The 57,671-nt window shown below is 35.8% G+C and carries 49 protein-coding genes (1 of these 49 running past the window's edge); 15 read left to right on the top strand and 34 right to left on the bottom strand.

The features are described from left to right. A protein-coding gene (locus JOD96_RS20995; RefSeq protein ID WP_209566197.1) for an Ig-like domain-containing protein crosses the window boundary here: on the bottom strand, positions 1-844 show its 5' portion. It extends 8,570 nt beyond the left edge of the window; 844 of the gene's 9,414 nt are visible here — the first part of the coding sequence; its start codon is at positions 842-844; the stop codon falls past the left edge of the window. 7 nt (positions 845-851) lie between these two features. Continuing rightward, a complete protein-coding gene (locus tag JOD96_RS20990) occupies positions 852-1,556 on the bottom strand; it encodes a hypothetical protein (RefSeq protein WP_209566196.1) in 705 nt (234 codons plus the stop codon). Positions 1,557-2,220: 664 nt separating this feature from the next. Between JOD96_RS20990 and JOD96_RS20985 the strand changes: the two genes are divergently transcribed. After that, positions 2,221-3,786, top strand: coding sequence for a helix-turn-helix domain-containing protein (locus JOD96_RS20985; protein WP_209566195.1), 1,566 nt, complete (start codon positions 2,221-2,223; stop codon positions 3,784-3,786). 79 nt (positions 3,787-3,865) lie between these two features. On the opposite strand, the gene JOD96_RS20980 is transcribed toward JOD96_RS20985, so the two are convergent. After that, positions 3,866-4,567, bottom strand: coding sequence for a DUF421 domain-containing protein (locus JOD96_RS20980; RefSeq protein ID WP_209566194.1), 702 nt, complete (start codon positions 4,565-4,567; stop codon positions 3,866-3,868). After that, entirely contained in the window at positions 4,560-5,255 is a 696-nt protein-coding gene (locus tag JOD96_RS20975) for a DUF421 domain-containing protein (RefSeq protein ID WP_209566193.1), read from the bottom strand. The genes JOD96_RS20980 and JOD96_RS20975 overlap by 8 nt, the downstream gene beginning before the upstream one ends. Before the next feature lie 260 nt (positions 5,256-5,515). On the opposite strand from JOD96_RS20975, the gene JOD96_RS20970 reads away from it, so the two are divergent. The 8 genes from JOD96_RS20970 to JOD96_RS20935 all read left to right on the top strand — a co-directional run bounded on the left by JOD96_RS20970 (position 5,516) and on the right by JOD96_RS20935 (position 12,284). Further along, a complete protein-coding gene (locus tag JOD96_RS20970) occupies positions 5,516-6,271 on the top strand; it encodes an SDR family oxidoreductase (protein WP_209566192.1) in 756 nt (251 codons plus the stop codon). A 5-nt stretch (positions 6,272-6,276) separates the two neighbouring features. Continuing rightward, positions 6,277-6,996 carry a YqjF family protein gene (locus JOD96_RS20965; RefSeq protein WP_209566191.1) on the top strand — a complete coding sequence of 240 codons (720 nt, stop codon included), beginning with the start codon at positions 6,277-6,279 and terminating at the stop codon, positions 6,994-6,996. A gap of 283 nt (positions 6,997-7,279) precedes the next feature. Then, the gene (locus JOD96_RS20960; RefSeq protein ID WP_209566190.1) at positions 7,280-8,419 is read left to right on the top strand and encodes a glycosyltransferase; all 1,140 of its coding nucleotides are present in this window, start codon (positions 7,280-7,282) and stop codon (positions 8,417-8,419) included. After that, complete coding sequence (glf, locus tag JOD96_RS20955; RefSeq protein ID WP_209566189.1) at positions 8,416-9,549, top strand: UDP-galactopyranose mutase; 1,134 nt, start codon at positions 8,416-8,418, stop codon at positions 9,547-9,549. The genes JOD96_RS20960 and glf overlap by 4 nt, the downstream gene beginning before the upstream one ends. Further along, complete coding sequence (locus JOD96_RS20950) at positions 9,550-10,689, top strand: hypothetical protein (RefSeq protein ID WP_209566188.1); 1,140 nt, start codon at positions 9,550-9,552, stop codon at positions 10,687-10,689. It begins immediately after the preceding gene. A 24-nt stretch (positions 10,690-10,713) separates the two neighbouring features. Beyond that, a complete protein-coding gene (locus JOD96_RS20945) occupies positions 10,714-11,154 on the top strand; it encodes an adenylyltransferase/cytidyltransferase family protein (protein ID WP_209566187.1) in 441 nt (146 codons plus the stop codon). A gap of 1 nt (position 11,155) precedes the next feature. Then, complete coding sequence (locus JOD96_RS20940; RefSeq protein ID WP_209566186.1) at positions 11,156-11,764, top strand: SET domain-containing protein; 609 nt, start codon at positions 11,156-11,158, stop codon at positions 11,762-11,764. A 34-nt stretch (positions 11,765-11,798) separates the two neighbouring features. Further along, positions 11,799-12,284, top strand: coding sequence for a CinA family protein (locus JOD96_RS20935; protein WP_209566185.1), 486 nt, complete (start codon positions 11,799-11,801; stop codon positions 12,282-12,284). A 67-nt stretch (positions 12,285-12,351) separates the two neighbouring features. On the opposite strand, the gene JOD96_RS20930 is transcribed toward JOD96_RS20935, so the two are convergent. The 5 genes from JOD96_RS20930 to JOD96_RS20910 form a co-directional block, all read right to left on the bottom strand. Continuing rightward, positions 12,352-12,954, bottom strand: coding sequence for a ferritin-like domain-containing protein (locus JOD96_RS20930; protein WP_209566184.1), 603 nt, complete (start codon positions 12,952-12,954; stop codon positions 12,352-12,354). Positions 12,955-13,174: 220 nt separating this feature from the next. Then, positions 13,175-13,384: a hypothetical protein gene (locus JOD96_RS20925; RefSeq protein ID WP_209566183.1), complete on the bottom strand. Its 210-nt coding sequence runs from the start codon at positions 13,382-13,384 to the stop codon at positions 13,175-13,177. Between the two features lie 3 nt (positions 13,385-13,387). After that, a complete protein-coding gene (locus JOD96_RS20920; protein ID WP_209566182.1) occupies positions 13,388-13,645 on the bottom strand; it encodes a hypothetical protein in 258 nt (85 codons plus the stop codon). Between the two features lie 197 nt (positions 13,646-13,842). Next, positions 13,843-14,985: a Gfo/Idh/MocA family protein gene (locus JOD96_RS20915; RefSeq protein WP_209566181.1), complete on the bottom strand. Its 1,143-nt coding sequence runs from the start codon at positions 14,983-14,985 to the stop codon at positions 13,843-13,845. 52 nt (positions 14,986-15,037) lie between these two features. After that, positions 15,038-15,613, bottom strand: coding sequence for a ferritin-like domain-containing protein (locus tag JOD96_RS20910; RefSeq protein ID WP_209566180.1), 576 nt, complete (start codon positions 15,611-15,613; stop codon positions 15,038-15,040). Between the two features lie 513 nt (positions 15,614-16,126). Between JOD96_RS20910 and JOD96_RS20905 the strand changes: the two genes are divergently transcribed. The 4 genes from JOD96_RS20905 to JOD96_RS20890 all read left to right on the top strand — a co-directional run bounded on the left by JOD96_RS20905 (position 16,127) and on the right by JOD96_RS20890 (position 19,456). Then, on the top strand, positions 16,127-16,972 hold the full coding sequence (locus JOD96_RS20905; RefSeq protein WP_209566179.1) for a chromate resistance protein ChrB domain-containing protein: 846 nt from the start codon (positions 16,127-16,129) through the stop codon (positions 16,970-16,972). 86 nt (positions 16,973-17,058) lie between these two features. Beyond that, positions 17,059-17,550: a hypothetical protein gene (locus JOD96_RS20900; protein WP_209566178.1), complete on the top strand. Its 492-nt coding sequence runs from the start codon at positions 17,059-17,061 to the stop codon at positions 17,548-17,550. Positions 17,551-17,561: 11 nt separating this feature from the next. Next, entirely contained in the window at positions 17,562-18,731 is a 1,170-nt protein-coding gene (locus JOD96_RS20895) for a chromate transporter (protein ID WP_209566177.1), read from the top strand. Continuing rightward, a complete protein-coding gene (locus JOD96_RS20890; RefSeq protein WP_209566176.1) occupies positions 18,728-19,456 on the top strand; it encodes a superoxide dismutase in 729 nt (242 codons plus the stop codon). The genes JOD96_RS20895 and JOD96_RS20890 overlap by 4 nt, the downstream gene beginning before the upstream one ends. Before the next feature lie 179 nt (positions 19,457-19,635). Here JOD96_RS20890 and JOD96_RS20885 read toward each other — a convergent pair whose 3' ends face one another. The 3 genes from JOD96_RS20885 to JOD96_RS20875 all read right to left on the bottom strand — a co-directional run bounded on the left by JOD96_RS20885 (position 19,636) and on the right by JOD96_RS20875 (position 21,885). Further along, positions 19,636-20,010: a DUF4406 domain-containing protein gene (locus tag JOD96_RS20885; protein ID WP_209566175.1), complete on the bottom strand. Its 375-nt coding sequence runs from the start codon at positions 20,008-20,010 to the stop codon at positions 19,636-19,638. Positions 20,011-20,080: 70 nt separating this feature from the next. After that, positions 20,081-21,037: a nitrilase family protein gene (locus tag JOD96_RS20880; protein WP_209566174.1), complete on the bottom strand. Its 957-nt coding sequence runs from the start codon at positions 21,035-21,037 to the stop codon at positions 20,081-20,083. Between the two features lie 17 nt (positions 21,038-21,054). Then, on the bottom strand, positions 21,055-21,885 hold the full coding sequence (locus JOD96_RS20875; protein WP_209566173.1) for a helix-turn-helix domain-containing protein: 831 nt from the start codon (positions 21,883-21,885) through the stop codon (positions 21,055-21,057). 303 nt (positions 21,886-22,188) lie between these two features. On the opposite strand from JOD96_RS20875, the gene JOD96_RS20870 reads away from it, so the two are divergent. Next, positions 22,189-23,097 carry a helix-turn-helix domain-containing protein gene (locus JOD96_RS20870; RefSeq protein WP_209566172.1) on the top strand — a complete coding sequence of 303 codons (909 nt, stop codon included), beginning with the start codon at positions 22,189-22,191 and terminating at the stop codon, positions 23,095-23,097. 52 nt (positions 23,098-23,149) lie between these two features. On the opposite strand, the gene JOD96_RS20865 is transcribed toward JOD96_RS20870, so the two are convergent. From JOD96_RS20865 to JOD96_RS20800, 14 genes are all read right to left on the bottom strand, one after another. Next, positions 23,150-24,088 (bottom strand): proline dehydrogenase family protein, encoded by a 939-nt coding sequence (locus JOD96_RS20865; RefSeq protein WP_209566171.1) that lies wholly within the window; start codon positions 24,086-24,088, stop codon positions 23,150-23,152. Positions 24,089-24,403: 315 nt separating this feature from the next. Next, a complete protein-coding gene (locus tag JOD96_RS20860; RefSeq protein WP_209566170.1) occupies positions 24,404-25,309 on the bottom strand; it encodes a carbohydrate kinase family protein in 906 nt (301 codons plus the stop codon). A 24-nt stretch (positions 25,310-25,333) separates the two neighbouring features. Then, positions 25,334-26,890: a glycoside hydrolase family 32 protein gene (locus tag JOD96_RS20855; RefSeq protein WP_209566169.1), complete on the bottom strand. Its 1,557-nt coding sequence runs from the start codon at positions 26,888-26,890 to the stop codon at positions 25,334-25,336. Positions 26,891-26,911: 21 nt separating this feature from the next. Next, positions 26,912-28,309, bottom strand: a complete 1,398-nt coding sequence (locus JOD96_RS20850; RefSeq protein ID WP_209566168.1) for a DUF4960 domain-containing protein — start codon at positions 28,307-28,309, stop codon at positions 26,912-26,914. 18 nt (positions 28,310-28,327) lie between these two features. Next, positions 28,328-30,019: a RagB/SusD family nutrient uptake outer membrane protein gene (locus JOD96_RS20845; RefSeq protein ID WP_209566167.1), complete on the bottom strand. Its 1,692-nt coding sequence runs from the start codon at positions 30,017-30,019 to the stop codon at positions 28,328-28,330. 20 nt (positions 30,020-30,039) lie between these two features. Next, positions 30,040-33,144 (bottom strand): SusC/RagA family TonB-linked outer membrane protein, encoded by a 3,105-nt coding sequence (locus tag JOD96_RS20840; RefSeq protein ID WP_209566166.1) that lies wholly within the window; start codon positions 33,142-33,144, stop codon positions 30,040-30,042. 18 nt (positions 33,145-33,162) lie between these two features. After that, the gene (locus JOD96_RS20835) at positions 33,163-34,752 is read right to left on the bottom strand and encodes a glycoside hydrolase family 32 protein (protein WP_245188469.1); all 1,590 of its coding nucleotides are present in this window, start codon (positions 34,750-34,752) and stop codon (positions 33,163-33,165) included. Next, on the bottom strand, positions 34,724-36,082 hold the full coding sequence (locus JOD96_RS20830; protein WP_209566164.1) for a sugar porter family MFS transporter: 1,359 nt from the start codon (positions 36,080-36,082) through the stop codon (positions 34,724-34,726). The genes JOD96_RS20835 and JOD96_RS20830 overlap by 29 nt, the downstream gene beginning before the upstream one ends. Positions 36,083-36,312: 230 nt before the next feature. Beyond that, entirely contained in the window at positions 36,313-39,024 is a 2,712-nt protein-coding gene (locus JOD96_RS20825; RefSeq protein WP_245188468.1) for a substrate-binding domain-containing protein, read from the bottom strand. 336 nt (positions 39,025-39,360) lie between these two features. Then, positions 39,361-40,536: a cation:proton antiporter gene (locus tag JOD96_RS20820; RefSeq protein ID WP_209566162.1), complete on the bottom strand. Its 1,176-nt coding sequence runs from the start codon at positions 40,534-40,536 to the stop codon at positions 39,361-39,363. Positions 40,537-40,607: 71 nt separating this feature from the next. Then, positions 40,608-41,060 carry an Hsp20/alpha crystallin family protein gene (locus tag JOD96_RS20815; protein ID WP_209566161.1) on the bottom strand — a complete coding sequence of 151 codons (453 nt, stop codon included), beginning with the start codon at positions 41,058-41,060 and terminating at the stop codon, positions 40,608-40,610. A gap of 252 nt (positions 41,061-41,312) precedes the next feature. Further along, positions 41,313-42,161, bottom strand: a complete 849-nt coding sequence (locus JOD96_RS20810; RefSeq protein WP_209566160.1) for a helix-turn-helix domain-containing protein — start codon at positions 42,159-42,161, stop codon at positions 41,313-41,315. Between the two features lie 319 nt (positions 42,162-42,480). Then, entirely contained in the window at positions 42,481-42,801 is a 321-nt protein-coding gene (locus tag JOD96_RS20805; RefSeq protein WP_209566159.1) for a nuclear transport factor 2 family protein, read from the bottom strand. A 55-nt stretch (positions 42,802-42,856) separates the two neighbouring features. Continuing rightward, on the bottom strand, positions 42,857-43,651 hold the full coding sequence (locus JOD96_RS20800) for an SDR family oxidoreductase (protein WP_209566158.1): 795 nt from the start codon (positions 43,649-43,651) through the stop codon (positions 42,857-42,859). A gap of 123 nt (positions 43,652-43,774) precedes the next feature. On the opposite strand from JOD96_RS20800, the gene JOD96_RS20795 reads away from it, so the two are divergent. After that, entirely contained in the window at positions 43,775-44,158 is a 384-nt protein-coding gene (locus tag JOD96_RS20795; protein WP_209566157.1) for a winged helix-turn-helix transcriptional regulator, read from the top strand. A 102-nt stretch (positions 44,159-44,260) separates the two neighbouring features. Here the strand turns inward: JOD96_RS20795 and JOD96_RS20790 are convergent, their stop codons facing one another. The 8 genes from JOD96_RS20790 to JOD96_RS20755 all read right to left on the bottom strand — a co-directional run. Beyond that, positions 44,261-45,637, bottom strand: coding sequence for a Gfo/Idh/MocA family protein (locus tag JOD96_RS20790; RefSeq protein WP_209566156.1), 1,377 nt, complete (start codon positions 45,635-45,637; stop codon positions 44,261-44,263). A 52-nt stretch (positions 45,638-45,689) separates the two neighbouring features. Then, complete coding sequence (locus JOD96_RS20785) at positions 45,690-46,787, bottom strand: acyltransferase family protein (protein WP_209566155.1); 1,098 nt, start codon at positions 46,785-46,787, stop codon at positions 45,690-45,692. 166 nt (positions 46,788-46,953) lie between these two features. Then, positions 46,954-47,817 carry a PKD domain-containing protein gene (locus JOD96_RS20780; protein WP_209566154.1) on the bottom strand — a complete coding sequence of 288 codons (864 nt, stop codon included), beginning with the start codon at positions 47,815-47,817 and terminating at the stop codon, positions 46,954-46,956. A 33-nt stretch (positions 47,818-47,850) separates the two neighbouring features. Continuing rightward, on the bottom strand, positions 47,851-49,212 hold the full coding sequence (locus JOD96_RS20775) for a DUF4832 domain-containing protein (protein WP_209566153.1): 1,362 nt from the start codon (positions 49,210-49,212) through the stop codon (positions 47,851-47,853). A 57-nt stretch (positions 49,213-49,269) separates the two neighbouring features. Beyond that, a complete protein-coding gene (locus JOD96_RS20770) occupies positions 49,270-50,742 on the bottom strand; it encodes a RagB/SusD family nutrient uptake outer membrane protein (protein WP_209566152.1) in 1,473 nt (490 codons plus the stop codon). A gap of 10 nt (positions 50,743-50,752) precedes the next feature. Then, a complete protein-coding gene (locus JOD96_RS20765) occupies positions 50,753-54,034 on the bottom strand; it encodes a SusC/RagA family TonB-linked outer membrane protein (RefSeq protein ID WP_209566151.1) in 3,282 nt (1,093 codons plus the stop codon). A 638-nt stretch (positions 54,035-54,672) separates the two neighbouring features. Further along, entirely contained in the window at positions 54,673-56,055 is a 1,383-nt protein-coding gene (glmM, locus tag JOD96_RS20760) for a phosphoglucosamine mutase (RefSeq protein ID WP_209566150.1), read from the bottom strand. A gap of 362 nt (positions 56,056-56,417) precedes the next feature. After that, a partial coding sequence (locus JOD96_RS20755) for a PIG-L family deacetylase (RefSeq protein ID WP_209566149.1) occupies positions 56,418-57,671 on the bottom strand: 1,254 nt, incomplete at its 5' end.

Here is a 57,671-nt window from a genome sequence, read left to right as displayed (position 1 = left end):
ATGTCATTTTTATTGCTGTAGTCTGGCTTGCTATTTTTGCCGAATTATCTCCCAATAACACATTATTTCCCCACACATATATTGTTCCGTCAGACTTTAATGCCATCAGGCCATCAACGCTTCCTCTACAAGCTACAACATCAGTCAAAAATGGGTTTCCTGCATCAGAAGTTGTAACTCTATACCATGTAGCAGCAGACGTACCTGCTGCTCCGTTACCTCGCACACTTGCTGTTTGCGAAATCACCCACACATCTCCTCCACATGTTGTAATTGCTACGGTTTTAGCCGTTACAAACAACATTTTTACATCTGCCGGAGCAACTCCTGTTGGCAGACCTGTACTGTTTCCTCCAATTGTTAGTTTCTGGAAAGCTGAACCTGAAGTAAGAGAATTATCAAGAACAATCCCTTCTGTAGCCCAGGCATATAAACCGTCTGTAGCCAGCACAATTCCCTGAACGTTGAATTGAGATGTACTACCCAGACCAACTTTTAAAGGAGTTCCTGTTAAAGCCGGAAAATTTACTGCATTTAAAGTTACAGGTGAAAATAAATTTGTATTTCCACTGTTGGCAAGATATTCTCCCCAAACCTGAAAAGAACCGTCTGAGGTTCTAACAACTGTCGAGTGCCAGCTTGACACAAAGTTATCATACTCTATTGTTGCTGCATTGTTATTTGATGCTGATCCGAAATTGGATAAATCCGTATTGGAACAACCTGCTACCGGTGTAGCGCACTGAGCATTGGATGTCTCAATGGATACAAAAAAAACAACCAGTATATAGATTGTATTTTTTAAGTTCGGTATTTTTTTTAAAGTAAAGTAGTTTTTTATCATAAGTGTACTATTTTATTTTCTGAGGGAGATTATAGGTCTTTGCTTCATTATTGAAATCATAAAAGTCAAACATTAAATACGCTTCATTATTAATAATTCCTGACACTTTATATTTCAATAGTTGAGTTTTCTTGTTTAAGGAAATCTCTTTTTCGACCGGCTCTGAAACCAGTAAAACCCCAATTCCGGCAACTGACATTTGCGGAGCGGGTAACTTTATAATCGAATTATCTTTTGAAGTAATTTCTACCGGAACACTAATTATCAAATCTGTGTAGTTTTTTCCTTTTGCAAGCTTCTCTGAGAATTTAATTTTTGAAAAATCAAAGGATAATTTGACAGCTTCTACCTTAATACGGAACCTTTCTGCAAACATTGCATGATCACATTCTCCCTTGTGTTTTTTATTTTCCTGAAAGTTTATATCATAAATCCCTGGCTCCAAAAACTCATAATTATTAATATCATTACCACTCAAAAAAGTACTGATATTGCTTTTAGAATTTGTAATTCTCCAGGTCACTGCTGAATCAATGTTTCCAAAATCAATTTTTTCGCCAAAAGAAATCGTCTTGTAAAATTGCTCAGACTGAAGGTTGAAATTGTTTTGGGCTGTCGATTTGAAACTAAAAAACAAGCTGTACAATAAAAAATAAATTAGAAGTTTTTCGTTTTTAAAACTGAAGGATTTCCAGTAATTAGTCGTTGTCATAAAATGAAAATTTAGTTGTTCTAGCTATTTGCTAATCGGGTGCGAAAGTAGCATTTACATAACCCGTAAATAAGCCTGATCCTTTACCAATTACGCAATAAGAAAAATATTTTATGACAAAAAAATACACAATCAACTCATTTACAATTGATTACAAAAAACACATTTATCTTGTGTTTTAATAAAGAATATTGGTTGGTTAATAATCCTTGAAGCTCTGGATGATATTTTAACCTTTGGTTGCTAACTAATTAATGCCTTTATGCACTGAAATTTAAAAGGAAAAAGAGAAAAATAAAACCGAAGGAATCGAGTTTCCTAAAATGGAAAAAGGCAGTTAGAGAACAAATTATATTTATTAATTGTTGCTGATTAGATCTTATAATAATTAGTATTTATGAGAAAAAAGCTATTATTTTAATTTAAACTAATATTGTTTTTAACTTAAAGATTTAATCTTGTTAATAAAGTATAGAATTGATAAACTTGTCATAATTTTGTCTAACTTAGAAATATCATTTTGTCGCTAAGTCTTAATCAAAATCGCAGGTGTAATTTTAAGAGTGAGTTTCAAATAAAAGATCAGAAAACCTGATAAAAATTAATTAGAGTAAATACTCTGCTTGTATTAGCCTTCACCTGTTAATTCCATTACTTTATCTATATGCACTTAAAATCTTTTCTATTATTCATTATTGTTGTTATTTCAAATCAGCTCAATTACTCGCAAAACTCAAAATACGACAAGATCTTTGCTGAAACCGCTCAGGTATTATTAAGTTCAAATCCACAAAAAGCTTTAAGTAATACCGATTATCTCTACAGTATTTCAAAAAATAATCTGGAAAGAATCAAGGCATGCATGCTGAAAGCCACTCTTCTGCGTCAGTACGGTCTGCGCAATGATGCAATTGCAACTTTAAAACGTGCAGACAGTATAGGGACGATTGACGGGAACCCTACTATGCAGGCCAGAATAAATGGTTTCTTATCTACCCTGTATCGGGAAAATGAAATTTACAGTATCGGGAAAACTCATTTGCAAAAAGCAGTTGCTGTAAGCAGAAAAATAGAGGATAAAAATGAAAGGTATAAGTTCCTTGGAAATTTATCTCAGGAAATAGCTTATTACGAGATGCATGCTTTAAACTATTCAAAAGCAATTTCAAACCTTAAAGCAGGAAATCAATCCTTCAAAAAAGCCGGCTCCAACATTGATGTTAATTTTCAGACAGCTGTCAACGATGAGCTCATTGCAAAAAGTTATCTTTTAATGAAAAAGGTTGATTCAGCATTGCTCTATTATGACAAGGCATCAAAAGAACTTGAAGTGTCTCAATTGCCAAACAGTCCTTTGAAAGGTTTTATCTATAATGGCTACGGAAACGTCTATGCTTCAACAGGCAACTATAATAAGGCACTGCTGCATTACCAAAAAGCAGAGAAGATAGCAGACGCGTCCAATTTTTTTGCACTAAAGCAGGAGGTATATGCTTCTTTACTGGAGCTTTATAAAAAAACGGATAACAAAAAGTACATTGCTTATAATGAAATGAATGTAAAGCTGAATAAGGATGATGAATACAACCGTAAAATTATTGCAGATGATTTAATTAAGAGTCTTCGCAAAAAACAGGCAGACAGCCAGTCTAGTTACCGTAAGAATACGGCTTTTATTATTGGCATTTGTGTTTTTATTGTTTTACTTACAATAGGAATTTACATCTTTAGAAGAAAACAGGATTATAAAAAATTTAAAAATTTTATCGATAAAAGTGCATTAACCCTTTCAAATGAAGAAGAAAATCAGGAAGAATATAAAGAAATAACGCTTAAAAAAGAGGCTAAGGAATATATGCCGGAAGCGACAGAAATTAGTATTCTAAATGGCCTTCAGGAACTTAAGAAATCACATTATTACCTCAACAAGGATATATCCTTAAATTCTGTTGCTGCCGAACTTAATATAAACCAGCGATATTTATCTTATGTCATTAATAAACATAAATCAAAAGATTTTGCCGGCTATATAAATGAATTGCGAATAAATTATATTATCGATCGGTTAAAAAATGACGACAGATATTTAAAATATAAAATAAGTTATCTTGCAGATCAATGCGGTTTCTCGTCACATAGCAGATTTACAATAACTTTTAAAAAGGTAACCGGTGTTTCTCCATTAAACTTTATTACCTATCTTCAAAAAGAACGTGAAGAACATAAATAGATTGGTGTTGTAATTACCTGCCGGCTTCCTGGCCTTCATACTTAGCAGTAGCATTATTATAAATGAACCTTAAATAATTTTATGAATTGTTTTTAACAGCAGTTTCCCATTCGTTTACATCACAGACACTACACCTATGCGGTAAATTATTTTTTGCAACTGTATTGCCACAGTTTCGGCATGCAATGAAATTCTCATCGTAATTAACTTCATTTCTAAAATCCTGATCAGCCTCAGGCAACAGGCATAACCCAGGTCTTTCCTTTTCGTCGCTATAGGTAACTATTGAGAAAACCCCTTTAGATTCAAAATAAACACGCTGAATTGAACCTAGATTTATTATACCTTTTAATCGTAAAGCGGCAAAAAGACGTTCGTGGGTAATCCTGCTCTTTTTCATTTCATTAATTATCAAACGCCCATTTTCTACTAAAGTTGAAATCTCGTCTAATAAAATTCGCTCTGCATTCGAGTTTCTTGAAGTAATATAGGCTTGTAATGCCTGTAGCGAAATAATGATAAGTATAACCGTTACAGATGGCAGAAGTCCCCGTTCAGGAGTATGGATTGCAACACCAACCGATGCACCAAGCGTTACCAATGTTACCATTTCGCCCCTGCTGATCATAGCTTCCATGCGTCTTCCTAAAAGCCGAAGCGATATAACAAGTATGATATAAATAAAACATATCCTTACAATGACTTCCAGAATAAATTCCGGCGGCACTTCTCCTAAAAAAATACGCTCCCAATCGCTTAATTTGATATCGTCCTTATCCATCTTTTAAAAATTCTTTTGAAGGTTCAACCCAGTGATTATGTCCGCAATTAAAGCATTGCGACACATAACTCTTATCCACAACAGTTCCGCACCAGGAACAGGCGTTGTGTTTTTCATCTTTTACAATAATTGCGTCAATATCTTTTACCGGAAGTATAGATAACCCGGGCTTTGGCTCTTTATATTTGTAAAGACTCATTGTTCCCGAGGCTTCAATATAAGCTCTTTTAACCTGCCCCAAATGTCTTATTTCCTTTTCGCGCAAAAGCTCAAATAACTGCTGTCTCGAAATAAAATGCTTTTCTAACTGTTCAATATCAATAACTGAATCTTTAATAAGAATAGCTACCTGACCCTGCATCAGTTTTTCCCAGCTTCTACTGATAAAAAAACTTCGGGTAAGACTGCGCTGCAACACCAAAATTGTCAGTAAAACGATCACGCCAATAACAATTCCATGAGCTGGCCCATGCATGGGCATTGCGACAATAGCTCCGAGTGTGATAAATACAGCCCTTTCAGTAATGGTTAATATGGAGTTCGTGCGTTTTCCCAATAATCGTACTACAAATACCAATGCCATATATAAAATGATACTGCGAATGGTTACTTCCACAATAATTTCAGGTGGTGCTTCTCCAAATAAAATTCGATACCAGTCAGTAATCTTTACATCATCCTTATCCATAACAGCCGATTTAATTGTAATTAGGATTATAAAAGTGCCTTCTTTTTTAAAATTCTGTTTATATCATTGTAAAGAGTGTTTATATAATTCACATATAATTCAACCTATAGAGTAAAATTGAAATAAAACACTCTAAGGCACATCTTAGATTTTTGTAAGTTTTATACGGTATTATATAAAATAGATTTTTTTTAAAAATAGAAATTTGACTTTAATAAAGAATTAATCAAAAACGGCAATTATAAAAACCCTAAAGTTATATGGAAAACTTATCAAACTATTTTGGACAAAATATAGACCGTAAACGTATTGTTATTACGGGCGGTACAACAGGAATCGGAAAAGCAACTGCAGAACTCCTGGCTTCACTTGGAGGCCATATCTTTATTTTTGGACGGGACAAAGACGACTTCGATCAGGCAATTGATTCAATTAACGCTCAGGCACAAGGCAAAGTGTATGGCATTACAGCTGATATTACACGAAAAGAAGATATTGAACTTATCTGGCAGGAAATTGACAATACTCTTGGAGGAATTGATATTCTGATTAATAATGCAGCCTTACCTGCGGACGGAATCGTGGAGGAAGAGTATGAAAATATTAAATATATTCTTGAAACCAACATCCTTGGATATATATCCTTTACTAAAGAAGCTGTGTCAAGAATGGAAACCCAGCATGAAGGCCATATCGTAAACATTGGTTCTATGAGCGCAGAAACACACGAAGAAACAGGAACTGTTTATGTGGCAACAAAATCTGCCATAAGAGGATTCAGTGCTGCACTGCGAAAAGAAGTAAACGAACTTGGAATAAAAGTCTCTCTTATCGAACCCGGCGCTGTGACGAGTGATATGCAGCCTGCACCAAAAGAAGAACAGCGCGAGCAAGTTAAAAAAATGGAAATGCTTGAAGCTGAGGATATCGCCATGAGCGTTTTATTTTGTCTTTCACAGCCGAAACGTGCCGATGTTGTGAGCCTTCAGGTTAGACCTCACTTACAAGTTATTTAAACGGTATGAGTAATACAAACGAAATATTAGCAAGTACAGGCAACAGAGAGTACCCGCTTCCTGAGAAAAAATGGAAATATTTTCAGCAATGGCACCATACTATTTTCTGTCATTGGGAAGTTCCTGCCTATTTTTTACAAGAACATATACCAAAAGGAATTGAATTGGATACTTTCAATAATATGGCTTGGGTTTCTCTTGTTGCTTTTGAAGTGAGAAATATGAGATTAAAAAATACACCCCCTCTTTGGTATATTTCCAACTTTCACGAGATAAATCTACGAACATATGTAATCAAAGACGGAAAGCCTGGAATTTATATGTTTTCAATCGAAACAGATAAATTAATTGAAGTTTTACTCACACGGGTTTTTCTTGGGCTACCGTATAAAAAATCTAAAATAACACGGACTCCAAAAAAAATGGTTTCCCAAAACAAAGCTCTAAACCAGCGGCTTGATATTACAATTGGAAAAATACGGCCATTAAAAGAAAAAACGCCTTTAGATTTCTGGCTGACCGAAAGACATTGTTTATATGAGACATGTGGTAATGAAATCTGCAGATTTGATATTCACCACAAAGAATGGCAACTTCAAGATTTAAGTGCCACCATAAATGATATCTCATACAATGCAGGACAATACAGTATAAGTACTTTTCCTGATAAAATTCAATATGCTGAAAAGCTGGATGTAATTTTATGGGGAAAGGAAAAAGCGTGATATCCATATTTAGCTATGTTCCTAATACTTCAATTGGAGCATCTAATCATTGACATTGTAAAAGCCTCCGAAAACATTTAGTCTATTGCATATCAATTTTAACTTAAAAATTATTATCAAAAACTTTATTCGCATCAACTTCATGTAAAATACCTGTAAATTATGTAAGCAAAGTGATTTTTTTTGTAAGAAAATAACCAATACTCAAAATACATTTACACATAAAAAGAGGAGTAATCTTTATATAATTCTTTACAAATAAATACTTAATCACTTATAAATCATGATAAACAATTTAAAGAATACTAAAAAAAACACTACTGCAAAAACAGATTTGATTAATAACTGCGGACAACAGTATTATGATATGATTGTGTTTTGTCATCTAAGATGGCAGTTTGTGTACCAACGCCCACAGCATATTATTAGCAGATTGGCATCTAAAATGAAAGTTTTATTTATTGAAGAGCCAATTCCTGCCAATCAGGATGAAAACCTGCCTGGAAATCTACTAGTTATTAGTGAGCAACTACATGTTTTACAACCGTTTGTAAAAGATATAGAATCAATAATAGATATTTTGCCTGCTTACATAAAAAACAAAACGATTCCTATTGGATGGTTTTACTCCGCTTCATTTGCTCCTTTGTTGGAACAAATCAATTTTGAAACTGTAGTATATGATTGTATGGATGAACTTTCTTTATTTAAAGGTGCTCCTGTCCATCTTATTAATCAGGAAAAATATCTTATGGCCCATGCTGAAATTGTCTTTACTGGCGGAAAATCATTGTATGAAGCTAAAAAACAACTTCACTCAAATGTATATTGTTTTCCAAGTTCTGTTGATCAGGAACATTTTGCGCAAGCCTTAAAAGAAATTACTATAGCAGAGGACATTACCAATATACCAAAACCAATTGTGGGCTATTACGGTGTAATTGATGAACGTATTGATTTAGATCTACTTCGCAACTGTGCCAAAAAACTGCCAAATGTTTCTTTTGTAATGATTGGCCCTTTGGCTAAAATTGAAAATGCTGACCTTCCAAAAGAAACTAATATTAATTATTTAGGAATGAAATCCTATGATGAACTTCCTACTTATTTAAAAGCTTTTGACATTGCCATGATGCCGTTTGCCTTAAATGATGCTACAAAATACATAAGTCCGACCAAGACTTTAGAATATATGGCAGCGGGAAAACCCATCATTTCTACCAAAATTACAGATGTAGTACGCGACTATAGTGAGAGTGTTACCTTAATAGAAAACGAGGGTGAATTTTGTGATGCTATAGAAACCCTGCTTACAAAAGATCATACTCAAATTCAAATGGAATACAAAAATATCCTGGAGAAAACCTCCTGGGATTCAACCGCTGATAAAATGGAATCAATCATTAAAAAATTTGCAAAATGAAACAAATAGACATTTTAATTATCGGTGCCGGAATCTCTGGTGCTGTACTTGCAGAACGGTACGCCTCTATTGGAAAAAAAGTTTTAATTATTGAGAAACGCAATCATATTGCAGGAAACTGTTATGATTATATTGATGAAAACGGCATTTTAGTCTCTAAATATGGGGCGCATATATTTCATACCAACGAAGAAGAGGTCTGGAAATATGTCAACCAATTTTCTGACTGGTATCCGTGGGAGCATAAAGTTATTGCCCGAGTTGATGATAAAACAGTGCCGATTCCTGTAAATATTACAACTGTAAATAAGTTATTTGGCACTCAGATTTCCAACGAAGAAGAAATGAAAACCTGGCTTGAAGAACACCGTTCACCAATTGCCACACCTTCAAATGGTGAAGAAGCTGTTTTGAGTCGTGTGGGCCCTTTTTTGTACGAAAAAATGTTTAAACATTATACAAAAAAACAATGGGATAAATATCCTGCCGAACTTGATGCCTCGGTTTTAGAACGAATTCCGGTTAGAACTAATGATGATGATCGTTACTTTTCTGATACGTATCAGGCATTGCCAAAAGGTGGTTATACACAATTATTTGAAAAAATTCTGGATCATCCAAATATCGAAGTTTTACTGGAAACGGATTATTTTGATGTAAAAGATAAGTATACTAACTACGAAAAATTGTTTTATACCGGACCTGTAGACCGCTTTTTTGAGTTTAAACACAGTCTTCTTGAAAAACTCGAATATCGTTCGATCAACTTTGTAAGTGAAACAATCGATGCCGAATTTTTTCAGGAAAACTCTGTAGTAAATTATCCGGGAACGGAAGTTGATTTTACCAGAATTATAGAATACAAACATTTTGGAAATCAAAAATCAGATAAAACTACTGTAGTAAAAGAATTTACCGTAGACGAAGGAGAGCCATATTATCCGGTTCCAAACCCACGCAATCAGGAAATTTATGCACGCTATAAAGAAGAGGCCGACAAACTCGTGGATGTTCATTTTGTAGGAAGACTGGCCAACTATAAGTATTTTAATATGGATCAGGCTTTTAAAAATGCACTGGATCTTTTTAATAAATTAGAAAATAAAATTATTTATAAAACAGCTGTTTAGATGGATCTTTTTACTACTTTTTTTATGGGAGGTTACGAATGTGCGGATCATATTAACCGCTCTGGCGAAAGAATTAACCTTTTGAAAGAAACACAGCATGATATTCGTTTTTCTGAGGATTATGAAGCTTTGTCTGCGATTGGTATCAAAACCGTTCGTGAAGGTATTTGCTGGAGTGCTGTAGAAAAATCTCCCGGAGTTTTTGACTTTTCTGGTGTTCTCAACCGAATGCAGGCTGCAGAAAAGTTTGGAATTCAGCAAATTTGGGATTTGATTCATTTTGGCTATCCAGACGGAATTTACCCTACGCATCCACATTTTTGCAATCGCTTTGAAAAATTATGCGAAGCTTTTACCTTGTTTTATAAAGAACATTCAAAACAGGATTTGTTTGTTGTTCCCATCAACGAAATTAGTTTTTTATCCTGGCATTCCGGCGATGTAAGGGGCACGGTTCCTTTTGCAGTAAACAGTGGCTGGGATATTAAGTATCATTTGTGCAAGGCTGCGATCTTAGGTATAAAAAAAATAAAAAAAATCGATCCTGAAAGCCATGTTATTATAGTCGAACCTTTGGTGAGAGTTCATCCTTCGGGTCCGGAAACTGTAAATGAAGCCATTGCCTTAAACGAAAATCAATATCAGGCAATGGATATTATTGCCGGAAGAATGTGTCCCGAACTTGGTGGTTCTGAAGAGCTTCTGGAAATTCTGGGATTTAATTATTATTGGAACTGCCAATGGGAAATAAGCGGAAAACCGCTCGACTGGCCAGATAAGCAGCAATCCAGGATTCCATTCTCAGAACTATTGCAGGAAGTCTATAAACGCTATCAAAAACCTGTATTTATTTCAGAAACAGGACATTTTGGATCCGGACGTATTGAGTGGCTGAATGAAGTTACTTCTGAATGTTTATTAGCCCAAAAAAACGGGGTTGATTTAAGAGGAATCTGTATTTATCCTGTAACAGACAGGCCAGATTGGGATGATCTGACAAAATACTGTGAATGTGGGATCTGGGATCTTGATGAAAACAGCAACCGGATTCCGCATCAGCCTTATATTGATGCTTTGGTGCATGCGCAGCCCAATTTCAGGAAAAACTTTTTTAATCAATTTGTTGATTTTTTTAAATAACGTTTAATCAAAAAAATATGTAAAATGGAATTAACGAAAACAATAACCGGTATTACATTTAGTGCATTTGATTTATTGCATGCTGGTCATGTAAAGATGCTTGAAGAGGCAAAATTATATTGTGATTATTTAATTGTGGGGCTGCAGACTGACCCAACAATTGACAGACCTGAAAAAAATAAACCAACACAATCTGTCGTTGAAAGATATATACAGCTCAAAGCCTGCAGGTTTGTAGATGAAATTATTCCGTATGCTACAGAGCAGGATCTTCAGGACATTCTTCAGTCATTTGCAATCGATGTTCGAATTATTGGAGAAGAATACAAAGACACCAATTTTACCGGACGTGACTATTGCGAAAAAATGGGCATAAAACTCATTTATAACAAACGCAACCACCGTTTCTCCAGCAGCGGACTACGAAAAGAAGTTTATGAACGTGAATGCTTAAAATTAGTTTAATATGATACATCCAGATACAGAAGTACGCTTTATAAGCAAAGAAAAAGGTTACGGCGTTGTAGCTACAAAATTAATTCCAAGAGGAACAATAACCTGGGTTCAGGACGATCTCGATCAGGTTTTCAGTAGAGAGAGAGCCGAGAATCTGAATCCATCTATAAAAAAATATTTGGACACTTATTCTTTTACCAATAAAAATGGCGAAATGGTTTTGTGCTGGGATAACGGCAAATTTGTAAATCATAGCTTTAAACCAAGTTGTTTCAGTACGCCTTATGATTTTGAAATTGCCATAAGAGATATTCATCCCGGCGAAGAACTTACGGACGATTACGGTTATCTGAATGTTGAAAAACCATTTCATGTTATTGATGAGAATACCATTAGGAAAACTGTTTATCCGGATGACATTCTTACTTTTTATGAAGAATGGGATGCGCTGATAAGAGAAAATGCTCCCGAAGTTCTAAAAGTCCCACAATCCTTAAGAGCACTTATTTCTGAAAAAACATGGGATGAGTTTGTAAATGCTGTCTATCATCCTACTTTAATGAGATCAATACTTGAATGTCATTATCAACACAATAATTCTGTAAAAAGCGCCTCTTAGTTTTAGATCAATAGTTTAACTAAAAGTTTATTTTATGCCCTCAGAAATTGTTACAAAATGTAGTAAAACAATAGCTGCTAAACAATGGAATATTGCTTTTGCAGAAAGCGCAACCGCAGGTAGAATGGCTGCTGAATTTTCTATGACCGAAAAATCAGGAGATATATTGCGTGGCGGAATTGTTTGTTATGAAATATTTGTAAAGGAGCAGATTTTAAATGTTCCGCACAGTATCATTGAAAAATGTACCCCCGAATCTGCCGATGTGACCAAAATATTGGCACAGCAAACATTAAAGATATTCAATTCCAAAATTGCTGTCGGCATTACGGGGCTTACAACTCCGGGCGGCAGCGAAACCGAAGAAAAACCTGTTGGCACAATGTTTATTCATATCATAACTCCAAATGATAAAATAAGTCACAGGGAAGTCTTTAAAGGTTCGCCCGAAGAAATTGTTTTACAAACAATTGATAAAACAGCGCAACTCATAATAGAAAGTATTGCCAAACTGAAATAAAAAACCTGTAATCTTAATATGAGATTACAGGTTTTAAAAACATGACAATAATTCTAAAAAGAAAATGTTATTCTTCATCTTCCTCTTCTTCTGAAGCCTCAAAATTGATGTTGTTGTAGGCAACTTCAGTTAAAAGTGAATCTGCTTCTTTTTCTTCGTTTAAAGTTTGCTGTAGTAATTGCAGCGCTTCATTCTCACCGAGTGTTTCAGCAAATGCGGCAAGTGTGCCATAAGTAGCAATTTCATAATGTTCAATTTTTTGCGATGCACCAATAATTCCTGCATCACGTACAGGACCTTGCTGCGTTTCTTCCATTATACTTTCGCCTTCTTTAATCAAGCCTTCCATTGCTTCACACTTTTTTGCCGTTGCTTTTTCTTCAATCAACTCAAAAACCTGTTCTAATCTGCTTACTTGTTCTTCTGTAACCTTAAGGTGATCGTTAATTGTATTTATAAGATCTTCAGAAGTAGCATTTTCAGCCATTTTTGGCAGTGCTTTTGTCAACGCTTTCTCTGCCCAGTAGATATCTTTTAAAGATTCTACAAATAGTTCTCTAAGTCCTTCTGCCGCAGATGATTTTGCTTTTACACTTCCTCTCGGTTTTGATTGGGTTCTGGTACTTTTAGTTTTCGTATCAGATGTACTAGTGTTTTTTGTAGTTTTCATATATTAAATTTTAATTAATTTCATATTCTAAAAATATACTTTACACAGTATCAGTTTTTTACAAAATTATAATTCGCTTTTATAAAATTGGCATCCACATTTTAAGTCATTCAGCATTGAATAAAATAAAAAGGCATTAAATTGGCATCATTGCTTTGAGCCTGATCTCCAGCTGATATAAAAGAAGCTGCCATTTGGCAGCTTCTTTTGAAAGGACTTATTAATTATTTGATTTTAACGTACCGGACTCGTCCTGTTGCAAATCTGTAGGAGATTCAGGTTCATCATTACTATTCAGTGATGACTCTATAGATTCTTCCTCAGTGTCAGGGCTGAAATCTCCAGATCCGCTGTACTGATTCCTGGCATTGAATCCCTGATCGGTATCCTTAAATTCCTCATTATCAAAATTTTTGTTTTGCTTTTCCATAACTTATCCATTTACGTTTCTATCCTCAGCATCGTGACCTTCCAATTTTACAAGCTTGTTATAAATTCCCAACAGTAAAAATGGAGCAGCCCATTGCCCAACAAATAAGGCGTTATGACTTTTACCCAGACATTTTAGAGTAAGTGATGTTCCCATTGCAGCCAGTGAGGCATACAAGAATAAATCTGATGGCAGTTTTGAAGTCTGTTCTTCAATAGCCTTTGCCGTTGCACCTTCCGTGCTTTGATTATCTAATATCATAATAAGTTTATTTAAAATTAATATTTGGAAATTTAAGCAGCTTCGGAATGTTTTTTTTACACAATTTATTCCAAGATTTACAATATTATATTTTATAAACAAAACAAAATCAAAGAATTAACATGTTTTTTATTCTATCATGAACGTCCCGTTTCTTTTAATATTCTAATTAATTTCAGTCTTTTATAACGTAGTATTTATTCCTTATCTGATGATAAAACAGCAATCATTACCGCTTCAACAGCATCCTCAAAAGTTATCGCTAATTTGTGATCCCTGTTTTCTATTTTCTTTATCACATCAATCAGAATCGATTGTACACATTTGCCGTATACCTCGCCTTTTGTTTCAGGAAGTTGAAAAGTTCCTGATATCATTTCATTAACATCATACGCAATTCCTCCGCAGTAGGTCAACTCTTTTGGAGCAATAATTGACGGGTCGGAACCCCAGCCTTCCGGTCTTGAATTATCCCCAATTCTGTCAAGTTCCTGGGTCTGATTTATGGTCCAGCCAGGAATATCTGTTAGTTGTTCTTTTATATCTTCATTTACCATTGCTGTTATGGTCCCCTTCAGAGGCATCCAGCCTTCAATTTCTACTCTGGCCAGATCATATGCCAGGCTTATGGTAGTCTGCTCAAAAAAACCCGGACCCGAAAAAGCATGATAATAACTGGCAATCATACCTTCATTGTACAATACTATTGCTGAGACCCTATCCCGCTGTATTGCATTACGATGATCAGAAACTCCATACACTTTACTATATTTCTGGCCGCTTAATGCATTGACAATATCAAAAAAATGGACTCCGTGCTCGATAAAAATTCCACCAGACACGTCCTCTTTCCAAAACCAGTGATCAGAAGGCAAAGCTGCATCCTGGGCATAGTTATTTACCACCACATGTCTAAGCCTGCCAAGGGTACCGCTTTGCCCCAATTGAATGAAACTTTGAATTATGGGATTATACCTAATCATATGATCAACTGTAATAATCATCCCGGTTTCCTTTTGTGTTTCTAAAATTTGCAGGGTATCTTCTTTGGTTATAGCTGCCGGCTTTTCAAGCAATACATGTTTTCCGGATTTCATGGCTGCACAAGCCATTTCTGCATGCAGGCTTGGCGGAGTTACGATACTTACAATATCTATTTCTGCATCGCTTATCAGATCTTTCCAATCGTGATACAATTTAATATTCTCAATATCAGTATGAGAATGTTTGCCCGAATCGGCAATAGCCACTACTTCTACATTTTCAAGCTGACCCCACCAATGGTGCAGAAATTTCCCAAAACCTCCATAGCCAATTATTCCTATTTTGTATGTTTTCATATTGCGTTAATTATATTTTAATTTTAAAGTCTAATGTAATAGATAGAATACATTAAAATTTTGGCGTTTCTCCTCGATAATAATGAGATGCCAGAAATTTTTTCTCATCAAACGCTGCATCAAAATTTATTGTTCTATAAGCTGCTTCAGACAAGAAAGCATCCGCTTCTTTTTCCTCAATAAGTGTTTTGTTAAGTGCATCAGCCAAAGCATTTTCACCCAATGCCTTACCAAAAAAAGTAAGCGTTCCATAGGCTGCCATCGCATAATGTTCAATTTTCTGAACCACGGCAATGATTGCCGCATCTCTTAGGGGACCATGCTGTGTATATTTCAATGTATCTTTACATTCCTTTATAAGAGCTTCAAGCACGACACATTTTTTTCCGCGGGTGCTTACACCAATAAGTTCAAAACCCCTTTCCAGTCTTTCAATCTGTTGGCTGGTAATCAGCGCATGATCCTTCATAATAGCAATTAAATTTGGCGAAGCTATATTGTCCACTATTTTAGGGATAGTTTTAGTAAGTGCTCGCTCAGCCCATATCATTTCTCTTAATTGGTTAATAAATAACCTGCGTAAACCATAATTATGTGCTGATTGATTAGTTGTTGACACTCCATTCATGATTTCCAATTTAAGTTATGTCAAACATAACACGAATAACTTATTGATTTTTATATATTTATCATTTATTATTACATTTTATTAATTTATAATGAGTGTAAATTTCTTTATAGGCTGTTTGTATTATTTTCATAGCGGGAGCTGCCTGCTAATTGCCACGAAAAGTTAAGGCACTTCTTTAAAATATTAAAACGTTTAAAAAGGACTTACAGTTGAAAAACGCTGGAAAAGAAAATTACAGCAGGATGAGATCAAAAGACAGATTGAAAAGAATACTATGAAGTGATAGCTATTTTGCTAAAATATAAGTTATAGATTGTAAAAAAGAATGTTTTTTTTATTTACGTTTCCTAAAATATTTAGGGGCATAGAATAATAGAAAAATTACCAGAATAATAAATACAATTTCCATTTTTGAGTTTAATTAGATTTCAGATATAAAATTAAATTATTAATTCTGTTTTAAGCTATCCATTGAATATATTTGATGGATAGTTTTTAAATTATGACACCATGAAGTGGATTACTAGAGAAAGACCTAAAATTGACCGTATTGCCTGCCCCTGGCTGATAAAGAAATTTGTAGACAAGGAAGCTGAATTTATTTACGTTCCTTACAACGAGGTATTAATAAAAGCTAAGGAACTTGATGCAATTCCTTTTGATATTCCTGACGTGGAATTTACACACTATAATGAACAATGTACTTTTGATTATATCGTTAAAAAATATAAAATTGATGACCCTGCTATACTGATTATAGCAGGAATTGTCCGTGGTGCAGATACAGACAGACATGATATTGCAACAGAGTCTGCAGGGCTGTGGGCGATTTCAGCGGGGCTTTCTTATAATATTACCGATGATTATAAACTATTGGAAAGCGGAATGGTCGTATATGATGCACTTTATAGCTGGGCGACGCATTTGCATAAGCAAAACCATCTTCAAAACAGTCCTTTTGAGAATCTCCTGCATGAGGTGTACCAAAAATTTTTAACCGAAAAAAAATCAAATAAAAAAACACCGTCCTGGGTAAAAGAACTTAAAGAAATAATTCAGGATCAGATTGATACTCAGTTTACATTCGATTTAAAACAAATTTCAAATGATCTTGAATTAAACCCGTCCTATTTGTCCAGAGAATTTTCCAAGTATTTTGAAGACCTGAATTTTGGTGATTACATTCGGAAATTGAGAATTGAGAAAGCAGTAAACCTTATTGAAAATTCGTCGTATACGCTCACAGAAATAGCCTACATGACCGGTTTTTCTGATCAGAGTCATTTTACAAGGATTTTCAAACTTCAGACTGGAAAAAATCCATCTTCATACCGAAAAAAAACACAAAAAAAGTAATCCAGATACAAAAAGTAAATAACCTTCTATTTCTATCGGTTTAGTGTATATAGCTTTGTTCTTTGAAACAAAACTATATCATCATAATGAAACCGATCCTACTTTTTTTATTGCTATTTACAAGTACAATCATTTTTTCTCAGGAAACCTATCCAAAAATCACAGGATATTTTGGAGTTTATCATCCGATTGTTACAACTTCCAGTGAGCAGACCAATTTAAACTTCAGGGATTATTATGCAGTGGGCTTTCCAACTGGAATAAATATATGGAAAAGTTCTAAAATAGGTTTCTCTTTTGAAATCGTTCCCAATATCAGGGTTCAGGGCGCCAGTGACAAAGTATCTAATATAGTATTTCATCCCGGCGTTTTAGTCGCTTTGGGAAAGGGTTATACTTTTGCCGGAAGATTGGCTTTTGAAAATGGGGGCAGATATGGTTTTACACCTGTTCTAAATAAAACTGTAATAAAAAACAAAAACAGCAGCTATTTCTTAGCTATGCCTCTACCCGTTCGTTTTGGAAACGATCATCCTGCAACTTTTACTGTTGGCTTACAATTTGGAATTGCTTTTTAAAAAATCGTATAATGGAACAAAATAAAAAATATAGCTTAAGATCGCTAGTGCTTTATTTCTTAAAATTAGGCACGATTGGTTTTGGCGGTCCCGTTGCCTTGGTGGGCTATATGCACAAAGATCTTGTTGAAGACAGAAAATGGATTTCAGAAGAAGAATACAGAGAAGGTCTGGCATTGGCACAGTTAGCCCCGGGTCCCCTGGCAGCACAATTAGGAATCTATCTTGGATTTGTACATTACCGAATTCTTGGAGCCACATTGGTGGGATTTGCATTTGTATTGCCTTCTTTTATAATGGTAGTTTTACTGGGAATCGTATATAAATTGTATGGGGGACTTTCATGGATACAAGCCGTTTTCTACGGTGTAGGAGCTGCCGTTATTGGAATTATTGCTTTGAGTTCCTATAAGCTTACGTTAAAATCCATAGGTAAATTTAATATAGAATCCTTTAAATCAAAATGGCTGTTATGGCTATTTTTCTTTTTGGCTGTAATCATCACATTTCTGACTGAACAAGAGCAGGTTCTATTATTTATAGCCGCAGGAATTTTATATATGATTGTTAAAGCACCGCCTAAGTGGTGGAATGGAAAAACCGTAAATTCAATAGTTTTATTGCAGGTTGCTTTTTGGAATTATGAAAGCACAACGCTCACAAAAATTGCCATTTTCTTTACCAAAGCCGGAGCCTTCGTTTTTGGAAGCGGGCTGGCAATCGTCCCGTTCCTGCATTCAGGAGTGGTGGTTGAAAACCAATGGCTGACAGAGCAGCAATTTTTGGATTCTGTGGCTGTGGCTATGATTACTCCCGGTCCTGTTGTGATAACAGTCGGATTTATAGGTTATCTCGTTAATGGATTCCTTGGAGCACTAGTCGCTGCACTGGCTACATTTTTGCCTTGTTATATCTTTACAATTGCAATGGCACCATCATTTAAAAAAATTGCACAAAATAAACCAGTCAAAGCATTTGTAGATGGTATTACTGCGGCAGTTGTAGGTGCGTTAGTGGGATCAGTGATTGTAATAGCAAGAAGAAGCATTTTTGATATCCCAACTGTACTTATCGCTTTTTTAAGTATTTTTGCTTTAATATATATAAAGAAAATTCAGGAGCCTTATATTATTCTTATAGCTGCTATTTTAGGTATCATTATAAAATCAGTAATAATATGAACAGGAAAGATTTTTTAAAATCAGGTACTCTTTTTGGTGCAGCAGCACTGGTACTTCCAACAACCAATGCTTTTTCAAACAATTTAGCTGATAACAATATTGATAAATTAGTAGATGCTAATGGTAATTATATTCAGCAGGCTCTTCCCTATAATGAAAATTTCCTGGAGCCTTATATGGATTCAGAAACGCTTCATCTTCATTATACTTTTCATCATGGCGGCGCAGTAAAAGGAGCCAACAAAGATTTACAGATGATAAGAAAAGCTTTAGATGACAACAATTTGGAAACTGTTGATTTCTGGACAAAAAAATTATCTTACCATTTCTCTTCTCATATACTGCATTCCATTTTTTGGACGAATCTAACCAATAAAAGTAATTTACCAACCGGGAATCTTTTAAATCGTATTGAAAAAAACTTTGGTAGTTTCGATAAACTAAAAGTTTTAATTGCAGCTACCTCAAAGAATGTGGATGGGAATGGCTGGGGAATTTTAGCCTATCAGCCTTATAGTGACAGTCTTGTAGTTTTACAATGTGAAAATCATGAAAAACTAACACAATGGGGAGCAATTCCGGTTTTGGTAATTGATGTATGGGAACACGCCTATTATCTGAAATACAAAAACAAGCGCACCGATTTTGTTGATGCTTTGTTTAATATTATAAATTGGGATAATGTAGCACAAAGATTGAATGATGCTGAAAAATTAATGAAATAATTATTCTATTTTTTGCTGTAAATCATTAGATATTATTGTTTTCTCCGGACTGCTTTATTTTTAAAATAGACAACAAAATGACATTTTAAAGTTTGCCAAAATTGTGGCACATTTGGTTTTTAGCAAAATGTACCACAGAATTGCACTTCAACCCTTATAAATATTAGAAGTTAGCAATGCTATTTATAAGGCAAAATTTCCTCCAGGGTTCTATAAATTATTTTCCCTTCCAAAAGACCGGCAGATACCATTTCATCAGCCCCAGTTGAAGGCCCTCCTATTCTTAGTACTGCATCGCAATGTTTAATTAGGTCCAGGGCAATGGGGTGAAAAATCTGGTTGAAGACTGGATCACCAATTGCAGTGGAGCCTGCCGCTTCAATCAATGGAAGGGCAAACCATTCACCCAATACAGGAAGGTGTCCAATATTATAGACAGCCAAAGCAGCATCGGTCATTGCCTGAACATTCTTAGCAATCAATACCGGGTCATCATTGGTTCCGGATCGATATGGCCCTGCTACCAAAATCATTAGATTTTTGTTATTTTTCATTTTTTATACATTTATTAAAACTCCTGTTTTTAAGATAGAATATAATTATTCCGAGTATCGTTGATCGCAATTATTTAGATCCGTCACTAAGCCATGCCACTTTCTGTTCAGAACTATGTGGTGCTCCGATAATATCTTTGTAAAGTTCAGGCCTTCTGGCTTTAATATACCTGTTACCACCTGCTGCCTCAAGTTTATCAGATGTGATAAGAGCAATTGCTATATCAGCACCCAGTACCGTACATTCTGCCACAATAGCTCCGAATGGGTCAACAATCATGGAGCAACCGTTTTTGAGCTGGTCATCATCCATACCTATAGGATTTGAAAAAACACAATACATCGCATTATCATAAGCTCTGGCAGGCAGCCATCTCATAAGCCATTCCCTTCCTTTCAATCCATTGAATTCTGAACGGAGCTGCTCGCTTTCCTGCTCCTTGTTATACCACAGTTGAGGATCAACAAATCCGGCGCCGGGTCTTGGAGAGGGAGTACACATCGTTACATGTGGCATAAGTAAAATATCTGCTCCTAATAATTTTGTGGCCCGTACATTTTCGATAATGTTATTATCGTAGCAAATCAGTATACCAAATTTCCATCCCCAAAGGGTAAAAACACAGTATTCTGTACCTGGTTTAATATGCGGATTAATAAAAGGATGCAGCTTTCTGTATTTACCTACTATTCCTGACTGATCTACACATATATACGCTTTAAACAAATTGTCATTCTCATCCTTTTCAAATAATCCTGCACAAATTGCAATCTCATTTTTTGCAGCAATTTGCCTCAGTATTTCCACACTCTGGCTCTCAGGAAGGTATTCTGCTATATCGAGCATTTCTTCTTTACTGAGATTCCTGGCGAATGTATAACCGGTAATCGAACATTCGTGAAAAACTATAATTTTAGCCCCTTCGCTGGCGGCACGTGTCGACAATGTCGCAATTTGCTGTAGATTATGCACTTTATCACCACTTTTATTTTCAAATTGTGCTGTTGCAATTTTTATATCTTCCATATCTTTTTTTGACAAACTTACAGATCTGTTTTCACCTGCAATTGTATATTTTCGTCAGGAAACAGCACCACATTAACGGCGAGATGATTTTCAATTTTGTGGTATGATCCCGGTGTAAGTCCGGTAATGTTTTTAAATTCACGTATAAGATGTGCCTGGTCATAGTAGCCAGTATCATATACCAAAGAGGTAAATTCTCCTTTAGCTTTTACGTTACGAATCGCTCCAAGAAAATGATGCAGCCTTATAATTCCTCCGAGCTTTTTGGGACTAAGCCCGACAGCATCATTAAAAGCCCGCTCGAGTGAGCGTTGCTGCCAACCGGTATAGTTAATAAGTTCTGCTGCTGTGAAAATTCCTTTACGCCTCAGCATCCATTGTGTTGCAGAGGACACCATAGGATAAAGAGATAAATTGATTGATTTTTTGTTCCTGAAAAAATTATCAAGAATGTATGCCATTCCCTCTGTGCTTTCTGCCTCCTGAAGTCTTTCCTGAAGATCTTGTACCTCTGCCCCTAGTACATCCTGAGAATCCACCAGAATATTCTTTAGCTGCGTTCCCTGAATACCAAGTAAACTATTCATTCCAAATGGGTGAAAAACTACAATACAAAGCAAAATAGTTCCATTGGCACTTAAGGTTTTATGATCGGTAATCTGTCCATAAACAAATGTTTTCGGTAATTTATCCTGATCGGTAGACAGAAGTGTTGACCCGAGGCAGAAAACAATACCAGTATTACCATCGCCAAATATTCTTAAAACGTTTGCTAACGGCGCAACACTGCTTATAAAAAGATAATGTTTTATAAATGCCCGGAGCTCCGGTGATGGAAGTATCTGCATAAATATAGATTTTTAAAAACATTGGAAAAAAGAGTCATAAGCATACTTGTAAAGAAACTGAAAAATAATGACAAATATACTTTACCCCTTTCTTGGAAAGTTTTAAATTATTATATGGAATTCAAATTTTTATTAATTTTGACAAATTTCATACTGATAAATGTAACAGTATTATCGATTATGATACCAACTGTAATATCTAAAACAGCTCTGGAATTTACACTGTATAATTCAATTTCCTTTCTGGAATTTAATCCTTAGATATTTTTTATACACTTCCTTATTTATTTAAAAATAACTGACATGCTAAATGGAAATCAACGATTTGACACTATTTACAATTCTGACATTATAAAGCTGCCTAATATTAAGATAGCAAGTAATAAAACAGTTACTTCTGAGAATGCTGTCTTATATGAAAATGCGGATACTTCTCCTTTTCAAAGAAAGGATGATGCAGTACTTACATTCCTTATAGATGGCAAAATCAACTCCAATTATGAGGGAATTGGTCAGCATTTTCAAATACGTTCCAAAAGCTGCTCATTTGTCTACGGACCAAACGATAATGAACATGAGGTACTGGGGCCACAGTATATCGACAGTATCGCTATAGGTATCAATAAAAAAATTTTCGTGGATCTTCTACAAGATGAAGACCGCTGGATGGAAGAAATCATCAATAAAATGGAGAAAAAACAACCTTTTAGTTTTTCCAAAGACACCTACAAACTTACTCCTGAAATGTTTTCTATCCTGCAAAAGATCAGAGATACACCTTATCTGGACAGCATGCGTATACTTTATATACAAGGGCTTATGAGTCAACTCTTACTTTTACAATTTATGGAAATAAGGGCATCCGAGCATACTTACTATAATCTGGCATTGAAGGATGCAGATATAAAAAAAATACAGGAATTAAAAATATATCTTGACCAGCATTATCTTGAAGATGTTACACTGGATTATCTGGCGCGTACATCAGGGCTTAACACCTTTAAAGTAAAAACAGGTTTCAAAGCGCTCCATAATAAAAGTGTTTTTGAATATATAAGAACGAAACGCATGGAGTATGCCCTGAGCTTGCTGCTTGACGGAGGCCAAAACATATCAAATATAGCATATATAGTAGGATATGAGCATGTACAGCACTTTTCGACAGCTTTTAAAAAGCACTTCGGGGTTTCCCCAGGCAAATTTAAATTTTAAACGTTCTTTTTATTAGTAATCCTCTTTTATTAACAAATTATCATTCCCTTAATTACAAGGTTATGTCTTCCAGCAACTTAAAAATATTTAGAGGGTATTCTGCAATTCTGTTGCACAAATAAAGATACCACTCTCTTCCATACACAAAATACAGCTTAGTCATATAACCCTCTTCTTTAAGGGCTAGCAATTGCTCAGACTGAATTCCATAAAGGCTTTCAAATTCGTAATTACTCTTCGAAGGTTTATAATGGTCAACCATTGTTTTTGCATGCTGTTGTATGTCGTGATGATGAGTTGCAATTGAGCATTTGTGTCTATGGCTCAATAAATCATCCACATAACTTAAATAAACGGCATCAAGTTCGCTTCCCCTGGGAATTGAATAACCTGGAGGTGTTTCAAATGCCCCTTTAACGATTCTGATTCTTCCATTTGTTTTGAGCAGTTCCTGCATATCATTTCTACTGCGATATAAGTAGGCCTGAAGAGTTATGCCTAATAGATCAAAATCTTTATTAGCGGTAATATACGTTTCAAGAACCGCATCTGTCATATCAGTTCCTTCAGCGCTGATAATGACTTCTATGCCTCCCCTTTTTGCGGCATCGCAAATTTGAATTAAATTTTTCAATCCTAATTCGCGCGATATTCCAAGGCCAATATGTGAAAGATCTAATGCAATTGTACAATCTAAATTTCTGTTCTCAATATGACGGACAATATTTATAAATTCGATTGTTGCCTCATCAGCCTCGCTTTCCGTCCTGACGTTCTCACCCATAAATTCAATGGAGCATTTGTAACCTTCACTATTGGCATAAATTACCTTAGGGAGTGTTTCCACTAAACTTTCGCCGCCGATATAACGATTGGCAGCCTTTCTTAATATGCCATACAATTTAGCATTATTAAGTATGAAGTGTTTAGCATCATCATTTAAGGCTGCACTTCGGAGAGCTTTTGCTCCAATTTGTAAATATTCATTCATATAATAGGGTATAAATTTGTAATAACCAGTACGAAAATTTTGTCTTGAATTTTCCTTATTAACAGACCACAAAAATACAACTGAGAAAAAGCAAAAATTACTCAATCAGTATTATGAATTACGCATAAAGTATTATTAACAGATTGCAGAGTAAGCAAGGTATGTTTTAATATTTTATTTCATGAAAATTTTTAAATTAAATCCTTTACTCTTTTATAAGAAAAAGCCCGATACCAAAAGATATCAGGCTTAACTTCAAAAAAAACATAAGTACTCAATTAACCGAATACTATGACCCTTTGTTTAAAATAAATATTAAACTTTAATTCCGGACATTAATGTTTCAATTTTAGAATACGAAATTTCCGGGTTAGCTCCTGGCGCTTCTGCAACCAAAGCCCCTATTGCACAAGCAAAATCGATAGCATATTGAGGCTCTTTTCCGGTAAGTAATGATGTAATTAAAGCTGCTAAAAACGAATCGCCTGCTCCTACTGTATCGGCAACCTCTACAGGATAACCGGTATTTTCAAAGAGCTGACCTTTCCACATCAGCAAAGCTCCATGCTTTCCTCTTGTCACGCACATCGCATTGACATTGGTTTTTTCTGCTATAAACATCATATTCTCTTCCAAAGTTTTAAAAGGAGATTTCATAGCTGCGGTTATTTCTAACAATTCCTCATCATTGAATTTAATAAAGTCTGCTGAATGCATTAATTGCTCCAGCATTTCATACGAATAATGCGGTTTTCTTAAGTTCACATCAAAAACCTTAAAGATTTCTGCCTGCAGGAGTTCTTCGAGCGCAAGCCTTGAAACTTCATCCCTGCAAACTAAACTTCCATAAATTAGAACATCAGCATCAGAAACGGAGCTTCGGGCCAAATCATTCAATACAATTTTATCCCAAGCGGATGGATAACTGATCTCATAACTTGCAGAACCACGTTCACTTAAAGTAACCTGAACCAGGCCAGTCGGGAAATCGGCTGCCCTTACAATAGTGTCGGTTTCAAGTCCTAAACTCTTAACCTGACTGATAATAGCTTCTCCATCTTCATCATTTCCTACGCAGCTGATCATCGCCACTTCGCAGCCTAATGTTTTCATTCGCAGTGCTACATTAAGCGGTGCGCCGCCAATCTTTTTTTCATTGGCAAAAACATCCCAAAGCACCTCTCCGTAGGCCACCGCCTTAAGGTTTTTTCCGTTATTCATTCTAAAAATTATTTTATATTAATGTTATTCTGGTGTTGTAAGCTGAAGATTAGAAAAAGTACTATTCTGTCCTTCAGCAATCAATCCCCATTTATTCTTGTCTCTTCCGTAAATACGATTCGTTAATGCCGTTTTTCCGTTAATGTAAAGCACCGCCACACTACCCTCGGCAATTATTTCAATATCATATTTTGTATTCACCTGAAATTGAAATGGCATTTGGGTTACTTCCTGCGAAGCAGAATTATAACCTATGATTTTACCTTTTGTTATATCAAAAGCAATCTTATAATAACCTCCGGTATCGTTGGTATGAAAAACAAATCCTGTCGTTCCGCTGTTACTGGAGAAGGTAACTTCTCCTTTTATTCTGGCTTTTTTGCCTGCGGCTTTAAAAGTTACGATTGCTTTTTCTGTCGTGCCTGATAAAGTATAATTTCCGTTATTTATTGTCACGTTATCTGAAGCCACATCAACCTCAGCTGTACTGCTCTTTTTAGAGAATAAATCTTTAAAAGATTGCGGCGTATGTGTCCCGAGGGTTCCATCAGCATTTTGAACCAATTCATGAATGACCATATTTCCTGCCCAATCTTTATTTCCGAGATCATTTTCAGGTGTTTTTCTGGCATTCCATCCAAAAACATATCTCTTATTTCCGTCAGAAGCTGTTTTACCGGCATAAAAATATTCTCCGTCAACCTTATCATTTTCCGGTTTGGTCCATGGGCCGTTTATAGAATTTGCCATTCTGTAATGCGTTCCCTTATCACCACTCCAGTTTTCAGAGAAAATCAAATACCAATAGTTACCCATTTTAAAAATATCGGCGCACTCCATCATTAAATAATTATCTTCCGGAGTTGTCGTATAAATGGGCACCTGAACATCCCACTTTCCAGATGCAGGATCAGCACTTGTAAAATGCAGCAAAACTGCTTTTCTGCCCGGTTCGGTTTGTGTACTCACCAGCATTGAATATTTTTTCAGTTCCTCATTATAAAACACGTGCGGATCTCTGAAATCATAATTATAATATCCTGTCGGTGCTGTGATTTTAAAAGAAGGAACTTTTGTCCAGTTTTTCAAATCAGAACTTGTAGCGCACAAAACGCTTTCTCTGGCATTGGATTGTACAAAAGCGGGAGTTCCATTGTGCCCTGTGTAATAAAAATAATAAAGGCTGCCCACTTTTACAACTGAACCTGTACCGATGGCAAAATCAGGATCTGCGGCTTCTCCAAACGGAATTGTTTGTCCTTCATAAGTAAACTGAGCCAGGTCGGTACTTAAATATTCATGAATATCATGAAATCCCTTTCCTGCGGGTTTGTTTTGTGCATCATGAAGGAAATAAATATGGAATTTTCCGTTGTCGAAAAAAGGCATAATATCCCCCGTATAACCTGCACTATAATAAGGATCATTTGCTCCCATCCATTGTGAAGGCGGAACGGGAAAAATACTTGTCAGCTCAGTATTACCCCCTGAAACGGAACCTCCAATATAGGTGTCATCCTGACTGCAGGACACTAGCCAAAAGAAAATGGAAGCTACTGTTATTATATTTCTATATTTCATTTTTGTTGATTTCAAGTCGGATTAGTTTTTAGCCAGATAATTAATACTGTTCTGCGTCAAAAGTTTGATGTTATTGATAAACTCATTACTCTGACTTGGCACACCGCTGCTATTGGTTTCGTTATACCAGTCGTAGGCTCCCATCGAAATTACGACCACATTTTTATTGACTGCCGTGTTTGGAAACTCTGCAATGGTAACTCTTCCGTCCAGATTATTATCCCAGGCCTCACTGGCTAAATTGGTTCCTCCGGTTTGGTTTCTCCAGCCTTCTCCATTTACGTAACCGCCCCATTCTGGTATAAACCACCATGCAGTATGGTTTAATCTGAAAGTTCCGCCTTGTAACAGATTCGCTTTCCCGTTTTCATAAGTTGTTAGTCCATCAAAAATAGGATGGCTCTCATGACCTACAAAAGACATTCCCCAGGAATTTGCATCTACAAATCCGTTTGGAGGAAAATCGCCAAAAACATTATTCGGTCCTTTTCCTGAAGGAACAATTCCTAAAGCATCTACATATTGAGAGGCAAAAGAAGTTAAAAGTAAATTTCCTCCATTCGTCCTGAAATTCTTTAAAGCTGTAGTAACCGCAGGTTTGTAAGCAATTGCCGGTAAATTGGCTGCTGAATCAAAATGCCACCAGATTACATCAACATCGCTTAGATCTGCACCATTTTCTACACTGGTAAATGAAATGTATTTCGCTCCGCTAAATGTAGAAAAGAACCAATCGGCAGCTGTAATTTCATCCATATTTGTAATTTCAGCTCTTGTTGCTGCGGTTCCAAGAAAAGCAACTACCAATCCTGATACCGGAACACCAATATTAGCGGTATAATTCACGCTTTTTCCATTGGAGGTTACCACAAAAGTTACTGCATTTGTAAAATCAATCGCAGTTCCTGAGGCAGGTGAAATAGACACACCTGAGGTCAATTCAATAACTGGTTTTAAAGCTGTTAAATTGGTGCCTTCCGGTAAAGTCATCGTAATCGTTTTGCTTATATCGTTTACGGTTGCCACAGTTCCATTAATAGTAAAACTTTTAATTGGACTTAAAACTACTGTCGTTACCGTATAGTCTTTGTACAAATTACCATTTACTACTCTGATTTTTACCGGATTGGTAAAATTGACAGGAACTGTTACATCCAGATTTGATGTTGCGCCGGCCTCTAAAACCATTTCAGGCTTTACTGCAGTAATATCTGATCCATAAGGTATCGTGACATTAATTTTTCCCGTTTTCTGGTCAATTACTCCTGCTACTCCGTTTATTTTAAAAGAAATAACATTAGCAGGTGAATTGACATCAAAACCACCACTCTCAAAACTGTTTTCGCAGGCTGTAACCATAAAAAACATTGCCAGTATCAACGATACTTTAGTCCAATTTTTATATAGAAATTTTCTCATGTGAATGTTCTTAATAGATTAATAACCTGGATTTTGTTTGTATAACCCCTGACTGAAATTAATTTGTTTCAACGGAATTGGGCAGTACTCTTCTTTACCTTCATCAAAAAAGGCATCCTGATAATACGCACGTTTTGTTTTTTCGCCAGCATAAAAATCATTCATCACTTCATCTGTAACACCCCAGCGCACTAAATCAAAGAAACGGCTTCCTTCCATCGCCAATTCTAAACGACGCTCCCAACGCATTGCTTGACGTGCAAAATCCTGTGTCCAGTTACAATTTACTCCATCAACATAGGTATTGATTTTAAAGTTGTTCACATACGGAAGTCTTCCTGTACTTTGAGCAGCTCTTTCTCTAATCTGATTGATTAATGGTAAAGCTTCGGCTTGTCTTCCTAATTCAATCAAAGCTTCGGCACGCATTAAAATCACATCGGCATAACGAATCTGGATTCTGTTTTTTGAATTCCCGTAAAACGGATCAATATTCACCACACAACTGCAGTTTGGCGCTACATTTTCTTTTAATGAAGCAAAATAGCCGTAAGTTCCCGGAGATCTTACCCAAGCCTCCACATATAAAAATTCCGGATCATATTTATAAGGCAGACCTGGCATGGCCACAGTATGATACAATCTTGGATCAACTGTATTGGCATCTATATTTTTATAATCAAAATCCTGATCATTATAAGTGTCAAATTGCGGTAAACCATTCGCACCTGTTTTAAAAGCATTTACTAAGTTTTGACTTGGTTTATGAAAATCACAACATCCTAAACCCTGAGGTGTTGAGAGTACATCTGAAAAATTTAATCTTCCGTATAAAGTTCCGTCATTGTCTGAGAATTGAATAGAGAATATCGATTCGGTTCCGTTTTCATAAGTTCCCGGCAAAAAGTTATTTGCAAAATCAGGCTCCAGGTTTGCTTTTCCTATTACTTTATCTGTTGCTGCAATTACTTCCTGCAAATGCTGTTGATTAATTCCTGTAACCTTATATGTTTCATCCTGCGTATACGCCTGATACAAGCGTGTTTTTGCCAGATACGCATATGCCGCTTTTTGAGTGGCACGGCCAACCTGTGGCTGCGTTTCGGGTAAATTATTGGCTGCTGCCTGAAAATCTTCGGCAATTTTATTCCAAAGTTCTTCGTTTGAAAGTGCTTTATTAGAGATCGTTTTATAGTCTTCTACCGCAATATCTTCTGTGATGTAAGGAACATTTCGGAACATAATTTTCAGCATAAAATAGAAGTGTCCTCTTAAAAAACGCATCTCGGCCATACGTGTTTTCTTTAACGGATAATCGGCTTCCGAAATTTGTTCTAATGCCTTCAAAGCTTTATTTGCTCTGGAAACACCCACATAACTGATGTACCAGAAATTATCTAATTCACCAAAATCCGATCTGATATTATTTGAAACTTCAAAAAAGTGGAAATCCTGAATATCGTTAGTTCCGCTTCCGCCTTTGTATGCATCATCAGAACGTACATTTCCAAAGGGCCACAAACTATAAGGCGAATCATAATGATCATTCCCTAATTGTGCGTAAGCCGCATTCATAAAACCTTCTACTGATTCGGGTGTTACAATATCTTCTTCAGATAACACGCCACGAGGATCTTCTTCCAGAAAATCAGAACAGGATGCAAACATTCCCAGCACTAAAAACCCTGTTATATATAGTATTTTTTTCATGTTTTTTGATTTAATCTTTATTATAAAGTAAAATTAAGACCAGCCGTGAAAGTCGTTGGCTGCGGATATCCGAATCCGGCATTTTCAGGATCTACACCAGTAAAGCTTTTAGCATCAATAATCAATAAATTCTGTCCGCTGATGTACAATCTAAAGCTGTCGAAATTCATTTTTTTCAATAAATCTTTAGGAAGACTATATCCAAATTGTAAAACTCTAAGTTTCAGATAGCTTCCATTTTCTACATAATAAGTGGAAAATCTTGATTCTGCATTTCTATCAACAGTAGTTAGAGCCGGAATAGTCGAATTTGGATTGTCTACAGACCAGGCATTTAATAAACGAGTTCCTTTGTTTGAACCTACGTCGTCAACGCTCCAGAAATCAGTTTGATATTTGGTATTATTAATCACATCAACATCACTTGCTCCTTCCCAGAAAGTGGTGAAATCCCAATTTTTATATCCTAATCCTAAATTAAATCCGTACAACAAGCCCGGGTTTGGATTACCAATCCAGGTACGATCTTTATCTGTTATGGTTCCGTCGCCGTTTAAATCTTTGTAACGAATTCTTCCCAGACCTTTTCCTTCCTGAATAGCCGAGTTGTCTACTTCGTCCTGACTTTTAAATAAGCCGTCAGTAACATATCCATACATTGAGTTAATCGGGCGTCCTAAAATATTATCATTTAATCCGTCTCCTCCGTAATTATTTCTTACTTCATCCGGCAATTGCGTAATCTTGTTTTTGTTAGCCGAAATGTTAGCCGAAATATCATATTTCAATCCAAATGATGTTTCATCGCGATATCCCAAAGAAACTTCCCATCCTTCATTTTCCATCGACGCTCCGTTTACCCAACGATTTCCACCTTCGCCAATTACGCCCAGATAAGGCGGTAAAACCAAAATATCTTCTGTTTTCTTAATATAATAATCAACAGAACCGCTTAATTTTTGTTTGAATAACCCAAAGTCTAAACCAATATTGGTTTGTGTAGTGGTTTCCCATTTTAAATCATCATTTCCGGATTGTGTTGCAATGAAACCAGACGGAAGTAATCCGTTTCCGTTTCCTGCAATATCGTAAGCAGTTCCGAAAGATGTTGCCCAGGTTGGACTTCCGCCTGCATAACTAGCCAGGTACAAACTGTAAACAGCTGTATTGCTAATTTCCTGATTTCCGGTTTGTCCCCATCCTGCCCTTAATTTTAAATCAGAAAAAACAGGCGCATTATTTTTAATAAAATTTTCATTACTGATTCTCCATCCTGCTGAAACTGCCGGAAAGGTTCCGAATTGATTGTTTTTACCAAAACGGGAAGAACCATCACGACGAATTGTAGCTGAAACCAGATAGCGATTATCGAATTCATAATCGGCTTTTCCGAAATAAGAAAGCAAAGAATATACGGTTGATGTTCCGCTTGTAAATGATTCTCCTGTTCCTGCATCAGGATACATATAATCAGGAGTTTCGATCAAAAAGTCATTTTTACGCAAAGCTGTGTTGTCAAAAACATCTTTATACATCTCGGTTCCCGCCATTAAATTCAGGTTGCTTTTTCCGAAATTTAAACTGTAAATAGCCGTATTGGTCCAGGTCCATTTATCGCTAACAGACTCATCAATAGTAACCGATGTTTGATTGTTTTGCAGATATCCTGACTTGTAACTTCTTTGAAGTGTACGTTTTTTATAAAACCCATAATCGATACCAAAACTACTTTTGATATGTAGGTTTTTGATGATTTCAAGATCTGCATACATATTTCCGAAAAGACGTAAATAATCGTATTTATTGTCTTTGTTGTATTCTAAAAGACGAACAGGGTTTTGTCTGTCATTCATTCCGCCTACTGGTCCGCCCCAGCCTTTTCCGTCAACCGTATGTACCGGAATAATTGGCAGTGCACGAAGTGCAGGATCCAGTACCAAAGGATCGGTAACTTCATTGGTACGATTGAAACTAAAGTTTTCCCCAATAACCAGTTTACCGTCAAAATATTTATAAGAGCCATTCATTCTGGCGGAGATTCTTTCAAAATCAGTTGTTTTTACAACACCCTCATTTCCATAATATCCCAAAGAAAAAACATAGTTCCCTCTTTCTGATGCATTTGAAACTGACAAATCGTAAGATTTTGCAACTCCGGTTTGTGAAATCGCATCGTACCAGTCTGTATTGGATGCCTTCAGCGTTTGTTCTGCATCTAAATATTCAGGAACCAAAACTTTGTTTAGTTGTGGTTTATTATTCTTTACTTCCCAGTCAAACTGATAGCGCAGGTTATTATTGTTTGGATTTAATCCGTCATTAACATTCGCCTGCCATAAAGCCTGGCCAAACTGATTTGCATTTAGCACTTCAAGCTTTCTTGAATAATCAGAAATAGAAGTATAGGTGCTAAAATTGATTCTCATCTTACCTTCTTTTCCTTTTTTGGTAGTGATGATAATTACTCCATTTGAAGCACGGGAACCATAAATACTTGCTGAAGAAGCATCTTTTAAAACCTGAATGGTTTCAATGTCATTCGGATTCAATTCGTGCATTCCCGATTTAGTAGGCATACCGTCAATTACATAAAGAGGATCTGTGTTGTTTAAAGTTCCTACTCCACGAATTACCACTTTTGTATTTCCTCCGCTCGGAGATCCGTCAGACGAAACTTTCACCCCGGCTACTCTTCCCTGTAACGCTTTTATTGGGTTTGGTTCCGTCTGTTTCATGACTTCCTTCATGTTTACCACGGCAACTGCTCCGGTAATGTCCGTTTTCTTTTGTTTGGAGTATCCTGTTACCACAACTTCATTTAGTTGATTGTTGTCTACTTTTAACGTAACATTGACTGTTTTTTGTCCTTTAACGGGAATCGATTGTGGTGTATATCCGATAAAAGAAACCACAATTACAGCATCTGCATTTATATTTCCGAATGAAAAATTTCCATCAAAATCTGTGACTGTACTCGTATTTGTACCCGAAATAAGTACGGTTGCTCCCGGAAGCGGCATTCCGTCGTCGGACGAAATTACTGTTCCTTTAATTCCGCTTTCCTGCGCTGTTAAAATCAGCATTGGAAAGAAGAAAAATAGAAAATAAATAATTTTACTTTTCATGAGGTTAGTGGTTTTTAGTTAGTTTATATTTAATTGGTTAAGTACAAGGTTGCTCAATTCAATTCCTTCGTTTGAAGAAACCGACAGAGAAGTAAATGGCTGGTTTGTGAAAAAGATTTCGGTGATTACTTTTTCGCCATTGTTGTAAAATATTTCAATAGAGGTTTTGTCTAAAATAATTTTAAAAGCACCTTCTTTTTGATTTCCGTCTAAAGCCGCTTTGGTAATTGTGGAAGCAAATTTGTCTGAGAAATCTGTTTTTCCTGACTTCGAACGATCCAGGAATAAATAGTGTTCTGAATTGTTTAATCCGAACGTTAAAGATTCACCAAGAGCGTTTGAAAGTGTAAAAGTGTAGGTATCCGTTTTTAAGTTTTTTACATTAAAATTGACAATAGCCTTAGTTAAATCAATTTTTCCTGCTTCCGGAATGGAAAGTTTTCCTTTCCCTTTAAGGTTTTTCCCTTTAATGGTTTTAGAAACATATTTGTTAACTTCTTTTACCGGATTGCTAACAAGTGTATACTCATTTCCTTTTTTGATTAACTTAACTTCACGAGCAATTGTGGCAGCACTTCTCCATGCATTCGTCGGTACTTGCAGCGCATACTCCCAGTTGGACATCCATCCGATAATGATTCTTTTGTCATCAGGAACATTGTTAAAAGTCACACTCGCATAATTATCACGCCCCCAATCCAGCCAGGCGATCTTTTGTTTCTCAAGCTGCTTTGCAAAAACATCATCCATCTTAAAAGTTTTCCCGTCAAAATCGCCTACAAAATATTGTGCGGCAGAACCTCCATTCGGACCACCCGGATTGATGTTCACGATAAGTACCCATTTTTCTTCATTAGTCCCATCTAATTTTATTGGAAAAAGATCCGGGCATTCCCAAACGCCGCCGTGTCCACCGACATCTTTACCAAATTCCGAAAGAAACGTCCAGTCTTTCAGGTTTTTTGAAGTATAAAAATGTTGTCTATCCTGTGCTGCCAGTCCCATTACCCATTGTTTTCTTTTAGCATCCCAGAAAACTTTAGGGTCCCTAAAATCCTTTATTCCAGGGTTTTTCAATACAGGGTTGTTGCTGTACTTTGTCCAGGTTTTTCCGTTATCCAATGAATAGGCTATTGCCTGAGACTGTGCATCGATTTCTCCCGCTTTTTCCTTCTTCATATCGTGGTAGGTAAATATTGCTACTACCGGTACGTTCTTCCCATCACCAAATCCTGATGTATTATCCTTGTCCACAACAGCACTTCCAGAGAATATCGCACCTTTCTCGTCATAAGCAAGTGCCGGAGTCAGTTCTTCCCATTTTACAAGATCTTTACTTATAGCGTGTCCCCAATGCATTTTGCCAAAATCCGGTACACTTTGAAACGGCGTATGCTGAAAAAATAAGTGGTAAGTGCCATTGAGATAAAACAAGCCGTTAGGATCGTTCATCCAGCCTTTTTTAGGGGAAAAATGAAAATTAGGACGGTACATTTGCTCTTCTGCAGAAGTGGAAACTGTAGTTGCCGTTGTTTGAGCAACAGCTGGTTTACAGCCTCCTATCGATAGTAGTATAGCACTATAAAATGCCAGCGGTAGATGTTTCATTGATTTCATTTTTTTTGATATTTTTTTTGGTTAGATTTTCACTTAATACTTCTAAAGAAATTCCTTTAGTTTCCGGCATTATAAAAATGACAAACAGTAATTGCAGCACCATCATAAGGGTAAAAATTAAGAATACGACTTCCGGGCCTATTTCTGAAAACAGCATTGGAATTAAAGACGGAATAATAGCAGCTAAAACCCAGTGTACTGAACTTCCAAAAGCCTGACCCGAGGCACGAATGTGATTTGGGAAAATTTCTGAGATAAAAACCCAGATCACTGCTCCCTGACCAATGGCATGAGAAGCGATAAATAAGAAAAGGAAAATAGGTACTGATAATCCTCCCCAATTGAAATAAAATGCGGCCGAAACCAATCCTAAGGAAATAATATATCCGATTGAACCAATGTACATTAATAACTTTCTTCCTAATTTGTCAATTAATGCTACACCGATTAAAGTAAAAATAAGATTGGTAACCCCGATTCCGATACTGCTCAGCAAAGCGGTGTTTTGTCCTAAACCTGCTTCTTCAAAAATTCTTGGCGCGTAATATAGAAAGGCATTGATTCCTGAAAACTGATTAAAAAATGCAATTAAAAAAGCTAATATCAACGGAAAACGGTATTTTTTCATGAAGATATTCTCATGTTTGGTCACACCATTTTCTCTTGAATCGTCCATAATATCAATAAGATTCGCTGTCGGATCAATTTTGAAAAGTACTTTACGCGCTTCTTCATCACGGTTTTTAGACAACAGCCATCTTGGGCTTTCCGGAATTGTAAGTATAAAAAGAATATAAATGAAAGATGGAATAGCCTGAACTCCAACCATCCAACGCCAGGCATTTTCTCCAATATCTTTTAAAAAGTAGTTTGAGATAAAGGCAATTAAAATTCCAAGTACAATATTAAACTGGTATAACGCTACCAGACGTCCGCGTTTGTCAGCCGGGGCAATTTCAGAAACATAGGCCGGAGCAGCAATAGTAGAAGCCCCCACTCCTAAACCTCCTATAAATCTGAAGGCAGCAAATACAAAGGGATCATTTGCAAAAGCAGCACCTACAGCCGAAATGAAATATAGAATCCCGATCCAGAATAGTGTCTTCTTACGACCTATCTTATTTGTTGGGATTCCACCAAAAATAGCACCTACAACTGTTCCCCAAAGTGCCATTGCCATAACAACAGATCCATGAAAAGCATCAGAAGATTGCCAAAGAAGCTGTAATTGTTTATCAGCTCCAGAAATAACTACGGTATCAAAACCGAATAGAAAACCTGCCAGTGCAGCAGTAACAGACCAAATTAATATCTTGTTCATTGTAGATGTATTAAAAACTTATCGCTAAGATATCCGCAAAAAAAACAACTTATTTTTAATGATGTTACAATTTAATTCTATAAATACTGACAGTTTGATATTTAAACAAAAAAAGCCTTATTTACAAGGCTTTACGGAATTTAAAATTTATTTACGAAAACCGTGTAGTTTCGATTTTGTTACATTAGGTTCAAAATTGATACGTAATTTGTATCAATTTTGAACTCATATTAATTGGAAGATTTGTATTCCTTTGGTGAAATTCCAAATTTATTCTTAAAAGCTGTAGAAAAATAGTTTGGAGAAGAGAATCCCAGTGAGTATGCAATTTCAGAAATATTCATGTTATTGGACTTTAAAAGCTCTGCTGCTTTCTCCAATTTTACATTATTAATATGATCGCTGATATTAATTCCGATAATTGCTTTTACCTTTCGATACAGCTGCACTCGGGACACCCCAAGTTTATCGGCTAAATCTTCAACAGAGAATTTAGGATTTTCAACATTCATCTTGATAATATCATTCATTTTAGTAATAAATGACTGTTCCTGATTGCCAAATTTAGACTCAGGCTCAATGCGGTAAATATTATTGGTGTAATAATAACGAAGTTTTTCTCTGTTGAAAAGCAAACCCGAAATAGATTGTTTTAGAATAGAAAGACTAAAAGGTTTTGTAAGATATTGATCTACTCCACTTTGCAAACCTTTCAAAGTAGATTCTTTATCACTTTGCGCGGTTAATATAATAATTGGAATATGTGACGAACGTAAATCCTTTTTCAATTCTTTGCTAATTTCGTAACCGTCTTTGTCTACCAGATTAATGTCGCAAATGATGATGTCCGGAACAATTGCCATTGCTTTTTCAATAGCATCGCTTCCGTCTGAAGTATGAACTACATATTCATTTGATAATTTAGTTTTTAAAAATGTTACCAAATCGATATTGTCTTCTATAATCAAAAGCGTATGTTTTTCTGATTCAGAAACTACATTTACTACATTTAACTCCGTTTCGATATCTAAATTATCTGATATTAAATTTGGCGTTACATCCAGATTTTCAGCTTTATTAATCATTTCAGAAGGCTGTAAATGACTGGTTCCTTTTAATAAAGTAATTACAAATTCACTTCCTTGTTTTGATTTTAACTCGATTGTTCCGTGGTGCAAAAGCACAAATTCTTTGGAGAGATGAAGCCCAATTCCTGAACTGTTTTTATTATTATTTGAGGCCCTGAAAAACGGATTAAAAACATTTGATAATTCATTTTCAGGGATTCCAATTCCGGAATCTTTAAAACTGATTTTAACTGTATTGTCTTGGTTTTCTACAATCGAAATATTGATTTTTCCATTATCGGGTGTAAATTTAAAAGCATTGGAGAGCAAATTAAAATATACCTTATCCATCAAGCCTCTGTCTATAAACAATTCCAGGTTTTTGTTTTTGCAGCTCAGCTGAAAATCAATATTTCTGCGGGCAGCTTCGCCTTTGAAATTGGTCATGACGTCACTTGTAAACTCATAGATTTTTGTATTTGAAGCTCTCAATGTAAATTTTTGCTCTTCTATTTTTCTAAAATCCAGCAATTGATTTATTAATCGAAGTAATCTGTTTGAGTTTTTATGAATCAGTTTTACTTCATCAACAAGCGTGGTTCCTTTAATTTTTTCGTTTTCGATTAACGATTCTACATAACTCATAATCAAAGTTATGGGTGTTTTAAATTCATGCGAAAGTCCGGTAAAGAAATTCAATTTTGCTTCATTGCTTTTTTGGGCAATTTGAGCCATTTCCTGAATTTCGTTATTCTGATCAATAACAGTCTGATTAATTCTCTCAAGCTGTTTTTTCTTTCTTGAAATAGAAATCGTCGAATAAATACTGTAAATCGTTAAACTCAAAATAATCACCAAAAAGAAACTTAGCAATCGAACCAAATTGTTCTGCGAAGCATATTCTTTTTCCTGAACTTTTATTGCTCCTTGCTGCGAATCAATAACGGCTTGCTGCTGATCGACTTTATCCATTTGATTTTCGATAATTTCAGCATTGTTCTTGTCGATTACAATGGTATTGAGGATATTATTTTTTGCAATTGGTTCTTTATTGTACATTTTTAAAGCCAATTTTAATGCCTCATTTCCTCCTGTCGGATATAAAATAGTACCGTCAAGAACACCGGTTTTTACCAATTCAATTCCACCATTTACGGTGTTTAAACCATCAACACCAATAAATTTAATTTTCTTTTCGAGTCCTACAGTTTTAGCCGTTTCCCAGGCGCTCAGGGCCATGCGGTCGTTATGGGCAAAAATATACTCAATCTTGGGATTGCTTAACAGAATTGCCTTTAAAGGCTCTTTTACAGATTCTCCCTCCCAGTCACCATGAATTGTATTCTCGATTTTTATACGCTTGTTTTCATTTATTATTTGTCCAAATCCTAAACTGCGCTCGTACGCTGGCGAAGAACCAATTGCTCCTGTAATTTCGATTATTTTGCCGGAACCTTTACTGTGCGAAACTATATAACGACCGGCAATTCGTCCAATTTCAATATTATCAGCTCCAAGATAAGCCGTGTATTTTTCGCCATCAATTTTTCTGTCTACAACAAGAACCGGAATTCCTGCTTTAATCGATTTTTCGACTACGGCCGTTAGGGGTTTTGATTGAATTGGAGATACAATAATAACATCTACTTTATTAGAAATGAATCTTTCAATATCGTCAATTTGTTTCTCGATATTATTATTGGCGTCACTAATTTTTAATTCTACATCAGGCTGCAGCGAGGCTTCAATTTTTATAGAGCTGTTCATTTGCTTGCGCCAGTCGTCGGTAGTCATGGCCTGAGAAAACCCAACTTTGATTTTATCACCTTGCTTTTGCTTACAGGAAACTAAACTTAATGATGCTAATAAAAGCATCAAAATATATTTTACAGATTGATACATAAAATTATCCGTTAGGGTAAATAAAAAAATAAGCACATAAAATGCTTTTGGTCAATCGAACTTGTCTCAATAATTAGGAAGGATTATTTTGTAATGACAAGCAAGAAGATGTGTATAGTAAAAAAAGTAAAATTAAACTTTTATTTCATGCATACAAATGAGTAGTTAAATATCTGCAATAAAAAGGTAAAAATGGTCATTTTTGAGCTTAGTGTCCCTTTAGTTTATTTCAGTTACTCCGCTTAAATTCGTAATTATGATAGTTATTGTTCGCATACTTTTTTAAAAAAGAGCTGTCATAGCTCTTTTTTATTTATGCCCAGACCGTTTTTCGGACAATCGGTATATAAGTTTCTGAATAATAGTAATCCAAACGGTGGTTAGAAGCATGGTAAGTGTGATAACCGCCAAGGTGAGCTGGCAGGTATACTTTCCGACAAGATTCAACGAGGAGGCCAGTGTCATTAAAACAAAGCTGAATTCCCCGATCTGCGACAGCAACGCTCCGCCGTAAATGCTGTCCCGCCACCTGCTCCCTGTGAACCGGAATAAAAGTGCATTGATCACACTATTGATTAGCAACACACTAAATGTTACCTTGAGAATCGTTCCAATATTATCTGCAAAAAAATGAGTATCCAGCTGAAGGCCAACGGCAAGAAAAAAGAAAGCCATAAAAAATACCCTAAACGGGATTAGTGACTTTTCCAGCCAGCGTATTGCCTTATCCTGCCCGATGAAAATTCCGGCAGCAAAAGCACCAAAAGCCGGTGATAGCCCAAACCATGAGCTAACCCATGCTATTCCAAAACAAATACAAAAACCGATGAAGACCTGAAGGTCATGATCTGCCGCAATTTCTCTTCCCATTGGTATCTTGAAGAGTTTTTTCTGCACCGCGGCCCTTAAAAACAACAGGATAATAATGGCGCCGATACAAACCTTTATGAGTTCAAAAACAGAAATATTGCTTCCGGACATAAAATTCAGTGCCACTATCATCGGTACGACAAGAATATCCTGCATCAGCAAAACACCGCTGGTGATTATACCCAGCGCGCTCCTGATCTCTCCGGTTTGTGATAAATACTGAAAAACAATTGCCGAACTGCTTAGGCTGATTATAAATGTAATGAGAATAATTGTCCTGATGTCCCAACCGGCGTATTGTCCGACGCAGAATATACACAAAAAACTTAGCGCTATCTGGACTAGTACAATAACCAGCGGCTTATAAATATTCTTTGTGAAATGATCCAAATCGATTTCATTCCCAGTCGAAAACATTAAAAGCACAATTCCGATTTCACCCAGCTGTAAGATAACCTCCGCCTCATGGATGATATTCAAAACCTGTGGCCCCAGCAGGATGCCGGCTCCAATGTAGGCAATAAAATAAGGCTGCCTTAATCGTCTTAAAAGCAGGATTAAAAATAAAAACACAAAAGAAAGTATCGCAAGTCCTGAGAATAATTCCGATGACATAGATGATAAATTAAATAAAGTAAGAAAGCCGTCCTAAAGACAGCTTTCTGAAACATACTACTAATTAATTTTTATAAAATCTCGATTTGTCTAGGCGGTTTTTGTTTGGACTCTTCTTTTTTTGGAATTGTCAACTGCAACAGCCCGTTTTCATATCTGGCAGAAATGTGCTCCTCTTCCACTACATTTTTAGGAAGCTCAAAACTTCTCTGGAATGACTGGTAACTGAACTCCTTACGGGTAAAGGATTCCTGCTCGTTAGTTTGCTCCTGCTGTTTTGTCGAGGAAATCGTAAGAAGATTTCCCTCTAAAACTACTTTAAAATCATTTTTATCCATACCCGGAGCAGCTACTTCTACCTGATAATTATCGGCAGATTCCTTAATGTTCACTGATGGCAGTGTCGAGCTTGTTGTGGAGAAGTTATTGTTTTCCCAATTGAAAAGCTCTCGGCCAAAAAAGTCGTCAAAAAACAAACGTGGGAAACCAGGGTATTGATTTCCGTTTCTTTTAATAAGATTCATAACTTTTACTTTTAAATTGTTATACATTAATTTCACCATATCACTGGTTAACAATGATATACCTTACCAAAAATCGAAAATTGTGCCACAGCAGAAAAATGACAAATTTTCACTTTCAGAAATGAAATTTTGTCATTTTCTGACATCTCTATTTCAAAAAAAATTTCTAAAACAAAATTCTGAAGCTAAATTGCTGTCAACAGTTCATTGTGTTTCATTATTCAATTTTGAATTGCTCTTAAATTTGTTCCCTTACTTTAATTTCAGGCGATAATTAGTTGGAGTAATGCTGTATTTATCATGAAAACTTTTAGTAAAATTTGCGAGGTCATTAAATCCGCAATCAAAAGCAATATCTGTCACGCGTTGATCAGAAATTATAAGTAGTTCGGCAGCTTTCTCAAGTCTTTGAGTTTTGATATAATTTGCAGGAGAGTCATTGTAAAGTTTTGTAAACTCTCTTTTAAAAGAGGAAACACTTAAATTGGTTTTCTGTGCCAGATCGTCAACACTAACTTGCAGAAATATATTTGCCTCTATAATTTGCCTGAAAGTATAAGCAGCCGGCGAAAAAAGCTGTGATAAGATTACCTGAATTGTTTCTGCATTTTGCGACTGAGACAATAAAAGAATGATTTCCTTTAATTTTAAAATTAAAATTTCTTCATTTACTAAAGATGGATTTTCGAAATAAAACAAAAGACCTTCAATATATTTGTTTATTAAAAAATCATTATTGATTTTCCCGCTTGATTGATTTGATATATTGCTTTTTGGTTTTTGAAGTAATAAAGGAAGCTCTCTTTGGTAAATTTTTTTTAAAGTATCAGGATGAAAACTAATAACAACTAATTCATTCTGGGTACTTGTTGCAGAGTTGCTTATTTTTTTTCCGGTATTTACACAATTTAGAAGTAATGAATAGTTACTTGGAACGAGCATTTGCTCTTCTTGTGCGTGAAATTCTATTTCACCTTCCAGAGAAAATAAAAAGCAAGCGTTATCTGATACTGGAAAGGGAAATTCAAAAGGCGGTTTTAATATTACTTTTTGAATTAAGGTTTGACCGAATAAGTCAATCTTTTTATAGTCTGTAACCATTTTTATATATTCTTAGATTACTGGTATTATAAACTGTCTTGCAAGTGTCAAAGTATAGAGCCGGGATTTTTTCATGTGTTTTTAAAATTCTTAATAGAACTAATTAGAAAATCTATCATAAAGGCTAAAGTTAACAATTTATTTAGCTTTATTTCTCAACGTATGGCAAATACTCCCTGATAAATTGAATTGGTAAAACTATTGTGACTACCGAATGTGGTTTCGAATGTGTAAAGTGATCCATTTATAAAAATTAGAAGAATTACCTGAATTCCTGGCCAGATAATTCTTCAAAATTTAATATAAGATTTTTAGAATTTTAATCAATCTTCAGCGATTGGATGTAATTTCCTTTAAACTCAAAATTATAGGTAAGAATCAAAGGACTGCCCGGAAAAGTTCCTGAAACTTCTGCTTTTAAATTGCCTTTTTCAGCATCTCCTTTAAAATCAATTGGTTTCGTTACTGCATTGTACTCTTTTGCGCTTTTTTCGATCCAGTTTTTTATATCTGTTTTACTGGTATAATTTTTACCCTCATCAAATACTATTGCAGTTTCTGAAAAGCAATCGGCAAAGGCCGTACTGTCAAAATTATTCTGTGCGTTTACTAAGTCTTGTACTACTTTTGGTAAGTTCATAATTTATCTATTTTATTATTACTAATTTTTTTGCATTTACTAAAAATTCAATTAGTTAAATTGTTGGAATTGTTCCGCCATCTATTACATATTCCGTTCCTGTTAAATAACCTGCTCTGGGCGATACAAGAAATCCAACAAGTTCAGCTACTTCTTGTGGTCTGGCAGGTCTTCCGTAAGGTATGCCTCCCAAAGCTGTCATTACACTTTTTTCAGCCTCTTCAACAGACATATTATTACTTTCTGAAATACGTTCCATCATTCGGATGGATGCTTCGGTCATAATCCAGCCCGGAGAAACCGTTAGCACGCGGACTCCTTTTGGAGATACTTCTTTTGATAGTCCTTTACTATAATTAATAAGTCCTGCTTTTGCAGCTGCATACGGCAGCGTAGAATCATACAAAGGCAGTTTTCCCTGAATAGATGCAATATGTATAATTACCCCGCTTTTGTTTTCCAGCATTTGAGGAAGAAATGATTTATCCAGACGAACTGGCGCCAGTAAGTTGGATTGGATTGTTTCTTCCCAATCTGTATTGGTTAATACAGCAAATCCGCCACCGGGAGTTTCAGAGCCTCCGAGATTGTTTACCAGGATATCTACCTTACCGAATGTATTAAATACTTCTGCTGCCACTTTATCTGCCGCTTCTGGTTTACTTAAATCTGCCGGAATGAAATGCAGCTCTTTATCCGGTGTTTCAGGCTGGTTTCTCGCGATAATGATGACCGTCGCACCTGCATTTTTTAAACGTTCGGCTATCGCTCTTCCGGCACCTTTTGTTCCTCCTGTCACCAGTGCAATTTTGCCTGATAACTCGTTTTGATAATCTGGTATTTGTTTCATGTTGATTTCTTTTGTACAAATTTCAGAACTATGTAACTTTCTCACAAGTACGGAATTACGATTCAGATAGGGATAAATTTTTCCCCTATTGCACAAATCGTAACATACTGTTACTTTTACAATATGTATGAAAGAAAAACAATACCGAACTTAAACTGCGGACTTGACCTGATAGGTGAAGTACTATACGGTAAATGGAAGATACGCCTCCTTTGGTTTATTAATGAAGGGCATAAGAGACCAAGTGAATTACAGCGTAAAATACCCGATGCATCCCGCAGGGTCTTGAATATGCAGTTGAACGAACTGGAAGAACATGAACTCGTTGTCAGGAAAATATATCCCGTAGTTCCGCCAAAAGTAGAATACAGTCTCACGGAATTTGGTGAGAGCCTAATTCCGGTTATAAGCGCTTTAGGGCAATGGGGAGATCAGAATCAAGAGCGACTGAAGTCGTTAATTATTAAAAAATTTTCTGAATCAGCCGCTATTGAAGAATTTAAGTAAAAGAATATAAAACCATTAAATATAAAAACAGTTAAAGCTTCTGCTAAGAAACAGAAGCTTTAAGTCTAACACAAAATATAACTAACAATTAATAGCGTTCTCTTATTTTGAAAACTCAACCGTGCTCAATTTTTGCCAGCTCCCACGTGTGAAATCAGGAATTTCTACGGGAGCAGAATTATTGTCCAGAGAAACTTCTGTCAACGGACTCAAACAAGACCATTCGGCCAAATCGTAAACATCCATGTCTAAAGGAAGTCCTTTTTGAATGCAATAAAACATACGGTAATCCATGATAAAATCCATTCCGCCGTGACCTCCAACTTTTTTGGCCATTTCTTCGATATCTTTTACGATTGGATTTTTATATTTTTCCATCAATATCTTTTTTACGTCTTCAGATACAAATTCTTCAGCATTCAGGTTTTGATAATTTTTAGCAATCTCTGCTCCTGCTTCTTTTGCATCTATTGCATATCCTTCTACCGGATATTTATTTGCAAATCCTTTGGTTCCGGATAACTGGTACATTCTGCTATACGGTCTCGGACTCGTAACGTCATGCTGAATCTGTATTGTTTTTCCTTTTTCGGTACGAATCATGGTCATGGTATGGTCACCATTTCTAAAATCGGTTACCACTTCGCCTGTTTTTTCTTTAATAAAGGCAGGATTTCCAACAGCTTTTGTATCCATCGAAACTAAGAAATTCATTTTGTCTCCTCTGTGAATATTTAAGGCTAAACAAGCTGGCCCCATTCCATGTGTAGGATATATATCACCTCTGTGTTTGCGGTTATAATCCATACGCCAATTGTTCCAGTAATTATTCCAATAGGGCTGAAGTCCGTGAATGTAAGAACCTTCGGCATGAAGAATTTCTCCAAATAATCCTTGCTGTGCCATGTTTAATGTGGTCAGTTCAAAGAAGTCATATACGCAATTTTCGAGCATCATACAATGTTTTCGGGTCTTTTCAGAAGTATCAATAATATCCCAAATTTCCTGCATGGTTAATGCTCCCGGTACTTCAACGGCAACGTGTTTACCATCTTTCATGGCTTGTACGGCAATACTGGCGTGGTGTTTCCAGTCGGTTACGATATAAATGAGATCTACGTTTTTAAGTGCTGTCACTTTTTTCCAGGCATCTTCTCCAAAAAAAGTTTCTGCTTTTGGTTTTCCGTGTTTTACTAAAGTATCGTTTGCTGCTTTTGTTCTGTCTTCGACCATGTCGCAAAGCGCCACAATTTCTACTCCGGGAATATGTGTTATGCGTTCTACAGCACCGGTACCTCGCATTCCCAAACCAATAACCCCTACACGAACAACGGGAATAGCAGGTGTAGCCAAACGCAAAACATCGGTTTGGCCTTTATCTCTTTTTGGCGCTTTTGTTTTTATCATTTGTGCCGATGCAACACAAATTCGCAATAGCAAAAAAGCTATCAGTAAAAATTTTAAACTTGAACTTTTCATTTTTTTTAAATTTAGGATAATTTATTGAGGTGGGTTAGTTGTAATTATTTGCCTATACTTTTATATAGGTTTTATTTTTATGCATGTACCAAAGTATAAAATAAAGGATTCCAAATCCTGCCAAATCGCAAAATGCGTCGTAATACGCTCCCATAAATTGTTCAAAACCAAAGAAAACCTGTTTGGCAATCAAAGAGAAATTTAAAACATGTGAACCCACATAAGCCGCGATGGCATTAAGGCCGATAACCCGAAACGGATACGCCCATTTGGTATACCCTTTTACATCGACAAGCCAATAAAATAAAGCCAGTAAAACGAAACTTATTCCTGATGAGAATATGACAAATGAACTCGTCCATATTTTTTTAATAATAGGGTGCCATAAACCTATAATCAATGAAATAGCGATTGCCGTTATTCCGATTAAAAATAAATAATTAGCAATTTTTTGTCGTGATAAGGAAGAAAGCAATAGCTCTCCTGCAAATAATCCCGACATTGTTGTGGCCGTAAATCCTAATCCGGTTAGGAGCCATGAATATTGTGTTTGATCGTAAAAACGTCCAAAGACCTGCTGGTCAATATAAATAGGGAGATTTTTATTGGGTAATAACTCAAAACTATGTCCGAAGAAATTCGGTACTGACAATAAAACGGCGTATAAAATAAGACATGTTATGAAGAATATATATCTCCCTTTTTGGGATAAATTAAGATAAGCAGCACAAGAAAACAAATAACCTACAGCAATTGCCTGAAGTGTGTTACTGAATATTTGAAATTTTGAAAGATCGAGAAACAGTAAATTTCCCTGAACGATCCATCCCAGAATAAACAGAATTACAAATCGTCTTAGAATGTGTTTGTATACATTAAAATTTGATCCTGTTTCTGCATTTCTTTTTCCTAATGAAAACGGAATTACAACACCAACAACAAACAAAAACAGAGGCATAATGACATCATACAAATGAAAACCAATCCACTCCGGATGCTCAAACTGATCTGCCAAAGTCTTTGTAAAATTGGTTTTAGCGGCCGTATTTAGATTGTAGAAAAAGCGGTCTGCAACGATTATCATTAACAAATCAAATCCTCTTAGCACATCTACAGACATCAGGCGGTTATGGGTTATGCTTTTATTCATTGTTCTTTTGTTCTTTTTAATTTTATAAAGTAATCCTCAATATCATCAAAATACCGAGGATTACTTAACTATGATAACTCGATAGCTCATGCCATTAGATTAAAAAAATGACCTCTTCAAAAAACTATTCCTCTAATGGCAATTTTGACAGGCTATCGATGACAAACTACAATTGTAAGGTTGAAAATTTTGGTGCTTCAGGGAAGTTTGCAACAGCAGACCATCCTGATGTCATTTCGGTAATTCCAATACCAATAAAACCAGTTAGATTTCCTAATTGTGATTTTGGAATACTAAATTCTAAAGCATTTGTTGTATCGTTAAGACTTACAAGCGCAGATGCTTTTAAATTAACTCCTGAACCTGCAATAGGACTCCAGCCCCAGCCTCCGCTAGGATCCGTATGATTATAAAAAGCACCCCAGCCATTTGATACAACCGGCCCTTCAAACAAAAACTCTGCTCCTGAGCCTTCTGCCCAGTTTGCATGTAAAAATCCGGTTTGTGTATTTCCATCCGTGTTGATAAACATGTCTACCAATTCCAGTAACATTTTTTTGTTTCCTTCCAGATACACGTTCACGTTTGGTCCGCCAGCCCAAATTTTAATCTTTTGGATGGAACCGTTTCCTGATGTATTTTCGTCTGTTACGGCAACATCATCCCAATCTGTAAATTTTCCGTCGATTTTAATATCGATAATGATAATTTTTGGTGCTGTTATTACTTTTGTAATAAAGGATTCTTCGCCAGCGTCATTTGTAACAGTTAGCGAAACTCTTATTTCTCCTCCTATTTTATAGGTATACACAGGATCTTTTTCGGTTGACACATAATAAAGATCGCCAAAATCCCATCTGTACTTTGTACCGTTTGTAGAAAGATTGGTAAACGTAAATGTGCTTCCGTCATTGGTAAAAGAAAAATCGGCTACGGGTTTTGTGGCTGAATCCGAAGATGCATTATCGCTGGAACAAGCTGCTAGCAATAACAACGCCACCAGCATTGTTATATATTTGGTTAGTTTCATTTTTTTCATGGTTTTGGTTTAAATGTTTTATAACTATTTAATGATAACCGTTTGTGATAATTTGTTGAATCCTGTTGGGGTTTCCCATAATCCTGTATTGGCAAGGCGAATGGAATAATCTGGTCGGTCACTTAATTTTGAAGAAGCATCTTCAATTTTCAAAAGCAATTCATAAGAACCTGCCGGAATCTCTGATAAACTCACTGATTCTTTTATATCAAAAGCGACTCTTGGAACCACTTTTCTAACATCAAAGTTTAATTTTTTCTTATAAACTGTTCCGTTTGCAGATCTCAAAATCAAATAGGTGTTTTTTGGATTGTAAACCGGAGCAAAACCGGAGTTGTTAATTACTGCGTTGAATTCTAAAGTTCCGTTTAGGCCAACTTCTTTATTAATGCTTGATGAAGCCAAAGCCAATCTGTAACCTAACTTTCTTTCAAAATCTGTAAAGCAATTGTTGTTTCTCCATTCCTGCAAAACCGGACCGTAATAATCAAGATTTAAATACGTCCATTTTAGTAGCGTCATTTCTTTCTCTGCGATACTGCAGCTGGCCACAGGAACATTGGTTGGCGGACAAGTTTCTCCTCCTGTTGGGACAAAAAGGGCTTCATTACTTACATATGTTTTTTCTGCTGTTACGTTTACGTAAGTGCCATAATCGTCAACACTTGCCATAAAACAATCGTTATGAAAACCTAAACGCGCCGTGTTGGTATTTCCGTAACCAACCGTTGCATCTATTGCGGTTGTAGTGGCGACGAAATCTTGTTTGATTTTTGGCGTTCTTACCTGAATTTTGATTTCTTTTGGAAAAGCCTCCAAAAGTTTATCCAGTATTAATTTCTTATTCGCTGGCGTAGTTAGTTGGTTTGTAGTATAATACCATTCTCCCCAAGCACTTACAAAACCGGCCTGAACAAAAGCAATAACATCTTTGTTTTCTTCCAAAATTGGTTTTAACTGATCTAAATGTCCTGAAATAACAGCAACAGAAGCATCGGTACCATCCTGGGCATCGGTATAAGCAAAACGCAAAACACATTTTAAACCTGATTCTCTCAATCGTGTAAAATCAGTTTTTATAAGATCTAATTGCGCCTGGCTTAAAGCTGTGGTTTTGAATTTCTCCAAATAATACAAACGCAAAATAAGGCTTACATTTTCTTTTTTCAAATTCGCCAAAGAGGCAGCAGTTATTGCAGTTCCTTCAGAATTTACCTGCCAGGTATGCATAAAACCACGTTCAGGATTGGTAAAGACTTCGTTAGAAACGGTATAAGTTACTTTTTCCTGTCCGCTTGCTTCTTCTTTATTTTCACCGCCATTATCGCTTTGGCAACTTGAGGCAAGATTCAAAAAAAGACAAAATACTATTAATAAATGTTTCATATTTTTTATAATTAAATGATCTGATTAATTGTTTTTTAAATCTTCTTAAAAAGAAAATTAATTATACTTATCGTTCTGGATAAACTTCCCTTTTCCTTCGCTTATTCTTTCTAATGAGAAAGGAAACAAAGCTTTGTAAGGCGCACTTTGACTGGCAGAACCATTTAGTGCTAGAGCATGTTCTGTAAATTTTCCGTGTCTGATTAAATCCGAACGGTATTGTCCGTTTTCGCACCAGTATTCATGTGATCTTTCCAGAAGAATCATGTCATTAAAACTTGCCAGTGTGCTATAATCTGCTAATTCAATTTCGCTAATTTTCGCTCTTTTTCTTACGATATTTACCAAATCTATTGCTTCCTGAGTTGGTGTTCCGGTTTTGTTTACCAAGGCTTCTGCTTTAGACAATAATACGTCTGCATAACGGTACACAATAATATCTACTGTTGTCAAGGCTGTGGTTCTGGCTGCATCCGGATGAATTTTTAACGGAATTGGTCCTAACTGCATATAATTAGCAGGATTTGCTCTATTGTACGTAACGCCATCAGTTCCTTCAAACTCAGCAATAAGTGCTGTTTTACGAATATCGGTGGCTTCAAAAGAATCGTAGAAAGTCCATGAACTCTGAATGGTTCCATATCCTCCACGTCCCGGAAAATTAGCCGGTAATACCATTAGCTGCCATTGGTTTTCGCTTGTTCCTGCATAATCTGCCGGAACAGCCCAAATTACTTCTTTACTGCTCACAGGTGCTTTTACATCCCATAAACCAACATAATTTTCTTCTAGACCATAATAATTCATGCCTATAATTGCGTTGGCTTGTTCCTCAACCTCTGCCCATCTTTTTTCGTGCAGATACAATCTGATCAATACCATTCTCGCCATCCCGCTACTGAATCTTCCGTACTGAGTTTCTGCTGGAGATTTTAAATCTGCGGCCGCAGCTTTAAGGTCATTTTCGATAAAACTTACCATATTTGCATTTGAAAGTCTTGCTAAAGGTTCTTCTTTAAGCGGATTTTGAAGAACATCCAAAGGAGCAACAACAATAGGTCCGTACATATCAAAAAGTTCGTATGCCAAAAGTCCTCTTGCGCATTTAATTTCGGCAATGGCTTGTTTTTTTATCAATTCATTTACGTTTGATTTTTCAATTCTGTCAATGCTCAAAGTCATTCCGCTTATCTTGTTGTAAAACACATCGTAGAAGCGTGTAAACGAAGTAGATGTAGCTTTATAACTGTGCAATGATGCTTCCTGCTGCACTCCGTAAGGTCCTTGCAGAATTTCGGTTGTGGCATCGAGTAAAAACATCAGCCCGTTTTCTGAAGTAGAATGAATTCCGTTTCCGTAAGAACCTCTTAAAGGATAATATGCCGAAGCTACTATCGCCTGAATATCTGCCTCTGAACTGGGAAAAATACTTGGGTTAATCTCATCATAATTGATAGATTCTAAATCATCACTACAACCAGAGAAAACCAGTAATAGTAAAACTATTGTATAATTTTTTAAATTTTTCATATCTTTTTTATTAGAACTTAAGATCAACTCCTACTGTGTATGTCTTTACGTTTGGGTACGCTGCTGCATAACCATCTGTTTCGGGATCTATACCATCATATTTTGTAATGGTAAAAAGGTTTTGTCCATCTAGTCTGATAGCAGCTCCCTGAATATATTTTCCAAACCATTTTTTAGGAAAATTATAGGTCAGCGATGCACTTTGCAAACGCACAAATGAAGCTTCCTGCATAAAGAAATCACCAGATCCGTATTGTGTGTATCCAAAGTGTGATCCCGGACGTGTATTTGTTGGATTATCCGGTGTCCATCTGTTATAAATAGCAGTTGTTGCATTTCTTCCGTTTTGCGCCACACCTACAGCGGTTACACCATAAGCAAAATCAGTTCTGTCTATAATTTCTCTTCCAAACATTCCGTTAAACTGAAAATTCAGTTGAAAGTTTTTCCAGATAATGGTATTACTCAAACCTGCTACAAAATCAGGGTCTGATGATCCTTTTAAAACATAATCGGCATCGTCAATTTTTCCATCGGCTGCCCCTGTTCTTAAAAATGTTCCCTTTTCATCTGTTACAGGATTTCCCTGTGCATCTCTTACAAAACCATTAACATCTTTAATTTTAATTTGTCCGGGATAAAGATCTGGCTGTGCCGGAACAACTTCTCCGATTTGCATCACTCCGTCTGCAATTTGATAATAGTTGGCACGAACCGGATCATCATAACTCTCATAAACCCTAGGTTTCCAGTCTGGCGATCTTTCTTTCCAATTTGTTTTAAATTGTGAATACGTAAAAGTACTTCTCCATTTAAAATCAGGACGATCAATATTTACTGTACTAAGGGTTAGTTCTAAACCTTTACTTTGGGTACTTCCCACATTGGCCCAAACTGTATTTATTTCGTGATAACTATTAATTGGCTTTAACATTAATAAGTCAGAAACAACTCTGTCGTAAATCTCAAATGAACCGGAAATTCTTCTGTTTAATATTTCAAAATCAAGACCTAAGTTTTTCTCAGTAGTAGTTTCCCATTTCAAATCAGGATTTTCAAGTCTGGAAGGAAAAACTCCAATCAAAATCGATTCATCGGCATTTAGATAGGCTGGCTGTGCGTAAAAAGCTCCAAATGCGCTTCCTCCAATTTCAGCATTACCAGTCTGTCCATATCCAAATCTAAACTTAAATTGAGAAACATAATCTCTGACAGAATTCATAAAGGATTCCTGAGACACGTCCCATCCTACTGCAATAGAAGGAAATAATCCATATTTGTTATTTTTGGCAAACACACTCGCACCATCACGACGTATAGTAGAAGTCAGTAAGTATTTGTCTTTGTATGAATAATTAAATCTTGTAAAATAAGAAATGAAATTATTTTCTGTTTTTGATGAAGACGTGACTTTAGTTCCTGCCCCGGCATTCATATTATTCCATAAAAAAGAATCTGTTACAAAATTACTATTACCCAGACCTGCCCTTTCTGTTCTGTAAGTTTGTTGAGAATAACCTACCATTAAACCGAAAGTATTATCTTCCATTAACTTTTTGGTGTAGTTTAAAGTAAAGTCAAATAAATCATCATTTTTTCTTTCTGTATTTATAGATGCTTTACCATTTTCTAATGCGCCATAAAGTGTCGTTCTTGGCAAATAGGTATTTCTGCTTGAATTTCCCTGATCAAAACCTGCCTGAAATCTGGCTGTTAAACCTTCTATTGGCTTTATCTCTGCATAAAAGTTGGTAAGTGATCGGTCTACAATTCCTTCATCAGAAATAGTCAATAAGGAATACGGATTTGGTTCTAAGGCATTATCCGGATTTATTGGATAATTACCAAACTCATCAATCGCTAAAATATTTGGGCCTTGCTGTATGGCTGATCTTATAATTCCTGAGTTCTCAAATTGAGAGACTTCTTCGCCAGTAACAGGATTAAATTGTCCTCCTAATTGTGAGTTCTGATTTTTGATTCTACTTTTGGTCATGTTCATTCCAAAGGTCAAAAAGTCAGTTAATTTTTGATCAATGCTAAAATGAAACGTGGTTCTTTTTAGTCCTGAATTTTTAATTACACCATCCTGGCTGAATAAATTTCCGGACATAAAGTATTTTGTAGAATTAGTTCCTCCACGCAATGAAAGGTTATTTTGCTGCACTATTCCGTCTCGGGTTACCAATGATAACCAATCGGTTCCTTTGCCTGCATTTTTTATCTGCTCATCAGAATATAATCTCTTGTAAGGAATCCCGTTAACCGGAGCAGCATTAGCTTCTTCTAACGTTTTTAAAGAATATGGATATACTTTATTGATAAACTCCCAATTTTCTTTTGAGGCATCGTTTCTTAATTGCATCCATTCTTTCAAATCCAGAACATCATAACTGTCATTGTATTTCTGGTATGAATAAGAACCTGCATAATCAACCCTTACAACTCCTTCTTTTCCTTTTTTAGTAGTAATTAAAATAACTCCATTTGCAGCTCTTGCTCCATAAATTGCTGTAGAACTTGCGTCTTTTAAAACTTCAATCGATTCAATATCGTTTGGATTAAAAGAGTTTAAAATTCCCTGTGTTCCTCCGTCATAACGATTTCCTGAACCGGGCTGTTCCAGATTCGTAATCGGAAATCCGTCAACAACTACCAACGGCTGGTTACTGGCATTAATAGAACCCGCACCACGAATCTGAATGTTAAATCCGCCTCCCGGCTGTGCACTGTTTTGAGCAATTTGCAAACCCGCAACCTTACCCTGAAGTGCCGTTAAAACGGATGGAGCAGATGATAAAGTTAAAGACTCCCCTTTTACTGAGGACATTGCTCCCAATACATTTTTCTTTTTCTGGGTTCCGTACCCCACAATAACTACTTCATTCAGTGTTTTTGATGCAGGAACCATAGAAACCTTCATATTGGTTTGATTCGCAATTAAAACTTCTTTGTTATCATATCCGACATAAGAAAACACTAAAGCTGTTGTATTGGTTGGAACTACAATTGTAAATGTTCCGTCAAAATCAGTTGTTGCTCCTCTGGATGATCCTTTTGGAACAATTGTTACACCAATCATAGGCTGTCCCAATTCATCCAGAACAACACCTTTAATGACAATATCGGCTTCTGATTTATTATTTATAATTTCTGATGTGCTGCTGCTTGTGGAACTGGCTGCATTTACTTTTACAACAGATACTATTAGAACTAAAACTGTAATTATTGTCTTTAAATTAAATTTTAATTCCTGATAGTCACTGTATAGTAACTTATTACTTTTTTTCATATTATTCTGGTTAGTTTAATGGTTAATGTAAAAAGCAGCTTTGTGTGAATAAAAAATGGTTAGGAATTTTAATAAACACAAAGCACATGGTCAAGCTATGTTTCTTTTGGTTTCATAATTTTTTGGTTTTGTTTTTTGTCCTGTTTTTTGTTGGTTATTTTTTTAATTGGCATTCTGTATTTTGGGTTTATGTCCCACCTAATTTTTAACAGCTTTATTATTTTTCCGAATCAGTAATTTTTGATTTTAAACTTGTCTTTTCTTCCTCATTTTCAACTAAAAAGAGGGTTTGAAAAAAGCTCTTTTTGGACTTACTTTTGGCTAAACTAAATAATATTTTTTAATAAACAATGGTAAAATTAAAAAAATGTGTTCGTGCACATAAAAAAAGTGTTTTCGAACACATTTTTTAGAAAAAGTATTATTAAATTCTTACCTTTTTTAAAATTTGACTATGTAAGAATCTAAATAATTATCAGAAATTTTTAATTATATTTTAAAAAATAAGGCTTTTTATTTGATATTGATTTAATTATAAAATGCAATAAAAATTGGCATTTGAATATATAAATCAGGTATTTAATCTTCTTTTAAAACAAAATTCATTTTTGAAAAGCTGATTTTATTGATGCTGGTAATTATAAAAAAGCCTTGATCACACCAATGAATTTTTCTGCCAATTCATCTGCTTTTTTTTGGGAAATACTTTCTGTATAAATTCTTATAATGGATTCGGTATTTGACTTTCTTAAATGCACCCATTCTGATTCAAAATCAATTTTGATTCCATCTATACAATTTGGTTTTTCATTACCGAATTTATGCGCTATTTTTTCTAAAATTTTATCGACATCAATTTGCGGTGTCAATTCAATTTTACTTTTACTCATGTAATAATCCGGATAACTTTCTCTTAGCTTTTTACAAGAAATATTTGCGTGTGCAAAGTGCGATAAAAACAACGCAACTCCTACAAGAGAATCTCTACCGTAATGCGCCGCAGGATAAATAATTCCTCCATTGCCTTCTCCTCCAATAATGGCATTTGTCATTTTCATTAATTCTACAACATTTACTTCGCCAACTGCACTGGCTTCATATATACCGCCATGTTTTAGAGTAATATCTCTTAATGCTCTTGAAGATGATAAATTAGAAACGGTATTCCCTTTTGTTTTCCCCAGGACATAATCGGCACAGGCTACCAGCGTGTATTCTTCCCCAAACATAGAGCCGTCTTCACAAATTAGTGCCAGTCGGTCAACATCGGGATCTACTACGATTCCAAAATCGGCTTTTTCTTTTACTACCAGCGCCGAAATGTCTGTGAGATATTCTTTTAAAGGTTCTGGATTGTGCGGAAAATGACCATTGGATTCACAATATAATTTGATACACTCAACGTTCAGTTTTTCCAGTAAACGCGGAATCGCAATTCCTCCTGTTGAATTAACCGCATCAACGACCACTTTAAAATTTGCTTTTTTAATGGCCTCAACATCAACTAAATTCAGTTTTAAAACTTCTTCGATATGTCTGTCTATATAACCTTCTTTTTTTTCATATTTTCCCAAATGATCTACTTCAGAAAACACAAAAGATTCCTCTTTGGCTATTCTCAGGATTTTTTCTCCTTCAATACCATTTAAGAATTCACCTCTATTATTCAATAATTTTAAAGCATTCCATTCTTTCGGATTGTGACTTGCCGTGATTATAATTCCGCCATCAGTATGATCCAATGTTACAGCAACTTCAACTGTTGGTGTAGTCGACAAACCAATATCTATGACATTAATTCCTAAACCCGTAAGCGTATTAGCCACGAGATTACTTATCATTTCTCCCGAAATTCTGGCGTCTCTTCCTAAAATTACACGTAATGATTTATTCGGATTTTCTCCTTTCAGCCACATTCCATAAGCTGCGGCAAATTTTACGGCATTTACAGGAGTTAAATTTTCATTTACAACTCCCCCAATTGTGCCTCTTATTCCTGAAATTGATTTTATTAAAGTCATCTTGATTTATTTTTTTGCCACAGATTAAATTATTTTTTTTCGCCACGAATTCCACGAATTATCACAAATCTATTAGTGGAAATTAGTGCAATTCGTGTCAAACACTCACTGCAATCATTCTAATCTGTGCTAGCTTTTTTTACTTAGTCTTAGCAGCTTAGAACCTTAATTCCTGAAATTGATTTTATTAAAGTCATTTTGATTGTTTTTTGCCACAGATTAAAGGATTAAAAATGATTTTCTAATCTGTATGATTTTTGCCACGAATTACGCTAATTTCCACTAATAAAATTCAGTGCAATTCGTGGCAAAGAAAAACTTAGAATCTTAGCTCCTCAGTCCCGAAGCCTCGGGATAGAATCTTAATAATGCCATCTCACAAAAGCTTCCATCGCTGCATAAGTGGCCAAACCTAATTGTTGGTACAAAGCTGCTGTTTCTGCGTTTCGGTCTTCAGCTCTCTGCCAGAACTCCCTGGCGTCTGTTCCCTGGAAAACAACTCCGTCTTTTTGTGACTGGTGTTTGAAAATTCCGTGGCGTTTTGCCAAAACCTGATCAGGGCTCATCGGTACGGCCATCTCAACTTCGTCAATTCCCCATTCCTGCCATGCGCCTCTATATAGCCACAACCAGCAATCCTCCATAAATGGTTTTGGTTTTAAGGCTTTTACAGCTTCAAAAATCGCATCCAGACAGACTTTATGGGTGCCGTGCGGATCTGCCAAATCTCCTGCAGCATAGATTTGGTGTGGTTTGATTTTTTCGATTAAGTCCATCGTCAGCTGAATATCTTCCTGTCCGATTGGTTTTTTCTCAATGGTTCCGGTTTCGTAAAAAGGAAGTTCCATAAAATGAATCTGATCATCGGTCAATCCAACAAAATGACTTGTGGCCCTCGCTTCGCCTTTTCTGATTAGTCCTTTGATGTAACGCACTTCGGGAATATCAATTTCGCTGTTCTTTTTATTTTTCAAAAAGGCAACTGCTTTTTCGTAAATTGCATCGGCCTCAGGGCTTTTGATTCCAAATTTTTCATTGTAATCAATCACAAAACTTGCAAAACGCAGTGCTTCATCATCTGCAACAGCGATATTTCCTGAGGTTTGGTACGCTACGTGCACCTCATGCCCCTGCTCCTGCAAACGCATGAAGGTTCCTCCCATACTGATAATGTCATCATCAGGATGCGGGCTGAAAATCAATACTCGCTTTCTTGCAGGCTCTGCTCTTTCGGGACGGTTGGAATCGTCTGCGTTTGGTTTTCCGCCCGGCCAGCCTGTAATGGTATTTTGAAGTTTGTTGAATATTTTAATATTGATATCATAAGCGGGACCTGAATCTGCCAATAAATCACTCATTCCGTTTTCGATATAATCGGCATCGGTAAGCATTAAAATTGGTTTTTTAAGCTGTAATGCCAATCCTAAAACTGCTTTGCGGGTTAGTTTGTCTGTCCAGATTACTTTTTCTACCAGCCACGGCTTGTTGATTCTGGTTAGTTTTGAAGAGGCTTCCTTATCCAAAACAAAAACTGCATTGTCATGCTCCTGCAAAAAAGATGCAGGAATCTGATTGGTTACTTCATCTTCTACCGATTTTTTTACAATATTGGCTTT

The organism is Flavobacterium sp. 1355, from assembly GCF_017833415.1.
GTDB lineage: Bacteria > Bacteroidota > Bacteroidia > Flavobacteriales > Flavobacteriaceae > Flavobacterium.
Note: the sequence above shows the minus strand (reverse complement) of the source record. Positions and strands in the feature narration are given on the sequence as shown.

Excerpts from the sequence above, each read along its gene's own strand:
- JOD96_RS20915 (WP_209566181.1), bottom strand. The coding sequence starts at position 14,985 with ATGAAAACATACAAAATAGGAATAATTGGCTATGGAGGTTTTGGGAAA.
- JOD96_RS20980 (WP_209566194.1), bottom strand. The coding sequence starts at position 4,567 with ATGGATAAGGACGATATCAAATTAAGCGATTGGGAGCGTATTTTTTTA.
- JOD96_RS20890 (WP_209566176.1), top strand. The coding sequence starts at position 18,728 with ATGAACAGGAAAGATTTTTTAAAATCAGGTACTCTTTTTGGTGCAGCA.
- JOD96_RS20930 (WP_209566184.1), bottom strand. The coding sequence starts at position 12,954 with ATGAAAACTACAAAAAACACTAGTACATCTGATACGAAAACTAAAAGT.
- JOD96_RS20800 (WP_209566158.1), bottom strand. The coding sequence starts at position 43,651 with ATGAAACAAATACCAGATTATCAAAACGAGTTATCAGGCAAAATTGCA.
- JOD96_RS20870 (WP_209566172.1), top strand. The coding sequence starts at position 22,189 with ATGCTAAATGGAAATCAACGATTTGACACTATTTACAATTCTGACATT.
- JOD96_RS20920 (WP_209566182.1), bottom strand. The coding sequence starts at position 13,645 with ATGATATTAGATAATCAAAGCACGGAAGGTGCAACGGCAAAGGCTATT.
- JOD96_RS20865 (WP_209566171.1), bottom strand. The coding sequence starts at position 24,088 with ATGAATGAATATTTACAAATTGGAGCAAAAGCTCTCCGAAGTGCAGCC.
- JOD96_RS20925 (WP_209566183.1), bottom strand. The coding sequence starts at position 13,384 with ATGGAAAAGCAAAACAAAAATTTTGATAATGAGGAATTTAAGGATACC.
- JOD96_RS20830 (WP_209566164.1), bottom strand. The coding sequence starts at position 36,082 with ATGAACAAGATATTAATTTGGTCTGTTACTGCTGCACTGGCAGGTTTT.
- JOD96_RS20875 (WP_209566173.1), bottom strand. The coding sequence starts at position 21,885 with ATGCAGATACTTCCATCACCGGAGCTCCGGGCATTTATAAAACATTAT.
- JOD96_RS20975 (WP_209566193.1), bottom strand. The coding sequence starts at position 5,255 with ATGGATAAGGATGATGTAAAGATTACTGACTGGTATCGAATTTTATTT.
- JOD96_RS20845 (WP_209566167.1), bottom strand. The coding sequence starts at position 30,019 with ATGAAAAAAATACTATATATAACAGGGTTTTTAGTGCTGGGAATGTTT.
- JOD96_RS20940 (WP_209566186.1), top strand. The coding sequence starts at position 11,156 with ATGATACATCCAGATACAGAAGTACGCTTTATAAGCAAAGAAAAAGGT.
- JOD96_RS20935 (WP_209566185.1), top strand. The coding sequence starts at position 11,799 with ATGCCCTCAGAAATTGTTACAAAATGTAGTAAAACAATAGCTGCTAAA.
- JOD96_RS20900 (WP_209566178.1), top strand. The coding sequence starts at position 17,059 with ATGAAACCGATCCTACTTTTTTTATTGCTATTTACAAGTACAATCATT.
- glmM (WP_209566150.1), bottom strand. The coding sequence starts at position 56,055 with ATGACTTTAATAAAATCAATTTCAGGAATAAGAGGCACAATTGGGGGA.
- JOD96_RS20815 (WP_209566161.1), bottom strand. The coding sequence starts at position 41,060 with ATGAATCTTATTAAAAGAAACGGAAATCAATACCCTGGTTTCCCACGT.
- JOD96_RS20795 (WP_209566157.1), top strand. The coding sequence starts at position 43,775 with ATGTATGAAAGAAAAACAATACCGAACTTAAACTGCGGACTTGACCTG.
- JOD96_RS20765 (WP_209566151.1), bottom strand. The coding sequence starts at position 54,034 with ATGAAAAAAAGTAATAAGTTACTATACAGTGACTATCAGGAATTAAAA.
- JOD96_RS20885 (WP_209566175.1), bottom strand. The coding sequence starts at position 20,010 with ATGAAAAATAACAAAAATCTAATGATTTTGGTAGCAGGGCCATATCGA.
- JOD96_RS20855 (WP_209566169.1), bottom strand. The coding sequence starts at position 26,890 with ATGAAATATAGAAATATAATAACAGTAGCTTCCATTTTCTTTTGGCTA.
- JOD96_RS20820 (WP_209566162.1), bottom strand. The coding sequence starts at position 40,536 with ATGTCATCGGAATTATTCTCAGGACTTGCGATACTTTCTTTTGTGTTT.
- JOD96_RS20835 (WP_245188469.1), bottom strand. The coding sequence starts at position 34,752 with ATGAAACATCTACCGCTGGCATTTTATAGTGCTATACTACTATCGATA.
- JOD96_RS20860 (WP_209566170.1), bottom strand. The coding sequence starts at position 25,309 with ATGAATAACGGAAAAAACCTTAAGGCGGTGGCCTACGGAGAGGTGCTT.
- JOD96_RS20790 (WP_209566156.1), bottom strand. The coding sequence starts at position 45,637 with ATGAAAAGTTCAAGTTTAAAATTTTTACTGATAGCTTTTTTGCTATTG.
- JOD96_RS20810 (WP_209566160.1), bottom strand. The coding sequence starts at position 42,161 with ATGGTTACAGACTATAAAAAGATTGACTTATTCGGTCAAACCTTAATT.
- JOD96_RS20775 (WP_209566153.1), bottom strand. The coding sequence starts at position 49,212 with ATGAAACATTTATTAATAGTATTTTGTCTTTTTTTGAATCTTGCCTCA.
- JOD96_RS20825 (WP_245188468.1), bottom strand. The coding sequence starts at position 39,024 with ATGCTTTTATTAGCATCATTAAGTTTAGTTTCCTGTAAGCAAAAGCAA.
- JOD96_RS20770 (WP_209566152.1), bottom strand. The coding sequence starts at position 50,742 with ATGAAAAATTTAAAAAATTATACAATAGTTTTACTATTACTGGTTTTC.
- JOD96_RS20840 (WP_209566166.1), bottom strand. The coding sequence starts at position 33,144 with ATGAAAAGTAAAATTATTTATTTTCTATTTTTCTTCTTTCCAATGCTG.
- JOD96_RS20985 (WP_209566195.1), top strand. The coding sequence starts at position 2,221 with ATGCACTTAAAATCTTTTCTATTATTCATTATTGTTGTTATTTCAAAT.
- JOD96_RS20945 (WP_209566187.1), top strand. The coding sequence starts at position 10,714 with ATGGAATTAACGAAAACAATAACCGGTATTACATTTAGTGCATTTGAT.
- JOD96_RS20950 (WP_209566188.1), top strand. The coding sequence starts at position 9,550 with ATGGATCTTTTTACTACTTTTTTTATGGGAGGTTACGAATGTGCGGAT.
- JOD96_RS20880 (WP_209566174.1), bottom strand. The coding sequence starts at position 21,037 with ATGGAAGATATAAAAATTGCAACAGCACAATTTGAAAATAAAAGTGGT.
- JOD96_RS20850 (WP_209566168.1), bottom strand. The coding sequence starts at position 28,309 with ATGAGAAAATTTCTATATAAAAATTGGACTAAAGTATCGTTGATACTG.
- JOD96_RS20960 (WP_209566190.1), top strand. The coding sequence starts at position 7,280 with ATGATAAACAATTTAAAGAATACTAAAAAAAACACTACTGCAAAAACA.
- JOD96_RS20905 (WP_209566179.1), top strand. The coding sequence starts at position 16,127 with ATGAAGTGGATTACTAGAGAAAGACCTAAAATTGACCGTATTGCCTGC.
- JOD96_RS20910 (WP_209566180.1), bottom strand. The coding sequence starts at position 15,613 with ATGAATGGAGTGTCAACAACTAATCAATCAGCACATAATTATGGTTTA.
- JOD96_RS20805 (WP_209566159.1), bottom strand. The coding sequence starts at position 42,801 with ATGAACTTACCAAAAGTAGTACAAGACTTAGTAAACGCACAGAATAAT.
- glf (WP_209566189.1), top strand. The coding sequence starts at position 8,416 with ATGAAACAAATAGACATTTTAATTATCGGTGCCGGAATCTCTGGTGCT.
- JOD96_RS20970 (WP_209566192.1), top strand. The coding sequence starts at position 5,516 with ATGGAAAACTTATCAAACTATTTTGGACAAAATATAGACCGTAAACGT.
- JOD96_RS20990 (WP_209566196.1), bottom strand. The coding sequence starts at position 1,556 with ATGACAACGACTAATTACTGGAAATCCTTCAGTTTTAAAAACGAAAAA.
- JOD96_RS20780 (WP_209566154.1), bottom strand. The coding sequence starts at position 47,817 with ATGAAACTAACCAAATATATAACAATGCTGGTGGCGTTGTTATTGCTA.
- JOD96_RS20895 (WP_209566177.1), top strand. The coding sequence starts at position 17,562 with ATGGAACAAAATAAAAAATATAGCTTAAGATCGCTAGTGCTTTATTTC.
- JOD96_RS20785 (WP_209566155.1), bottom strand. The coding sequence starts at position 46,787 with ATGAATAAAAGCATAACCCATAACCGCCTGATGTCTGTAGATGTGCTA.
- JOD96_RS20965 (WP_209566191.1), top strand. The coding sequence starts at position 6,277 with ATGAGTAATACAAACGAAATATTAGCAAGTACAGGCAACAGAGAGTAC.